The sequence below is a fragment of the Sediminibacillus sp. JSM 1682029 genome, assembly GCF_041366435.1.
Lineage (GTDB): Bacteria > Bacillota > Bacilli > Bacillales > Amphibacillaceae > Sediminibacillus > Sediminibacillus terrae.
This window is the reverse complement of the sequence record NZ_JBEWYY010000001.1, coordinates 57,672-115,342: the sequence shown is the minus strand read 5'-3', so window position 1 is coordinate 115,342 and position 57,671 is coordinate 57,672. Positions and strand designations below refer to the sequence as shown.

The window sequence follows — 57,671 nt, the reverse complement described above, 5'->3', positions numbered from 1 at the left end:
ACGAGGAGGGTTTGATGAAGAGGAACCTATCCGTCGATTGGGAATTGATGGGTCAATACATAAATCATCTGAGAGAGATAAAAGAGAGGTATCATTTGTCTGGTGATATCCCTTTGGAATTGGCAGCCGGCCATGCTGAATTGTTCCGGATCGAAGAAGAAAGAAAGGAGCAAGGCGGTCTGTCAGAAGCTATCATTGAAACGATAGAAAGAGCCTGCGGCCTGGTTTGCGAGATGAGAAGCAAGGAAGGCGGTCAATTGGCAGAAGACATGCTCTTACGCATGGAAAACATTAAAAAACTGTCAAAATGGTTGGGAGAACGCAGAGATATTGTTATAATGGAGTATCGAGACAGGATAATCAACCGGATTCAGGGTTATTTAGACAAGGATGCCAAGGATGATGCGAGAATTATTCAAGAAGCTGCCTTGCTTGCGGAGAAGGGGGATATCACAGAAGAGGTGACCAGGCTCTTAAGCCATGTCGACCAATTCCGGCTGACGATTCTACAACGGGAACCAGTCGGCAGGAAACTTGATTTTATCCTACAGGAAATGCTCCGGGAAACGAATACAATCGGCTCTAAATCAAACGATGTACAAATTAGCGAAAGGATAGTCGATTTGAAAAGTGAAATAGAAAAGGTGAAGGAACAAACACAAAACATTGAATAATCCTTCGGTAGTTTGAATATCGGTCTGAAAATCGAAAATTATGTCAGTCTGGGCGGAGAGCCTGGAATTTAGGGGGAACACATGGTGAGCTTGCGATTGATAAATATTGGGTTTGGCAATGTGGTGTCGGCGAATCGGATTATTTCGATTGTATCGCCTGAATCAGCACCAATCAAAAGAATCATCACGGTAGCGCGAGACAATAATAAGTTAGTGGATGCCACGTACGGACGTCGTACTCGGGCAGTTATCATTACAGACAGTGACCATGTTGTGTTGTCTGCTGTGCAGCCTGAAACTGTCGGGCAGCGGGTGATCAGTAACGATGAGATTTCGGATGAATAGGTAGGAGGAAGCGTTTTGATCAAAGAGAAAGGGATATTATTTATTTTGTCAGGTCCTTCTGGTGTAGGAAAAGGAACAGTCAGGAAGGCATTGTTTGACCGGGATACGGAATTGAAGTACTCCATTTCCATGACTACACGTGGAAAGCGTGAAGGTGAAGTGGAAGGAGTCGACTATTTTTATAAGTCCAGAGATGAATTCGAGGAATTGATCAATGGAAACAGACTGTTGGAATATGCGGAATACGTCGGCAACTATTATGGGACACCTCGAGATTATGTAGAGGAGACCCTGGAATCGGGGAAAGATGTCTTTTTGGAAATAGAAGTCCAAGGAGCACTTCAAGTAAAAGAAAACTTCCCGCAAGGGGTTTTTATCTTTTTGTTTCCTCCGAGCCTGGAAGAATTGGCAAATAGAATCATCAATAGAGGAACAGAAACAAAAGATATTGTGAATAACAGATTGACAGAAGCAAAAAAAGAAATCGAAATGATGGATGCGTACGATTATGTTGTGGTAAACGACCAAATCGAGAATGCAGTAGATAAAATTCAAGCTATTGTAAAGAGTGAGCATTGCAAACGCGATCGCGTAGCGAAACAATATAAAAAAGTACTGGAGGCTGAACTAGGATGATGTTAGAACCGTCAATCGACGCACTGCAGGAGAAAATCAATTCAAAATACACGTTGGTGACATTATCTGCACGGCGGGCAAGGCAAATGCAGGAAACGAAAAGTTACATGGTAGATAAGCCTAAATCAAATAAGTACGTAGGTATTGCCTTGGAAGAGATTCAGAATGAAAAGCTCACTTTCAGCCGGGAAGAGGAATAGGCAGTAATCCATCCCGGTATGTTATCAGTTTTTCTTCCTGTCAGGAGGAAACCACAACCCGCCCTTGCTGCGTTCCGGCTGCAAGGGCTTCCTTTTTTTCAAGACAGAGCACTGCTGTGATTAGCGAGGAAGACCACTTATGGAAAACTTGCTGTATCAACACCTTGCTTTCATTGATGAAAAAGAAAAGGACAAGAATGTCGAGTAATCGATCTGTTAAAATGGATCAGCACAATGTGTTGCATGAAAGGGGATAACCATAATGGTTAAGGGGAAGAAAATCGTATTGGGTGTCACAGGCGGTATTGCTGCATACAAGGCATGCACACTTACAAGCCGGCTGACCCAGGCAGGTGCTGATGTGAAGGTGATTATGACAGATAGTGCTGTCAAATTTGTCTCACCATTGACTTTTCAGGCGCTTTCACGAAATCCTGTCTTTACGGATACTTTCGATGAAAAAGATCCGGCGAAAATCGCACACATAGATCTGGCCGACTGGGCAGATCTAGTATTGATAGCGCCTGCTACCGCCAACATAATCGGGAAAATGGCAAATGGACTGGCGGATGATATGCTGTCCACGATAATGCTGGCTACACAAGCTCCTGTTTACATTGCTCCTGCCATGAATGTCCACATGTATGCCCATCCGGCGGTTGTTGACAATATGAAAAAGCTGGAAGGTTGGGGATATAGGTTCATAGAACCAGGAGATGGTCTGCTTGCATGCGGTTATGTAGGAAAAGGGCGTCTTGAGGAACCGGACGCGATTGTCGAAGTACTAAAAAATGATCTGGAGCGACAAACCGTTGCACCGATTTTGAAAGGCAAACGGGTCTTGGTTTCGGCTGGACCGACAAAAGAAAAAATCGATCCGGTACGTTACTTCACCAATCATTCATCAGGGAAAATGGGCTTTGCCATCGCCGGCGAAGCGGCAAAAATGGGGGCGGAGGTGACATTGGTATCTGGACCGGTGAGCCTGGACACCCCTTCTGGCGTTCACAGAATCGATGTAGAAACAGCTGAGCAAATGTATCGGGCAATGATGGATCAGTTTGATGGAAAAGATATCGTCATTAAAGCTGCAGCTGTCGCTGACTATCGTCCGGCGACTTCCTATGATGACAAAATGAAAAAGAAACCAGGCAACTGGACTATCGAAATGGAAAGAACCGCAGATATCCTGAAAGAGTTAGGAAAAAGGAAACAGGATCAGTACCTGGTGGGATTTGCCGCAGAAACAGCAAATCCATTGCAATACGGGAGAAAAAAACTAGAAGCGAAAAACCTGGATGCTATTGTCGTCAACAATATCAAAACAAAAGGTGCAGGATTCGGAACAGATACCAATGAAGTTACCTATATTAACCACCTGGGTTTAGAAAAAACGATAGAACTTGCCGGAAAAACCGAAGTGGCCGGTCAAATACTCCATTTGATTTCTACAGCATTGAAGGATGAGAGCCGGTGAACATTGCCAAAGTAGTAGTAGATGTACCAGCTAGTCAAACCAATCGTTTATTCGACTATCTAGTTCCGAACCACCTCATCGGCACTGTCCGCCCCGGTATGCGCGTTGTCGTGCCGTTTGGTCCCAGGAAAATCATGGGGTTTGTCTTGGAATTGACAGACCGGTCTGAATTTGACAAGCTGAAAAAAATAAGCGATGTAATGGATGTCATCCCCGTGTTGACGCCGGAACTGTTGGAGCTTGGAAAATGGATATCGGAAAAGACGCTCAGTTTTTATATTTCTGCTTACCAGGCTATGCTGCCGCAGGTTTTGAAAGCAAAATACAAGAAAGAATTGCTGCGGTTGACAAACGAAGAACTGCCCGATCTTTTAGAGGAAATCTTTGCCCATCGCGACACCCTGGCTTATGAAGAGTTTATGGAAAGGCAGGGAAATCTGGCGGCATTACAAAAAGCGATACAGGAAGGGCTGATTGAAGTCCGGTATCTGGTGAAATCCAGAGAAACCAAAAAAACAGAAACGATGATCAAAGCTATAAGGGACTCCATGGAATTGGAAGCTGCGATAGCGGAGCTTCCTCCGCAGGCTTCCAAGCAAAAAGAAATCCTTTCCTATATGGCCGAAGTTTCAGAACCCGTAAGTCAGAAAAAACTGTGTTCCTCACTGCATACAACTAGAGCACCCATCAAACAGCTAATCGAGAGGGGATTGCTCACTGACTACCAGGAGGAAATTTATCGAAACCCTTACGAGGATGAAAATTACCAACGGACGTTTCCTTTACAACTGACAGAAGAACAAGCTGATGCCATTGATCCGATTCAACAAGACATCGCCGAAGATGAGCATGATGTATTTTTGTTGCATGGGGTTACCGGAAGCGGAAAAACAGAAGTTTATCTTCAATCAATTCAAAAAGTGATAGAAAAAGGGAAAGAGGCAATCGTATTGGTACCAGAAATAGCCCTTACACCGCAGACAGTACAGCGGTTTAAGGGACGGTTCGGCTCTAACGTGGCTGTGCTTCACAGTGCGCTTTCGGCAGGTGAGAAGTTTGACGAATGGCGAAAGATCCAACGTAAAGAAGTGCAAGTTGTCGTCGGCGCTCGCTCGGCTGTGTTCGCTCCTTTCGAAAATCTCGGGATCATTATCATCGATGAGGAACATGAAACAAGTTACAAACAGGAAGATCATCCCAGGTATCATGCCAGAGATGTCGCCATTTTCCGGGGCGCCCACCACAACTGTCCTGTAGTCCTTGGAAGTGCGACACCGCTGCTGGAAACCTATGCCCGTGCACAGAAAGGCGTTTATCAGTTGCTGACCTTGAGCAAGCGGATGAACAATGCAAGCATGCCAACCGTGGATTTAGTGGATATGCGCCAAGAACTCCACGCGGGAAATCGGTCGATGTTTTCCATGAGGTTGAAAGAAGCGATAGAAGATAGACTGGAGAAAAAAGAGCAAGTTGTCCTGTTTTTAAACAGGCGTGGTTACTCGACCTTTGTGATGTGTCGTGATTGCGGGCATGTTGTCGAGTGCCCTCACTGTGATATAGCACTGACCTATCACCGCAAAAATGAAAGGTTGAAATGTCATTACTGCTCTCATGAAGAACCGATGCCCGTTCAGTGTCCGTCCTGTCAAAGCGAAACCATCCGTTATTTTGGAACTGGGACTCAAAAGGTAGAGGAATCTTTGACCAAACTAATTCCTCAAGCACGGATCATCAGAATGGATGTAGATACTACCAGAAAGAAAGGGGCACACGAAAAGCTGTTGAATCAGTTTGGCAACGGTGAAGCAGATATTTTGCTCGGAACGCAAATGATTGCAAAAGGACTGGATTTTGCCAATGTCACGCTAGTAGGTGTACTGGCTGCTGATTCGTTGCTCCATCTCCCGGATTTCCGTGCCGCCGAGAAAACATTTCAACTTTTGACTCAGGTCAGCGGCAGGGCTGGTCGACATACTTTACCTGGAGAAGTGGTCGTCCAGACCTATACACCGGAACATTACAGTGTCGAGCTGGCCAGCCAGTATGACTATCCAAGCTTCTACCGAAAAGAAATGGAGATGCGCAGAGCTTTTCATTATCCGCCATATTTTTTCTTGACCTTGATAACAGTCTCACATCCAAACCAGGTGAAAGCAATTGAAGTCACTAAGAAAATCACACTGCTGTTGAATAATGCGTTATCTCCTCAAACTTCGATTTTGGGGCCTACACCTTCACCACTGACAAGGATCAAAGATAGATATCGTTATCAATGCATGATAAAATACAGAAATGAACCAGGCCTAGGTAAGTCTATCCGGAAAATTCTAGCAATGTTCGAAGAAGAAATCAGACAAAATGATTTATTGATCAACGTAGATATGCAACCCTATCAATTAATGTAGAGAGGAGACTTACATGAAACGGATAATTTTTATGGGTACTCCGGATTTCGCTGTTCCAGTCTTGAGGCAGCTTGTCGAGGACGGTTATCAAGTTGTCTTGGCTGTGACACAGCCGGATCGCCCAAAAGGAAGAAAAAAAGTGATGACACCCCCGCCGGTAAAAGTGGAGGCGGAAAGCCTCGGGATTCCCGTCTATCAACCGGAGAAAATAAAAAACGAGTACCAATATGTGCTGGACCAGGACCCAGACTTGATTGTGACGGCTGCTTTTGGGCAAATTTTGCCGAAACCCCTTTTGGATTATCCAGCCTATGGTTGCATCAATGTCCATGCCTCGTTACTGCCTGAACTGCGTGGTGGAGCGCCGATCCAGTATGCTATACTTCAAGGCAAAACAGAGACGGGAATAACCATCATGTACATGGCAGAGAAGCTGGATGCCGGTGCAATATTGACACAAAGCAAAGTGTCCATCGACAGGGAAGATCACGTCGGAACGCTTCATGACAAGCTCTCGGAAACCGGCGCCCGATTGTTGAGCGACACTATGCCAAAGCTCTTGGCAGGCGAGCTGCAAGCAGTTGAACAAGATGAAACGAAAGCGACCTTCGCTCCGAATATTAAACGGGGCGATGAAAAGATCGACTGGACAAAATCAATGATCGAGATTTACAACCAGATACGTGGTTTACACCCATGGCCAGTTGCTTTCACCACCTATGACAATCACATCATGAAAATATGGTGGGCGGAACCGGTCGACAGGTCTTTCGATGGCGAACCAGGCGAAATTGTCGATTTAACCGACGACGGCATGTTTGTGCTATGTGGCGACAAGCAGGCTGTAAAAGTGACCAGCTTGCAGCCCGCCGGAAAAAAACGTATGGATACAGGAGACTTTCTCAGGGGGACTGGCAGCAATATCAAGTACGGGGACAAGTTAGGAGAAGAAAATGGCTAAATATCAATTGCGAATAACTGCCCTCGAAATTTTGGTAAGGGTGGGAGAGAAGGGTGGATTCAGCCATTTACTGATCGACCAGGCCATACGAAAGCAAAAATTCGATCAGAGGGATGAAGCCTTGCTTACAGAAATCGTTTATGGGACTATACAACGCAAACTCACACTGGCTTATTTTTTGGATCATTTTCTGGACAGCAGAAAAAAAGTCGATGGCTGGGTAAGATGGTTGTTATATATGTCGATGTACCAGATGAACTACTTAAACAAAGTCCCGGATCATGCCATCATCCATGAGTCAGTCGAAATTGCCAAACAAAAAGGGCATAAAGGTATTTCTTCCTTTGTCAATGGTATCCTGCGAAGTGTGCAACGAAATGGTTTTCCCGATTTGACAGAAATCGAAGACCAGTCAAAAAAGCTTTCCGTCGAGACGAGCCATCCATTATGGCTTGTAGAGCGTTGGATCCACATGTACGGGTTCGATACTACAGAAAAAATGTGCCACTCCAACCTGCAGCATAAACCGATCAGTGTTCGTGTTCAACCATTGAAAATATCCAGGGAAGAAGCACTGAACCGATTGGAGGAAGAAGGATATCAGGCAGAGTCATCGATTTTTTCTCCACAAGGAATCAATGTATTGTCGGGAAACGTACTGAAAAGCAGCTTATTCCAAACAGGGATGCTTACTGTTCAAGACCAGACCTCGATGTTGGCAGCGGAAGTTCTGTCTGCCGGTCCCGAAATGATTGTCCTCGATGCATGCAGTGCACCAGGAGGAAAAACGACCCACATTGCAGAAAAAATGAACAACCGTGGAGAAGTCCATGCCTACGATCTTCATAGCAAGAAGGCAAAGCTCGTATCAAAACGGGCAATGGAATTGGATTTGACGATTGTCGAAGCAAAACAAGCGGATTCGAGGCAATTGGCGGAAGTGTATGAACCGGAACATTTTGACCGGATACTGCTGGATGCTCCCTGCTCCGGTTTAGGAGTATTGCGCGGCAAGCCGGACATCAAATACCATAAAAATGTGAATGATATCGAAACTTTGTCTGTCATTCAGCGTGAATTGTTGGAAAAGGTGTCCGCTTTGTTAAAAAAAGGTGGTAAACTGGTATATAGTACGTGTACTGTTGATAAAGCTGAAAATGAAGCTGTGATAAAAGAGTTTTTAGCTGGTCATGAAGAATTTCAAATCGACAGGGAATTTGTTGATGAACTGCCTCGAGATTTAAAAAATGGGGACGGTCTCAGTGAATGGGGGCTTCAAATTTTCCCTTACGAGTATGGTACAGACGGATTCTTTTTAACAAGACTTACAAAGAAGTAATCGATAAAAACTGGTTGCACGTTAGCTAATCGAGCAAACGAAGTTATGCTTGAGGAGAGAAGGTGAGCGAATGAACGGTTATTATTCGACCGATCAAGGGAAAGTCAGGGCGCACAACGAAGATGCCGGCGGCTATTTCAGCAACGCGGGCGGTCAAGGGTTGGCTGTGATAGCAGATGGCATGGGGGGCCATAAAGCCGGCGATGTGGCAAGTCAAATGGCGACCTCCTTGCTAAGCGATATATGGAAAGAAACAGCTGAACTTGCTTCTCCGGAAGATGCCGAGTCATGGCTGGACGACACGCTGTTGCGAGTCAATCAATCTATTTTGGATTATTCCCGTGGCCATGAAGAATGTGAGGGGATGGGAACGACCATAGTGGCTGTTATCTGTGCCCAAGATTTCATTACGATAGCCCATGTAGGAGATAGTAGATGTTACCTGATAAACGAACAGGGGTTTAAACAGGTTACCGAAGACCATTCATTGGTCAACGAATTAGTCCGTTCCGGCCAAATCTCGAAGGATGATGCTGAACATCATCCAAGGAAAAATGTTTTATTGAAAGCTCTTGGAACAGAAGAGAGCGTTCAGGCTGACATTCAGTCGATTGGATGGGACAAGGGGGATAAGTTGCTCCTTTGCTCTGATGGTTTGACAAATAAATTGAGTGATGAGGAATTAGAAGGAGTGTTGAGCAGCTCCGAAGTTCTTCAAGATTCTGCCCGGCAATTGATCGATATGGCCAATGAACGAGGCGGGGAGGACAATATTTCCGTGGTACTGGTGGATTATGATTCATCGGGAGAAGGTGAATCATAGTGCTGAACGGGAGAATTTTGAATGAAAGATATAAAATAAAGCAAACGATCGGCGGCGGAGGAATGGCAAATGTCTACCTTGCCAGGGACATCATCCTTGAGCGGGATGTTGCCATCAAGGTGTTGCGGCTGGAATATGCCAATGATGACGAATTTATTGCAAGGTTCCATCGGGAGGCACATTCGGCAACAAGCCTTTCCCACCCGAACATCGTCAATATTTATGACGTCGGGGAAGAAGAAGGCATTTATTATATGGTAATGGAATATGTAGATGGGATGACGCTGAAAAAATACATACAAACGTATGGCCCTATCGCTGTCGATGAAGCTATAACCATTATGAAACAAGTCACGTCTGCGATTACCCACGCCCATGCCAATGATATTGTGCATCGTGATATCAAGCCGCAGAATATCCTGATCGACAGTTATGGAAATGTGAAAGTTACGGATTTCGGCATTGCCGTTGCGTTGAGTGCCACTTCATTGACGCAGACCAATTCCGTGCTTGGTTCGGTCCATTATTTGTCACCGGAACAGGCGCGAGGGGGAATGGCAAATAAAAAATCAGATATATACTCGCTGGGAATCGTCCTGTTTGAACTTTTGACCGGTCGATTGCCTTTTTCTGGTCAATCGGCAGTTTCCATCGCTTTGAAGCACTTACAGAGTGAAACGCCGTCTGTGAAAAGATGGGAGCCTGACATACCACAAAGTGTCGAGAACATCGTTTTGAAATCAACTACAAAGGACCCCTTCTATCGTTATGAAACGGTGCATGAAATGGAAGAAGATTTGGAAACAGCTCTGGACCCGGAAAGAATGGATGAGGAAATATTCAAGACGCCAGACGAAAACGGGGAAGAAACAAAAGCGATTCCAATCATTACAGAGGACACATTCCAAACAAAATCCACGGAAGAAACCATCGTGCACGACAATACGAAAAACAACGGTGCAAAAGATAAAAAGAATAAGAAGCAGAAAAAGAATAAAAAGCGAAAACGCAAAAAGACTCTCATATGGGTTGCCATTTGCATGTTTGTCCTTTTGGGCGGCATAATTGCGGCTTTGTTTTTCATACCAGGCCTTCTGCAGCCCAAAGATGTTGAATTAATCGATGTAAGCGGAATGGAATACGAAGAAGCTTTAAGCAAGCTGGATGATCTTAATTTGGAAGTGGAACGTGAAGCCATGTTTTCGGATGAAGTTCCTGAAGGAAGTGTCATCAGCACCGATCCGGAAGCGGGAACGACCGTAAAAGAAGGGTCCACAGTGACCGTCTTTACAAGTGACGGGAAGGAAAAAGTTACTTTTGATGATTATATCGGCAGGGATTTCAGTCAAGTGGAAAGTCTGCTGGAACAGTCCGGTTATAAAAATATCAATGCATATGAAAAGTTTTCCGATAGACCAGTTGGTGAGATTATCACACAGATACAACCTCAGCCGGATGCAGAAGTAGTGCCGGATGAAACGAATGTCATTTTTGAAATAAGCAAAGGTCCAGAAACTGTTACATTGCCATCCTATGAAGGGATGACTGAATCAGAGGCACGAGAAGCCATTGAAGACGAGGGGCTGCGGGTGGCTGTTTCGGAAGAGCATTCTGAAGATGTGAAAGAAGGAAATGTCATTCGCCAGAAACCGGAACCATATAGTGATGTCACGCTGGAATCTGAAGTGGAAATTTTCGTCTCCACTGGTCCGGAAGAAAAGCCGCCGATTAACCATTCCGTTACTTTTACTGTGCCTTATACAGGAGATGAATCGATTCCGGACGACGAACAACAGGAAGAAAAGCCTGAACAGGAAGTGAGGATCTATGTCGGTGATCTGGATCGTGATATCACAGAACTCTTTAAAGAGGAAACGATAACGGAAGATACAGAGTTCACAATCAAACTGACGATTCCTCCAGGAGAGGATGCGGAATACCGCGTCATGCGAGATGATGAAATGATAATCGAGAAAACAGTTCCATATGAGGACGGGGAAGGTGACTAAATGACAGCGGGCAAGATCATAAAGGCATTGAGCGGCTTTTATTATGTGAAAGCAGAAAACGGCGATGTATTCCAATGCCGCGGCAGAGGGGTTTTTCGGAAAAACAAAATCAATCCTCTGGTTGGGGATATGGTGGAATTCGAGGAAAGCAATCCTGGAGAAGGGTATGTCGTGGATATCCAACCGAGAAAGAATGAACTGGTAAGGCCGCCAGTAGCTAATATTGATCAAGCTATCATTGTGGTTTCCGCGGTAAAACCCGATTTTAGCACACTTTTGCTCGATCGTTTTCTTGTGTTGATAGAGTCTAAACATATCCAGCCGATCATTCTTATATCCAAAATGGATATGCTTGATCAGCAAAAAACGGCAGTTATTGAACGCTATCGAGAGGATTACCAAAAAATAGGATACTTTGTCCAGCCGGTTTCCTCGAAACAGGAGGAAGGCTTGGCCAGTGTAGAAAAGATGATCACAGGAAAAATATCCGTGATTGCCGGACAGTCCGGTGTAGGGAAGTCTTCTTTCCTAAATGCGGTAAATCCATGTCTTAATTTGGAAACAAATGAAATCTCGGAAAGTCTCGGTCGGGGCAAACACACCACTAGACATGTTGAATTGGTAGAAATAAACGATGGGTTGGTGGCAGATACGCCTGGGTTCAGTTCGCTGGATTTCACAGAAATCGAGCTGGAGGATCTCCCCGACAGCTTCCCGGAAATGAGAAAAAGACAGGGGGACTGTAAATTCCGGGGATGCATGCATTTCAAAGAGCCTAAATGTGCAGTGAAAGCTGCTGTGGAGGCAAATGAAATTCCGGAGTACAGGTATCAACATTACTTGCAATTTATAGAAGAAATTCAGAATAGAAAGCCGAGGTACTAACTAATGAGCGTGAAAATAGCACCATCGATTTTATCAGCAGATTTCGCAAAATTGAAGGAAGAGATAGAAGAGGTTGAAGCTGCAGGTGCTGACTATATCCACGTGGATGTGATGGATGGCCATTATGTTCCGAATATCACAATAGGTCCACTGGTCGTAGATGCAATCCGGCCCGTTACAAGCCTGCCGCTTGACGTCCATTTAATGATCGAGCAGCCTGAACAGTATATCCAGGCCTTTGCAGATGCCGGGGCGGATATTCTCACTGTGCATCAGGAGACGTGCACCCATTTGCACCGTACACTGCAACTGATAAAGAAAGCCGATGTGAAAGCAGGAGTCGTTATCAATCCAGCTACACCCGCGGATTTTATCAAGCCAGTCTTGCAACATGTAGACCTCGTATTATTGATGACCGTTAATCCAGGTTTTGGAGGCCAAAGCTTTATATCCGAAGTTTTGGAAAAAGTGAAGACGATTTCGGAATGGCGAAAAGAAATGAATTTGGATTTTGAAATCGAAGTGGATGGAGGAGTAAATGCTGAAACAGCAGCCGATTGTGTAAATGCAGGAGCGGATGTGCTCGTGGCAGGAAGTGCGGTTTTCTCAAAAGAAGATAGACGACAAGCGATCCAAGAAATAAGAAATTCCTACTAAGAAAGCTCGTTATACCGTGTTGCAGCCCGAAAAAAGCTTCTTGTTTTCTTCAATAAGACAAGGGCTTGAACTCTGGACGGGAGGGTGCAGAAGCTGTACTGCGGCAGGCATGACCGGTTTATAAACTACAGGAAGATCCAGAGGAAATCCGAACGAGTACTCGAAAAAATCGAACTCGTTCGATTTTCTTATGCGTCTCCATATAACTTGAAACATTTACCGTTGACGGAAGAAGCCTTGCGATAAAGAGTTGGTGGAGTGGAAATCACATCATCAGATGTTACAGATGATCACTAAATAGCAGACAGGAGCGCTGAAAAGCAATCATCAAACAACAGGGTGAAAGAAAATATCGGAATATAGTTCCTTTAGTTTTCCCTTACATAACCACCAGAATGCATGTAGTCGTTCTTTTTCTATCCTGCCATGAGGCAGTGTCGGGATGTTCGGAAGGTTGGGCGGCAATCAGCAATTTTCACTGCAAAGGAGAAAAGTATTGTATGGCAATTGGAATCGTAGGAGGGGGTCCTGAAAGCTATGTCCCCGACTTGAAAGCATATCCGGATGTGACATGTTGGATCGGAGCCGATAAAGGGGCTGTTACACTCATTCAACAAGGTATGAGTCCTGATTTGGCTTTAGGTGATTTTGATTCCGTCACAAAGGAAGAATTGAAGATGATACGGGCTTATGCCAGGGAAGTGAAAGTTTTCCCGCCTGAAAAGGATGAGACCGATTTGGAGCTGGCGGTACTGGAAGCGCTCCAACGGAAAGGTTCATCCATTTACTTCTTTGGCGTGACCGGCGGACGACTGGACCACAGCTTGGCCAATGTACAGCAACTATACAGGTTGGAAAAACAAAACATCCAGGGAACAATCATCGATAAAGGAAACAAAATTTCCCTTGCTTTTCCGGGAACCATTCAAGTCAGGAAAGACAATATGTACCCTTATATTTCTTTTCTGCCCTTTACACACAGCGTCAGCGAATTAACTTTGCAACATTTCTACTATCCATTGGAAAGTGGATACTTGGAGTGGGGATCCACCTTATGCATGTCCAACCAGCTTCTTTCAGAAAAAGGTACTTTTTCTTTCAGTGAAGGCATATTAATGATTATAAAGAGCCGTGATGTACTTATAGATGAATAAAGTCATATACTGTACAAAGTGACTGCGCAGCCATCCGGAAAAGAGGAGGGGGATTTCATGAAGTTCTATACCTTTAAACTCCCGAGGTTCATAGGAGGATTTGTCCGAGCACTCATCGGTACCATTAAAAAAGATTGAGCAGTTGAACAGTAACGTCTGTAGCTCATTATGGAAAAAGCAAAAAGCACCCGGACAGGGTGCTTTTTGCTTTCAACCATTTTAATAATGCATGCGTTCTGCAGAACGCATGCATTACTGAATGTCTACATTATACGCGTTCAACTTTACCAGATTTCAATGCACGAGCAGAAACATATACACGTTTCGGCTTGCCATCTACCATAATGCGCACTTTTTGAACATTCGCTTTCCAATTACGTTTATTCGCGTTCATGGCATGAGAACGGGTATTACCTGAACGAGTTGTACGACCTGTAACAACACATTTACGTCCCATGTTTATCCCTCCTAAAACCGTAAATATCTTCACATACTTATACAATTTATCATATGCCATCGAATAATGCAATTATTGTTTTCTCGCAATATCAAGAAAATCAGCTTGACAGATGGTTTGTTTTCGTCCATTGTATAAAGGGGTTTGTATAATGTGAAACTGCTTTCATCTGGCTTATGTTATAATAAAATTACTTTAGACTTTTAGAAACAAGGAGGAGTCATGATGTCCATTGAACTCACGACAAAGGATGGTCACGTAACGATAACCAATGATGTTGTCTCCACCGTAGCTGGAGGAGCGGCAATTGAATGCTATGGCATTGTTGGCATGGCCTCTAAAAACCAACTTAGAGATGGATTGGCGGAAATTCTTCGAAAAGAAAACTTTTCCCGGGGTGTTGTAGTAAGGCAGGATGGGGAAAATCTTCATATAGATATGTACATTATTGTCAGCTACGGAACAAAAATTTCCGAAGTAGCCCATAATGTCCAATCACAGGTGAAATACACACTCGACAAGACATTGGGATTGTCAGTCAATTCGGTAAACATTTATATCCAGGGCGTGCGGGTGACGATTGATTGAAAAGAGTATATTGCTGTGGATAATCCACGTACTTAAAAAGAAAGGCAGGTAACCAGCCGGACAATTGGAAGGTTGGACAGCTGTCCAGTTAGTTGATAGAAGGAGGAAGTTTTAGTGACGGTACGGACAATAGACGGTGCTGCTTTTGCCCAAATGGTATTGGCGGGATCTCAGCACCTGACGAATAATGCGAAAATGATTGATTCTCTCAATGTATTTCCTGTACCAGACGGAGATACAGGGACAAATATGAATTTATCGATGACCTCTGGGGCGAATGAGGTTAAAAACACCGATTCGGATCAAGCTGGGGAAATCGCCCAGGCATTGTCCAAGGGATTATTGATGGGGGCGAGGGGCAACTCAGGGGTTATCCTTTCTCAACTGTTCCGGGGATTCGCCAAAGGCATAGAAGGAAAAGCTTTGTTGGATGCCGCTGCATTTGCGGAAGGCTTGGAAATGGGTGTCAAAACAGCCTATAAAGCAGTAATGAAGCCGGTTGAAGGAACAATATTGACAGTTGCCAAAGATGCAGCAGCTAAGGCGACGAAGGCAGCGCCGGCCGCTGAAGACATGACGGAATTTCTGGAAGAAGTGTTGGACGAAGCGAAAGCATCTCTGAAGCGGACGCCTGAACTGCTGCCTGTCCTGAAAGAAGTCGGAGTAGTGGACAGCGGCGGTCAGGGATTGGTAACTATCTATGAAGGGATGCTTGCCTCCTTGAAAGGAGAAGAACTTCCAGAATCCACTGGGTCCACCGTCGATTTAGATGACTTGGTGAATGCCGAGCATCACAAAATGGCGCAGGATTTCATGGATACAGAGGATATCACCTTTGGATATTGTACCGAATTCATGGTAAAACTCGAAGAAGAAAAAATAAAGGACCACCCGTTCGATGAAGAAACCTTCCGTAATGAATTAGGGGAACACGGCGATTCCCTTTTGGTCGTGTCTGATGAGGAAATCGTCAAGGTTCACATTCACGCTGAATACCCGGGAGAAGTTTTGACACTTGGTCAACGGTTTGGCAGCTTGATTAATTTGAAAATTGAAAACATGAGGGAACAACATACTTCGATTGTCGGCGAGAAAAAGAAACGGAAGCATACCGATGGGCCGGCTGAATATGGAATTGTGTCGGTGGCCATGGGAAATGGACTCAAAGCATTGCTGGAAAGTCTGGGGGCAACGGTTGTCATTCAAGGCGGACAGACGATGAACCCAAGTACACAAGATATTGCCGATGCCATTAAACAAGCAAATGCACGGAATGTGATTGTTCTGCCAAATAACAAAAACATTGTCATGGCAGCAGAACAGGCCGCCGATCTTGCGGAAGAAAATGTAGCTGTCGTAGCCACGAAAACCATCCCGCAAGGCATGAGTTCGTTGTTGGCCTTTCATCCGGATGCTACACTCGAACAAAATCAGACAAACATGTTGGAAGCAAGCAAACATGTAAAAACCGGCCAGGTAACCTATGCTGTAAGGGATACGCAAATCGATGGTCTTTCTATCGAGAACGGTAGTTTTATGGGCCTTGCGGATGGAAAAATCAAATCCACGAATAAGGACAAGCTTAAAACGGTACAGGATTTGCTGCATGAAATGATAGACGAAGACGATGAAATTGTCACCATTTTGCAGGGAGAAGACGCTGACCAGGAAGAAGTGGAAGCTCTTGAAACCTTTTTAGCAGAGAACTTTGAAGATTTAGAAGTCGAGATTCATGAAGGTGATCAACCTATATATGCATTTATCATAGCGGTCGAATAAAAAAGCAAAGCCCTCCCCTCGTTTGGGAGAGGGCTTTTTTTGCCCGTTGCCAAGCTGTGCTACAACTTGGCCGGAAACCGTCTGTCAACGGTTTTATTACGGATAATTGGCTGGTATTCGTAAGCGGAAGCCTTTACAATAAAAGGGGAAGGAGATGGAAGTATGAAATACAAATCTGTGTTTGATATCATCGGCCCGGTAATGGTTGGTCCATCCAGTTCGCACACTGCAGGTGCCGCCCGGATCGGAAGAGCTGCAAGAAATTTGTTCGGAAGGGAACCTGCGTGGGCGGAAATACATCTCTATGGATCGTTCGCCAAGACATATAAAGGCCATGGGACAGATGTAGCTATTGTTGGTGGTTTATTGGACTATGATACGGACGATCAGCGTATAGGCAAATCGATCGAAACGGCGGAAAAAAAGGGAATGAAAATTTCCTTTCACGAGGATGAAGCTGCCACAGAACACCCTAATACCGCCCGGATCAAAATCGGTGACGGCGAGGGTGACCTAGAACTTGTAGGCATTTCCATAGGCGGGGGAAAGGCCGAGATAACAGAATTGAATGGCTTCGAGTTGAATTTGTCCGGGAACCATCCCGCTATTCTTGTGATGCACAACGACCGTCATGGTGCGATTGCTTCCGTAACACAGATACTTGCCAAACATGAGATCAACATCGGTCGGATGGAAGTTTCGCGTAAGGATGTTGGGAAAGAGGCACTCATGGTCATTGAAGTGGACCAAAACGTAGAAGAAACGGTAATGCGTGAATTGGAAAATGCTTCGCATATTCTTCAATTGTCTAAAATCATAGATTGATAGAGCAGGTCTGTATTTGCGAAGCAGTCAAACGCAGTTATCAACAGAGAGGAGTTTTACATGTGTTCCGAAATGCTGCTGAACTAGTCGAAATTGCAGAAAACGAAAACATTAAAATTTCAGAAGTGATGATACGTCAGGAAATGGACGTAAAAGATAAAACTAGGGAAGAAGTTTTCGCCCAAATGGAAACAAACCTGTCGGTCATGGAAAAAGCTGTGGAAGAAGGACTCCAAGGAGTAAAGTCTCATTCTGGTCTGACTGGCGGAGATGCTGTCCTCTTGCAAAAGTATCTTCAGGAAAAGCAACCGTTATCTGGAGAGCTTCTTTTGGATGCAGTGAGCAAGGCGGTTGCTACTAACGAGGTTAACGCAGCAATGGGCACCATATGCGCCACACCGACTGCCGGAAGTGCAGGCTGTGTACCGGGTACCCTGTTCGCTGTTAAAAACCGTCTTCATCCAACAAGGGAAGAAATGATACGTTATCTCTTTACGGCTGGCGCATTCGGCTTTGTCGTAGCCAACAACGCTTCTATATCGGGAGCCGCAGGCGGATGTCAAGCCGAAGTGGGTTCTGCGGCTGCCATGGCGGCCGCGGCAATCGTGGAAATGGCAGGAGGCACCCCGCAACAAAGTGCCGATGCGTTTGCTATTACGTTGAAAAACATGCTTGGGCTGGTTTGCGATCCAGTTGCCGGCCTTGTAGAAGTTCCCTGCGTAAAACGAAATGCAGCGGGTGCGTCCAATGCAATCGTATCTGCGGATATGGCATTGGCGGGAGTTACGAGCCGGATACCGTGTGATGAAGTGATCGGTGCGATGTATCGGATAGGCAGAGCTATGCCTTCGGCTCATAGAGAAACGGCTGAAGGCGGATTGGCTGCCACTCCTACCGGCCGTGCGCTGGAAGCCAAGATATACGGAATTCCTATGAAGAAAGAGTGAATACCTTGTTGAATGACCCGGTAACAAATGTGAAAGGAATCGGAGAAAAGTTGGGGCAAGGGTTGAACAGCTTAGGGATTCACACTATAGAAGATCTGCTGTTTTACTTTCCTTCCCGGTACGACGTATATGAAATAAAACCGCTAAGTGAACTGTTGCACAATGACAAGGTAACCATCGAGGGAGAGGTGATCAGTGAACCTTCCCTTGCTTTTTATGGAAAAAGAAAGTCGCGTCTTTCATTTAATTTACAAGTAGAACATGTGACAGTCAAAGCTGTCATGTTCAATCGATCGTTTGCCAAGAAGCAATTGCAGGTCGGAGATCTAGTGACGGTGACAGGAAAGTGGGATCAACATCGCCTGCAAATAACTGTCAGTAATTACAAGAAGGGCAGTGCAAAAAGCGACGCAAAAATACAACCAGTCTATGCCCTGAAAAGTGATGTTTCCAACCTTCAGATCAAAAAGGCTGTCACTACAGCACTATCTCAATTTCAGGATAGTCTCCAGGAGATTTTGCCTCAGGACTATTTGTCTGCATATAAACTTCCAGGCCGCTTGGAAGCCGTGAAGCAAATGCACTTTCCTGATAACCACCAGGTCTTGAAACATGCTAGAAGGCGGTTCACGTATGAGGAGTTTTTGCTTTTTCAATTGAAAATGCAGCTGCTCAGGAAGCGTAAGCGGGAATCCACGCATGGAAACAGCCTCGAGTATGAAAAAGGAGCCGTGGATGAATTTGTCGAACGACTCCCTTTCCGGCTAACCGCCGCCCAAATTCGTTCACTTGAAGAAATCTTGAAGGACTTGCAATCCCCATACCGGATGAACCGTTTGTTGCAGGGGGATGTCGGTTCCGGGAAAACCGCTGTTGCGGCCATTGCCTTGTATGCTGCAATTACTGCAGGGAAACAGGGGGCGTTAATGGTCCCGACGGAAATTCTGGCCGAACAACATTTTCAATCCTTGACAGAATTGTTTGCCGATCAGGCAACTGTTGTATTGCTGACTGGCTCTGTCAAAGGAAAGAGAAGAAAGCAAATCCTGCAAGAAATCGCCGCGAAAAAAGCGGATATCATAGTCGGTACGCATGCTTTGATCCAGGACGAGGTTCACTTCAGGGACCTTGGCCTTGTCATAGTCGATGAACAGCATCGGTTCGGTGTGGAACAAAGACGCATTTTGAGGGATAAAGGACTTCATCCCGACGTTTTGTTCATGACTGCGACCCCTATTCCGCGCACTTTGGCTATCACGGCTTTTGGTGACATGGATGTGTCCATTATCGATGAGATGCCGTCAGGAAGAAAGCAGGTTGAAACTTACTGGGTAAAAGAAAACATGCTCGACAGAGTCTTGCAATTCATCCAAAAAGAAGTCGACAACGGTCACCAGGCATATGTTATTTGTCCTCTGATCGAAGAGTCTGACAAATTGGACATTCAAAATGCCGTCGAACTTTATGAGCAATTAAAAGAGATTTATGCTCCAAAAACCAATGTCGGCTTGATGCATGGCAGGCTTCCTTCCGACGAAAAAGAGGAGGTCATGCGGGATTTTGCTGCCAATGACATTCAAGTGTTAGTCTCCACCACTGTAGTGGAAGTAGGGGTAAATGTGCCCAACGCAAGTGTCATGGTCATTTATGATGCTGAAAGGTTTGGGTTATCCCAACTTCACCAGCTGAGAGGGCGTGTGGGCAGAGGAGAAGCCCAGAGTTACTGTATTTTAGTGGCCGATCCAAAAGGAGAGGTCGGAAAAGAGCGGATGAAAATCATGACCGAAACGGCAAACGGCTTTGAGTTGTCGGAAGAAGACCTGAAACTCCGTGGCCCCGGTGACTTTTTCGGCAAAAAACAAAGCGGAATACCTGAATTCAGAGTCGCTGACATGGTCCATGATTACCGGGCGTTGGAAACAGCAAGAATGGACGCACAAAAAATCCTGGAATCAGGTTCACTTGATGAAGACCCGCAATTCAAACAGCTTGCCATGCAAGTATATAACGATAAAATCGTCAAGGGAGAAACCCTCGACTGAGGACCAGTTGATCAGGTGATTTATGCTTGCATATTCGCATTTGGTATTATATATTACTATTAGTACCTAGTCATAATATGGACGGTGGAGAGATGAAGCGAACGAAAAAGGAAAGGCAGCAGCTGTTGAAACAAACAATAGAAGATACGCCTTTCATAACGGATGAAGAGCTGGCCAAAAAATTCGCAGTCAGCATACAAACAATCCGGCTTGACCGGATGGAAATGTCGATACCAGAACTACGCGAGCGGATTAAATCGGTCGCTGCCAGTCAATGGAATGAAACCGTGAAAGCTCTGCCAATTGACGAAGTAATCGGGGAAGTGATCGATTTGGAGCTGGATGTGCGGGCGATTTCAATATTGGACATCGGCAGCGAGCATGTTTTTTCCAGAAACCGCATTGCGAGGGGGCATCATTTATTTGCGCAAGCAAACTCTCTGGCAGTCGCTGTGATCAATGATGAACTGGCTTTGACAGCGAAAGCGGAAATCAAATTCACCAGACAGGTGAAGCAAGGTGAAAGAGTGATTTCCAAGGCGGCGGTGAGTGGTAATGATGCGAAAGGGAGAACAATCGTGGAGGTCAACAGTTTTGTTGAAAATGAAAAAGTGTTTTCTGGTGACTTCCTGATGTTCCGTTCCCATCATCAAAAAGGAGAGTAAGTCAATGAAGATAGCAATTGATGCAATGGGGGGCGACAATGCCCCAGATGAAATTGTTTCCGGAGCGATCGAGGCCGTGAAAGAATGGCGGGATTTGGAAGTGACCCTGATAGGGGACGAGGAAAAAATATCCCCACTGTTAAAAGGTGCGGAAAGAATACATGTGATACATACTACGGAAATGATCACCGGAGAAGATGAACCCGTCCGGGCAGTAAGGCGCAAAAAAAACTCCTCTATGGTATTAATGGCGGAGGAAGTAAAACAACGTAAAGCAGATGCTTGCATATCAGCTGGAAATACCGGAGCATTGATGAGTGCCGGTTTATTTGTGGTAGGGCGAATGCAAGGGATCGATCGTCCAGCTTTAAGTCCGACATTGCCCACCAAGGATGGCGGCGGCTTTTTATTGCTTGATGTGGGAGCAAACGTCGATGCAAAGCCAATCCATTTGGTGCAATATGCAATAATGGGATCCGTTTATTCCGAAAAGGTCCGAAAGATAGACAATCCCCGTGTCGGTCTTTTGAATGTCGGGACCGAGGACGGAAAAGGAAATGATTTGACGAAGCGTGCTTTTACTGAACTTACAAACGCGCCGATTCACTTTGTGGGAAATGTGGAAGCGAGGGACTTGCTCGAAGGTGCTGCTGATGTAGTAGTAACCGATGGGTTTAACGGGAACATTGCCTTAAAAACGATTGAAGGAACGGCGATGACGATGTTTTCCATGCTGAAACAAACGTTCATGTCAAACTGGAAATCCAAATTGGCAGCCGGCTTGGTAAAAGCGGAGCTGAAGGAATTGAAGGACAAGCTGGATTATTCTGAGTATGGTGGGGCAGGCTTGTTCGGATTGGCGGCGCCGGTCATCAAAGCCCATGGTTCATCCAATGGCAGGGCTATCTATAATGCTGTCAAACAAGCACGCAATATGGTCGAGTTAAATGTTACAGAAACGATTGAAAAAACGATAAAAGAAATGCAGTTGGAAGAGGAGGAATAACATGAAACGTGTTGCTTTTGTTTTTCCGGGACAAGGTTCGCAGGAAGCCGGAATGGGAAGAGATTTATTCGAGAACTTTGAATCGGTTAGGCAATTGTTCCGCAATGCGGATCAACAACTGGACGACGACTTGACGACCCTCATGTTCGAAGGACCGCAGGAAACGTTGACTCAAACAGAAAACGCACAGCCCGCCTTGCTGTTGACCAGTGCTGCTATAGCTTCCGTATTAAAGGAACAGGGTGTGGAACCCGTCATGACAGCAGGTCACAGTTTGGGAGAGTACAGCGCGCTCGTATCGGCAGGAGCGATCAGCTTGGAAGAAGCGCTGCCGCTTGTCCGGTTGCGCGGGAGGCTGATGGAGAGGGCTTTTCCCGCAGGTAAAGGAGCAATGGCGGCCGTATTAGGCGGTGAAATGGAGACGATCACCTCTGTGCTTGATTCCGTAAATGAAGAAACAGGAGAGATTGTCGATGCTGCAAATTACAACTGCCCTGGTCAACTAGTGATTTCCGGTACAAAGCAGGGCATCGAAACCGCTGGAGAAAAGCTGAAAGAAAATGGGGTTAAAAGGGTGCTACCTCTTAACGTCAGCGGGCCATTTCACTCTCGCTTGATGAAGCCTGCAGCTGAAAAGTTCGCCGAAGAGTTACAACAGGCAAATTTAACCGATGCAAGAATCCCTGTTTATGCGAATGTTACGGCAGCTCCTGTGACAGAACGGGAACAGATTGCAGAATTGTTAGTCCAACAGTTGTATTCACCAGTAAGATTCCAGGAAATCATCGAAGCGATGCTGGATAAAGAGCTGGATGCGATTGTCGAGGTTGGCAACGGAAAGGTATTGACAGGACTCGTAAAGAAAATCCACAGACGCATGAAAACTTTTTCCGTGCAAGATACGGAATCACTTCAGGCATTTGTTGAATGGTATAAGGAGGAATCTTGAGCATGCTAAATGGGAAAGCTGCATTAGTGACAGGTGCTTCCAGAGGGATAGGAAAGGCAATTGCGCTGGAACTTGCCAGACAAGGGGCTAAAGTTGCGGTCAATTTTGCAGGAAACGAAGCGAAGGCTGAAGAAGTAGTAAAGGAAATAGAAACGCTAGGCGGAGAAGCCATCAAGGTAAAGGCCAATGTTGCAGATGAAACGGAAGTCAAACAAATGATCAAACATGTGATCGATTCCTTCGGCAGCTTGGATATCCTTGTGAATAATGCAGGAATCACGAGAGATAATCTATTGATGAGAATGAAAGAAGAGGAATTCGATCAGGTCATCGACACAAACCTGAAAGGTGTCTTCCTTTGTACGAAAGGTGTCACCCGCCAGATGATGAAACAAAAAAGCGGTCGGATCATCAATATCGCTTCTGTCGTTGGTGTAAGTGGCAATCCGGGACAAGCGAATTACGTGGCAGCGAAGGCAGGAGTCATCGGGATGACAAAATCCACGGCTAAGGAGCTTGCTTCCAGAAACATCTTGGTAAACGCGGTTGCTCCCGGTTTTATCGAAACGGATATGACTGATCAATTGACAGATGAACAGAGACAAGGCATGCAGGATCTTATTCCGCTGGCGAAATTGGGGAAAGGTGAAGACGTAGCAAAAGTTGTACGTTTTCTTGCTTCCGAGGATGCCGATTACATTACCGGTCAAACCATCCATGTGGATGGCGGTATGGTGATGTAAAAACTCTATCGATTGCTTTGAAAGGGGGTGAATGAAATGGCAGATACATTTGAGCGTGTCAAGAAAATCGTAGTGGATCGTCTGGATGTGGAAGAATCAAAAATCACGATGGAGGCTTCCTTTAAAGATGATTTGGAAGCTGATTCGTTAGACGTTGTTGAATTGGTTATGGAGTTAGAAGACGAATTCGACATGGAGATTTCTGATGAAGAAGCTGAAAAAATTGAAACAGTAGGTGATGCTGTTAATTACATAAACAGCATTCAATAATAAATAGTACTTATTTATTTAGCTAGGCAGCGATATGTTGTTTATGGAAATGGCAGTACAAAAAGTCCCGCGCAATTGCGGGGCTTTCTCCATATTCACCGCAAGGGGGTGTGAGGCATTGGATTTTTCTATGCTGCAAAAACAGCTTGGCATCACTTTCAATGATGAAAGGCTTTTACAACAAGCATTTACCCATTCATCTTATGTGAATGAGCATCGGAAAAAAGATTACCAGGATAATGAGCGATTAGAGTTTTTGGGCGATGCAGTATTAGAACTCGGTGTATCTCAATATTTGTACCGTGAGTACCCGGAAATGGAAGAAGGAGAGCTGACAAAATTCAGGGCTTCTATCGTTTGTGAGCCATCCTTGGTAAGCTTTGCGAATGACTTGGATTTTTCTCCTTACGTGTTGCTTGGAAAAGGGGAAGAAATGACTGGCGGTCGAAACCGTCCAGCGTTGCTGGCAGATGTTTTCGAAGCATTTATCGGTGCATTGTATCTTGACCAGGGATTTGACGTTTCCATCAACTTTCTGGAAAAGTATGTCTACCCGAAAATTACCAAAGGTGCTTTTTCGCATGCGATGGATTATAAAAGTCAGCTGCAGGAATTGGTTCAGCGAAGCAAAGATGGCAGTATTGACTATGCAATCACGGAGGAGCGCGGGCCGGCTCATAATCGTGAATTCGTTGCCGAGGTACACATACAGGGAACGGTGGCTGGAACGGGCATCGGCAGGACGAAAAAAGAAGCTGAACAACGAGCAGCTAAAAAAGCGCTCGACAGTTATGAGGCAGGTTGAAGAAAAGGAGGCGTGGGCTTGATCGAGTGACAAGCACAGCCTCCTTTCGTTTATGATTGCTTGCGATGACCGGCCAGTTCCTGAATGAAAGCCTGGGTTTCTGCAACGCTTAACTGACCTTTGTGCTCCAGCATATCATGCAGCGATTTCAATTCTTGATATTTTTCTAAATCGTAATCTTCCGGTTTCATGATCGAGCGGTTCACGACCTGTAACTTTTTCGCCATGTTATCAATGATAATTGCCAAATTTTCCCTTGATGGTTCCTGCAAACTCACATTAACACTCCTCAATATTTTATGATTCCTTCTATGACCCTACTCTTTATGATAAAATAAATAAGTTGAAATGCAAATTAATCTTAATTTTTTACATACTTATTGCAGATTGTCTCGTCTGCAAAATTCCGATAGAGAAACAGTTAATCAGTGAAATAGGAGAATGGATATGTTTCTGAAACGATTAGATACAGTTGGATTTAAATCTTTTGCCGAACGGGTTTCCGTTGATTTTGTGCCAGGTGTAACAGCGGTTGTCGGCCCTAACGGCAGCGGGAAGAGTAATATTACGGATGCGATCCGCTGGGTGCTTGGGGAGCAATCCGCCAAGTCTCTGCGGGGCTCGAAGATGGAAGACATCATCTTCCAGGGAAGCGATTCGCGGAAGGCTTTGAATATTGCGGAAGTAACACTGACACTGGATAACAGTGACCAGGCGTTGCCGCTTGACTATCAGGAAGTGAGTGTAACAAGAAGGGTTTACCGATCAGGGGAAAGTGAATTTTTAATCAACAAACAGACATGCCGGTTAAAGGATATCATTGACCTTTTTATGGACTCAGGGCTTGGAAGAGAAGCTTTTTCGATTATAAGTCAAGGGAAAGTCGAGGAGATACTGAGCTCGAAACCAGAAGAAAGAAGGTCGATCTTTGAAGAGGCGGCAGGTGTGCTCAAGTATAAGCAAAGAAAGAAAAAGGCTGAGTACAAACTGGCGGAAACACAGGAAAACCTTAACCGTATTGAAGATATCATCTTTGAAATTGATGGCCAGTTGGAACCATTGAAGGAGCAGGCGGCAGTAGCGAAGGATTATTTGCAAAAAAAAGACGAATTAAAAAAAGTGGAAATCGCTCTTTTGATTGCCGAGATTGAAGAGATGCATGGGAAATGGAAATCGGTGCTCGCGGAAATAGAAGCCCAAAAAGAAAAGGAAGTCGCTCTTCAAACGAGCATTCAACAAAAACAGGCCGGTTTGGAAGAAGGACGCAGTCAAATTCAAGCGCTGGATGAGTCTATCGAGGATTTGCAAGAATCCCTATTGGATTTGACTAAACAGCTTGAAAATTTACAAGGTAAAAAAGAATTGAGTAATGAGCGCTTCAAGCATTTCGAAGATAATAAATCAAAATTGGAAGAAGAAAACGGCCAATTAAAAACGCGGATGGACAAGTTGGAAACGGGTTTGACAGAAGAGCAGGAAAAGTTGTCCCGTCTGGAAGCCGAAAGGCGTGAAACAAATAAAAGTCTGAAGCAGACTGCAGAATTGCTGTCCACTTCGAAGCAAAACATAGAGGAGCAAATCGAAGAGTTAAAAAGTGACTACATTGAAAAATTGAATGAACAAGCCGCAAAAAGGAACGAACGTCAGTCTATCTCCAGGCAGTTGGAACAGATCAACCTGAAAAAAGACAATCAGCAAGATAAATTCAAGGGCCTGATTTCTGAAAGGGAACAGCTTGAGAGGAAACTAGCCGATTTGAAAACGAAATTGGCAGAGCAAGCCGAGACCCGGCTGGCGGCTGAACATACCTATGAGAAACAAAGAAAAAACTTGGAAGCGGATAATGCAGCCTATCAGGAGTTGCAGACAAAGCTTTATCAAGGCTATCAGTACATTGAAAAGTTAAAATCCAAGAAAGAAATGCTCGAAGATATGAAGGAAGGGTATCAAGGTTTTTTCCACGGAGTCAAAGAAGTATTGAAAGCAAGAGAGGATAAAGAGTTGTCTGGAATCGACGGAGCGGTGATTGAATTGATCGACGTTCCGGCCAAGTTGATCCCGGCGGTCGAAACAGCGCTAGGAGGCCAAGCTCAGCATATTGTTATGGAAGATGAATCCAAAGCGAGAGCGGCGATTAATTGGCTGAAAAAACATAACAAAGGCCGTGCGACCTTTTTGCCTGTCACAGCCATTAAACGTAAATACATTCCCGCCGATTTATTGGCAGGGGTGAAAAATCATCAAGGCTTTGTCGGCGTGGGTGCAGAGCTGGTTTCTTTTCAGCAGAAATACAAGGGGATAGCAGAAAACCTGTTGGGTAATGTAGTCATTGCCGACAACCTTAAGGCGGCGAATGAAATTGCTGTACATCTGCACCGGAAATTCCGGGTGGTGACGATGGATGGAGATATCATCAATCCAGGCGGTTCGATGACCGGAGGAGCGAAGAAAAAGTCGGGACAATCCTTGTTTTCACGTGAAAAAGACTTGCAGGAAGTGACAGACAAACTAAACGAATTTCAGCAAAAAGCGCTGGAATTCGAACAGAAGGTCAAAGCACGGAAACAAGCGAATGAAGAGTTGGAACAAGCGATGGAAAAGCAGCGAGAGGCGATAAGAGCCGCACAGCAACAGGAACAGGAAACACGAACTGCCGTGAAAGAAATGGAAGTGAATGTTGCTCATTATAACGAAAACTTGAAATTATACGATCAGGATACCAATCAATACGAAACAGATCTTACTGATTTGAAACAACGGAATGCGAAATTGGAAGATGAATTGAATGATCTAGAAAGAACACTAGAGGCTATCCAAGGGGAAATCGATGAATGTGACCGCAGGCAAGCCGATTATCAGGAAAACCAGGAGAAGCTGCAAGAAAAACATCATCGATTGCAGATAACCCTGGCAGAACAAGATGCCAACGTGAACAGTCAAAAAGAAAAATGCAAGGCATTGAATCATCAGCTTGAAGAAGTGAATCAGGCCCTTCGGGAAAACACGGAACAATTGGAGCAAATGTTCGATTTTCAGAATAACCGAGAAACAGAAGAGGAAATCGACGCAAAGCTTGAAGAGAAACAAAAACAAAAGGATAAAGTGGCCGAATTGATTCAAGCGCGCCGTCAGGAACGGCTGAAAAGAACGGAAACGGCCGGCGATCAAGAACGCGAGATCAAAGAGAAAAACAGGATCTACCAGTCGCTGGTCCAGGATTTGCAAGACAAAGAACTGAAAGCGGCCAGGTTCGATGTCGAATTGGAAAACCGGCTGAACCATCTGCAAAACGAGTACGCGCTCAGTTATGAAAAAGCGGCTCAAAATTATGAAAAGGCGGAGGATATCGATCAGGCCAAACAGTCGGTGAAATTAGTCAAACGTTCTATCGATGAACTTGGTACGGTCAATCTTGGAGCGATTGATGAATACGAACGGATAAGTGAAAGATATGAATTTCTTACAGAGCAGCAGACAGATTTGGTGCAGGCGAAGGATACACTGTTCGGAGTCATTTCCGAGATGGATGAGGAAATGGTCAGGAGATTCGAAACCACCTTCACTCAAATCAAAGAAGAGTTTTCCATCGTCTTTTCTGCCTTGTTCGGAGGTGGAAGTGCAGAATTGAAATTGACGAATCCTGAAAACATGCTGGAAACTGGCGTCGATATTATCGCACGGCCACCGGGAAAAAAACTGCAGCACCTAGGATTGCTATCTGGTGGGGAACGGGCTTTGACAGCTATCGCGCTGTTGTTTGCCATATTGCGTGTCCGTCCGGTTCCCTTCTGTGTACTGGATGAAGTGGAGGCTGCTCTGGACGATGCGAATGTCAGCAGGTTTGCAAAGTACTTGAAGGAGTTTAGCGAAAAAACACAATTTATTGTGATTACCCACAGAAAGGGTACAATGGAGGAAGCCGACGTATTATACGGCGTAACCATGCAAGAGTCGGGGGTTTCCCGCCTTGTATCGGTACGGCTGGAAGATGCGCCTGCTTTAGTAAAAGCATAAACGCACCAGAAAGGAAGGTATTATGAGCTTTTTTCAAAAACTAAAAGAAAAATTCAGTGGCGATACAGGGAATCAACAAGAGGCACAGCCTGAAAAGTATAAAGAAGGGCTTTCCAAGACAAGAGGCTCTTTTTCCAGCAAAATAAATGACCTGGTTGCGCGCTATCGCAAAGTAGATGAAGATTTTTTCGAGGATTTGGAAGAAATATTAATTTCGGCAGACGTTGGCGTGACAGCTGTCATGGATCTTATCGATGATTTGAAAATGGAAGTGAAACGGAGAAACATCAAAGACAGTGGGGAAATGAAAGAAGTCATTTCCGAAAAATTGGTGGATATTTATTACGGGGACAAAGATGAAGAACCGGAAAAACTGCAGCTTCATGAAGATGGTTTATCCGTCATTTTGTTTGTCGGTGTAAATGGTGTTGGAAAAACAACGACCATTGGAAAAATGGCCCACCAGTTGAAGCAGGAAGGAAAAAAAGTAATCCTGGCTGCTGGAGACACGTTCCGGGCAGGAGCAATCGAACAGCTGGAAGTTTGGGGAGAAAGGGCTGGCGTGGATGTGATCAAGCATAATGCCGGCAGTGATCCTGCTGCGGTAGTGTTCGATGGAATTCAGGCGGCAAGATCAAGAGGAGCCGATGTATTGTTGTGTGATACGGCAGGACGCTTGCAGAATAAAGTCAATTTAATGAATGAACTTGCCAAGGTGAAAAAAGTCATCTCGAGAGAAGTGCCGAACGGCCCGCAAGAGGTGTTGCTCGTCCTTGACGCAACCACCGGCCAGAATGCAATGAGCCAGGCCAAAACTTTTTCCGAAGCGACGGATGTGTCAGGAATAGTTCTGACCAAGTTGGATGGAACGGCGAAAGGCGGCATTGTGCTTGCTATTCGAAACGAATTGCAGATTCCTGTAAAGTACGTCGGTTTAGGAGAGAAAGTAACTGATTTACAGGCTTTCGATGCACACGCCTTTGTTTACGGCTTGTTTGCAGATATGCTGGAAGAGGAAACATCTTGACAGCGCATAAGATCATTAGGTAGTATTTCATTGTAAAGGCATTTCACTTAACAAGGAGTGCTCGCTTTGCTGGAAAAAACGACCAGAATCAATTTTTTATTGGATTTTTATCAAGAACTACTGACCCCAAAGCAACGAAACTATATGGAGCTGTACTATTTAGAGGATTATTCACTCGGTGAAATTTCAGAAACATTTGATGTATCACGACAAGCCGTGTACGATAATATCCGACGGACGGAATCGATGCTCGAAGCTTATGAGGATAAGCTCCATTTGTATAAGAAATTCACAGCGCGAAACCAGCTGCTAGGACAGTTGGAAGAAGCACTGCAAGAAAGTCAGGACACTACTTTAAGAGGATTGGTCAATTCACTTAAAGAATTAGATTAGGGGGGCTCCTTCTATGGCATTTGAAGGCTTGGCCGAACGCCTGCAAGGGACAATCCAGCGCATTAAAGGAAAAGGGAAAGTCACCGAGCAGGACGTAAAGGAAATGACAAGAGAAGTACGGCTTGCTTTATTGGAAGCAGACGTCAATTTCAAAGTCGTGAAAGATTTTGTCAAACGCATAAAAGAACGCGCAGTCGGGCAGGAAGTAATGGAAAGTCTGACGCCCGGCCAGCAGGTTATCAAGGTAGTAAAGGACGAACTGACAGAGTTGATGGGCGGCGAACAGAGCAAAATAGCAGTAGCCGACCGACCTCCTACCGTCATAATGATGGTGGGGCTTCAGGGAGCAGGTAAAACGACAACCACCGGCAAGCTTGCCAACTTGCTCCGTAAAAAATATAATCGAAATCCGCTTTTGGTTGCAGCGGATGTTTATCGACCGGCAGCAATCAACCAGTTGGAAACACTGGGTAAGCAATTGAACATGCCGGTGTTCTCCTTGGGAACGGAAGCAAATCCGGTCGACATCGCCAATCAGGCTATAGAACAGGCAAAGGCCGAACATCAGGATTATGTTATCATCGACACGGCTGGCCGCCTTCATGTCGACAACGATTTAATGGATGAATTGGAGCAAATCAAGTCCAATGTAAATCCGGATGAAATCTTTTTGGTTGTCGATGCAATGACAGGACAAGATGCTGTCAATGTAGCGGAAAGCTTCAATGAACAACTGGACGTCACAGGAGTGGTATTGACGAAGTTGGATGGCGATACCCGTGGCGGTGCTGCCCTGTCGATAAAAGCAGTTACAAATAAACCGATAAAATTTGCCGGAATGGGTGAAAAACTGGATGAGCTTGAGGCATTCCATCCAGAACGGATGGCTTCAAGAATCCTGGGAATGGGAGACGTTCTGTCGCTCATCGAGAAAGCACAGGATACAGTGGACCAGAATAAGGCGAAGGAATTGGAAGAAAAGATGCGATCCGCTTCCTTCACCTTTGACGACTTCCTGGAACAGATGGGCCAGGTCCGTAACATGGGACCACTGGAAGACTTAATCGGGATGCTCCCCGGCGCAAACAAAATGAAGGGATTGAAAAATGTTCAATTCGACGAGAAACAGCTTTCCCATGTCGAAGCAATCATTCAATCCATGACAAAACAAGAACGTCAGGATCCTGGCGTCATGAATGCCAGCCGGAAGAAGCGGATTGCCAAAGGTGCCGGAAGATCGGTGTCAGAGGTCAATCGTCTTCTCAAACAATTTGAAGAAATGAAGAAAATGATGAAGCAGATGACCAACATGCAAAAGGGCAAAAAAGGCAAAGGAATGAAATTTCCATTCATGTAATGGAAAAACACTTTACAGACAAATGAACATCTGATAGAATCTAAACTTGTGATAAGCAATATTTAATAATGGAGGTGCAAGACATGGCTGTTAAAATTCGTTTAAAGCGTATGGGTTCAAAAAGAAATCCATTTTACCGCGTAGTAGTAGCTGATTCACGTTCTCCTCGTGACGGACGTTTTATTGAACAAATTGGCACTTACAATCCGGTAGCCAACCCGGTTGAAGTAAAACTAGATGAAGAAAAGGCGCTTGATTGGATGACTAAAGGCGCTAAGCCTAGTGATACAGTTCGCAACCTTTTCTCAAAGCAAGGCATCATGACGAAATTCCACGATACGAAAAACCAAAAGTAAAGTAGAGTGATATCATGAAAGCCTTAATCGAAACGATGGTGGCTCCGTTGGTTGATCATCCGGAAGATGTCCAGGTGACAGTCAAGGAAGAAGATGATAGATTGACTTACCATTTGACTGTCAACCAGGATGATGTCGGAAAAGTGATCGGAAAAAACGGACGAATCGCAAAAGCTGTCCGGACGGTGGTCTATGCTGCCGGTTCAGCCGAAACAAAGCGAATCTATTTGGATATCATGTGAAAAGGGGAAGGGGAAAACCTTTCCCTTTTTTCCAAATTCAAAAAAGTTGTCATCCTTTCACTGCCTCTCTAGAACAAGCCTGCTCCAGGGGACAGCTTTTACAGGTCTTTTGTACAGTACGACCGGTAATCCTTTCAAGTCACGGATATGGTTTGGACAATATGGCGGAAAGGCAGGGGCTGTTATTGAAAATTATTCGGAAGATTCCTGTCAAGCAGGTAATCACGGAGAGAAGCAAGGAAAGCCTGGCGGAACAGTTCAACCAAAATAAACAGCAGCTTGAACAAGAGTGTCAACAATTGCAGTTTGAACAACGGAAACTACAAAATAAAAAAGGGGTTTCCAAGCATGAAGTGGCAAAACGGTTCCAACAGGAAATTAAACGACGCAAAGACAAGATCAAGTGGATTGAATTTCAATTGGAACAATTGGTAATCCTGCCTATTGGCAGTGAAATAACAGAAGAAGAAGTTGAAACTCTTGTTGAGGTTGAAGAAGGATTAAACTGGGGTGACATCTCCGATAACAAAGCAATTATCGTCAAAGATGGCATCGTGATTCAAATTACATAGCAGGTGAAGATATGAGCGAACAAATGTTCAATGTTGGAAAAATTGTAAACACCCACGGTATTAAGGGAGAGGTAAAAGTAGTCCGGATTACCGATTTTGATGAGCGGTTTGAAATCGGTAGCAGGTTATACTGGTCTGATGGAAAAGGGAGCCCGGTAGCCCTCACTGTCGATGGTCACCGCAGACATAAAAACTTCGATTTATTGCACTTTAACGGATATGATTCTCTTAATGATGCAGAAAATTTGAAAGATGGCCTGTTGCGAATAAAGGAGGAGCAACTGGCGCCTTTGGAAGAAGGCGAATTTTATTACCATGAAATCATCGGCTGTGAAGTTCATACCACGGATGGTGATCAGGTGGGAAAAATCAAAGAGATTCTTTCCCCAGGTGCCAACGATGTATGGGTGGCCAGCAGAAAAGGAAAAAAGGATTTATTGATTCCTTATATAGAGGATATTGTTAAAACCATTGATGTCGCTCATAAGCGGGTCATCATAGAGCCGATGGAGGGACTGCTTGACGAATGAAAATAGATATACTGACACTGTTTCCTGAAATGTTTGATGGAGTAATGAACCATTCGATATTAAAAAAAGCACAGGAATCGGATGTGTTTCAATATCGCCTGGTCAATTTCCGTGAGTATTCGAAAAACAAGCATAAAAAGGTGGATGATTATCCATATGGAGGCGGAGCGGGTATGGTTCTCACCCCTCAACCCTTGTTTGATGCTGTGGAACATCTGTCATCGGAAGCATCCGTGAAACCGCGTGTCGTGCTCATGAGTCCTCAAGGTGAGACTTTTAATCAGGCAAAGGCGATGGAACTTGCAAACGAGGAGCATTTAATTTTTATATGTGGTCATTATGAAGGTTATGACGAAAGGATTCGGGAACATATCGCGACCGATGAAATATCGATCGGTGATTATGTGCTGACTGGCGGAGAATTGGGGGCGATGGTTGTTGTTGACAGTGTGGTCCGATTGCTTCCAGACGTTCTGGGTAATGAATCATCCGCTCAGGAAGATTCGTTTTCCACTGGTCTGCTGGAGCATCCACATTATACCAGACCGCTCGACTTTCGTGGGATGCGGGTACCGGACGTGCTGGTATCGGGAAACCACGGCAAAATTGAGGAATGGAGACGCCAGCAATCCTTGAAAAGAACTTATCAGCGGCGTAAGGATTTGCTTGACGATTATCCGTTAACCGAGAAGGATAGACAATGGCTGGAAAGCTTGGATGACAAGTGAAGGGTGAAGCTGCTGGTCGTTGATTGATTCTATTTCCGGTAATCATGAATAAATAGTTGAAGTAGACCATTGGATATGATATATTATTTGTTGTGCTTAAACAAAAGTTTAAGCAGGATAAACAATGTTCCGCTTTCTTTATTCTTAAGTTAAGAACATTGGTTTGGAAGGAGTGTAACAGGATGCAACATATTCTTGAAGAAGTGACAAAAGAACAGCTTCGCACTGATCATCCTGATTTTCGCCCTGGTGACACGGTAAAAGTCCACGTTAAAGTCGTGGAAGGAAACCGTGAGCGTATCCAGGTTTTCGAAGGCGTTGTTATCAAGCGTCAAAACGGCGGAATCAGCGAAACTTTCACTGTTCGTAAGATTTCTTACGGCGTAGGCGTTGAACGTACTTTTCCAGTACATTCACCGCGCATTGACAAGATTGAAGTGAGCCGCCGCGGTAAAGTACGTCGTGCGAAACTTTACTATCTACGCAACCTGCGTGGTAAAGCTGCACGTATTAAAGAAATTCGCTAATTTGAATGCAGGAAAGGAGCTTGAAAAGTCAAGCTCCTTTTTTCTACTTAAAATAGGTATTTAGACCGGTTTGGTGAAAACTATCATACATTGGTAAATCAGCAATCGGATGGTGTATAAGGTCATCTGGCGAACGATTATTTCTCTAAGCCGGACAAAAAGAAGTTCAGGAATAGCTGTTTTATGGAGGGAAGATAATGGCCAAAAAAAAGAATGAATGGCTGGATTGGGTGAAGGCGCTTTTGATTGCCGGGTTGCTGGCTGTCATCGTCAGGATGTTTTTGTTCGCTCCAATTGTAGTAGATGGACCGTCCATGCTGCCTACGTTGCATAATGGAGACCATATGATTGTGAACAAGTTCAATTATCTAGTTGGTGAGCCGGATAGATTCGATATCGTCGTGTTTCATGCCACGGCTCAAAAAGACTATATAAAGCGGGTCATAGGAGTACCGGGCGACCATGTAGAGGTGAAAGATGACACCCTTTATATAAATGGAGAAGCAGTGGAAGAGCCCTTTTTAGAGTCAGCGAAGCAAATGATGGAGGGCAACCAGCACTATACCGTCGACTTCAGCCTGGAAGAATTGCCGGGCGGATATGAGGAGGTGCCGGAAAATCATTTATTGGTGCTTGGTGACAACCGGGGCAACTCAACGGACAGTCGTTTGCTGGGAATGATTTCTTATGATCAACTGGTAGGTGAAGTCCAGTTATTATATTGGCCGTTCGACCGATTCCGTTTATTTACGTAACAGCGTAAAGGTAATAATGAACGCAACCGTCTTCGCTTTTTCTTGATAGAGATGGAAAGGAATAGGTGGGATACTATGACAATTCAATGGTTTCCAGGACATATGGCAAAAGCCAAACGAGAAGTTCAGGAAAAACTTAAATTAGTGGATTTTGTTATCGAATTGGTTGATGCCCGGGTGCCGGATTCCTCACAAAATCCCATGCTGCAAGAGGTATTGCAAAACAAGCCTCGCATGCGTGTATTGATGAAAAAGGATTTAGCTGATCCCGCAATCACTCGTCTGTGGATGGATCGCTTCGAGACAGAAGGAATCAAATCAGTTGCAGTGGATGTGCAGAACAAGCAAGATGTACAGCTGGTAATCGCTGCAGCCAAAGAGATGGGCAAAGAAAAACAGGAAAAGCTAATAAAAAAGGGAGTCAGGCCGAGGGCGTCCAGAGCAATGATCCTGGGAATTCCGAACGTGGGTAAATCAACACTGATTAACCGGCTGGTGAACAGGAAAATAGCTAAAACCGGAGACAGGCCTGGAGTGACCACCAGCCAGCAGTGGATAAAGGTGAAGAAGGACTTTGAACTACTGGATACACCGGGTATTTTATGGCCGAAATTCGAAGATGAACTGGTCGGCTATCGTCTGGCTGCTATCGGAACGATTAAAGATCAATTGCTGCCGAAAGAAGATATTGCAGCTTTTATTGTCAACTATCTAAAAGAAGCTTACCCTTCTCTGCTTCATGAGCGATATGGATTAGAAGAGGAAAATGACATGGGAGTCATCTTTGAAAAAATAGGCGGCTCCAGAGGTTGTCTGGAAAGTGGAGGAAGGGTCAATTTCGAGAAAACGGCAGAAGTGATCATACGGGATCTGCGGTCTGGCCGGCTGGGCAGATTGACTTTAGAGGGTCCTGAATAAGAGAATTGGACCAAAAAGCGTTCGCCAGATCAAATGTTTTGTAAAAGGCATCCGTAATGTGGATGTCTTTTGTGCTTCACTACCAGAAAATATAGTCGATATAAAGGATATGGGGGAATTGAATTTGGTATCCGATATGAAAATATCTGAAATCAGGGAGCTCTTGGAAGCGGATCAAGTTTCTGACTCGTTTCTTGACGAGTTGAAGCAAGATGACCGTAAGGGAGTACATAAATTAATAGCAGGCTATCAAAAACGAAAACAAAAACAATTCATGCTGCAGGAGCTCTTTGTGAAAATGAGTGTGTTTGAAAAAAAACATCATCAGCTCGGTAATATGGTAGCAGGTATCGATGAAGCAGGTAGGGGCCCATTGGCAGGTCCTGTTGTCGCTGCAGCGGTCATTCTGGGGGAATCTTTCTACCTGCCTGGTTTGAATGACTCCAAACAATTGAATGAACAGACCCGGGAGGACTATTACCATTATATCATTCAACATGCAGAGGCTTACGGAATAGGAGTCGTTGAAAGCGGGGAAATCGACAAGCTCAATATTTATCAGGCTTCCAAGCACGCTATGCGGAAGGCAGTGGAGGGACTCGCTTTTCAACCAGATCATATTCTCGTAGATGCTGTTCCACTCGATGGAGTACCATGTACAGTCGAAGCAATCATAAAAGGGGACCAAAAAAGTATTTCGATTGCTGCAGCAAGTATCCTTGCCAAGGTGACCAGAGATCGGATGATGGACTCGTTGGACGATCGTTATCCGATGTACCAATTCAAATCAAACAAAGGTTATGGCACGAAAGCGCACTTGGAAGCATTGAAAACATACGGTGCAGCGCCTTGCCATAGGAAGAGTTTCTCGCCGGTCCGTGAGCAAATCGTAGAGTGAGAGGGGGAAGAAGATGCCTTCGATGAATCAAGTCGCTGCTAAACTATTCAACAACTTACATAGCCAGAATAATTTTCAGGCAGCTTCCAAGGTTAAACCAGGCCAAATATTGGCAGGGAAAGTAGTGAAACTTTATCCGGATCAAAAGGCATCTATTCAATTTGGCGGAAAGCAAATGATAGCACAGCTTGAAGCCCCGTTGACCGCTAATGGGAAGTACTGGTTCCAGGTTGCCACTGTCGGAGAGGTGATCCGCCTGAAAGTCATTTCCAATAGAACAGCCGCCGATCAATCGAGTCAGGGTATTGCTGCTTTATTGGAAGAATTGGGGATAAAAAACACAAAAGAAAGGACAGCGCTGTTAAGTCAACTCTTAAGTAAGAAGTTGCCTTTTCAAAAAGAGACCATTCTTCAGGCATTTCAACTAATGGAAGGTCAGGGGAACAAATCTGCAGCCCGTTCTCTCATTGTCGAAATGATTTCCCGTAAACTCCCCCTTACTGAATCTGTTCTCCAAGCAGTACAGGCGAAAAAGCAGCAGCAGTTTGGCGTTTTGCTGGCCGACAACCAATTTCTGCTGAGTGGGGATAAGGTCTCCCAGACATTACGAGAAGCGCTGACAAATCGGTTGAATGGTTTCACCTACCAAAAAAGCGATCCACTGATGGAACTATTGCAAACGGAAATACAGGAAGAAAGAAAAAGAGGGGAAACAACTTTGCTGCAGGTTTTGAGGAAGTCTGGTGTTGTAAATGAATCCACCACCAATTCAGAAGTGCTGAACTCCTGGAAAACGTCACAGTCGTCAACTGGTCAGATGAATGCTACGCCTGCCTTATACATGGAACCTCGTGAAGTGGCCAAGGGGCTTCATCAATTGCAACAAATGCAATTATCCCATTCCAAAAGTTTTCAAGAGCTATTGGTATCACTGACAGACCTGGCAGAAAGTCAAGTCAAGGCAGAGCTCACATCAGTTGAAAAGCAAAAAATGGCATCCTTGCAGAATCAGCTTTCTAAAAGTGACTTTTTGTCTAGCATTTCGACACATTTGCCGCAAAAGTTTACGGAAGCTATCCGTCAACTCATCGTCAATGACTTGCCCGCCCGTGAAAATATAGAGCTTGTCAGACAGGTGATCGATCGGCAGCTTCCCAAGACTTCAGCGAACTTGCTGCTACAACTACTGTCCGATTCTACAGAGGGACAGACTCTGCTGCTTTCAGATCCAAAGCAATACTTTCTGAGAAAGCTGGAACAGGTCTTTCTTTTTTCAGGGGTGAACCATGAGAATAATCTATTGAACAATCAGCTTGCTGAAATGCCGATGAAAGAGCAAACGTTGAAATCGATTCTCCTTCAAGCAATCTACGATGGGGGAAATAAGACCCCCGAGAAGTTTGAAGGATTGCTTCATTACTTGAATGGTCTGCAGTTGACCCATCACCAGGAGACGGTTAATACAGTCCAAGTCCATTTAATGCTTCCCGGGGACCATATCGGGGTGCAAAATGACATCCAAATCGACTTTGAAGGGAACAAAGATGAAACAGGAAAAATAAACCCTGATTTTTGTCACATTGTTTTTTATCTGGACCTGGAGAAAATGAAGGAAACGGTTATCGATATGCAAATTCAAAAACGAATGGTCCGCATCACTGTGTTTAACGAGAATCAGCAGTTGGAAAAGCTTTTTCCTCTACTGAAAAATAAACTGCATGAAGGATTGGAGAAACTGGATTACCACTTAACCTCTGTCCAGTGGAAGCCTTTTGAGGAATCAGATACCGGCAGCCTGGTTCAAGCTGCACAAACTGAATGGAATCGAAAACAAGGAGTGGATTTCCGCATATGAAGTCTCAGTCACCAAAAAGAAAAGCAGCAGCATTAAGGTATGAGGGCGACAAAGCTGCTGCACCCAAAGTGACAGCTGCGGGAAAAGGGTATGTTGCCGACAATATCATCGCAAAAGCTGAAGCGGCCGATGTTCCTATTCAGGAGGATTCGACTTTGGTAGAGTTGCTGGCAGAGCTGAATATCAATGAAACGATACCAGAAGAACTGTACCAGGCGGTAGCGGAAGTGTTCGCTTTTGTATACCGGGCGGACCGGAAACTATGAAACTGGTATCAAAGCAATCTATCGATAAGTGATGGTAATGTGTAGACAATTTATGACGTTTTTTTATACAATGGATTTGCAGTGAAATTTTGATGGGAGGATGGAAGATGAACATTCACGAGTATCAAGGCAAAGAACTATTGCGAAAATACGGCGTGGCAGTGCCCAATGGCCGTGTTGCTTATACGGTAGATGAAGCAGTTGAAGCCGCAAAGGCACTTGGCAGCAACGTATCCGTTGTAAAAGCTCAGATCCATGCAGGCGGCCGAGGGAAAGCTGGCGGGGTCAAGGTTGCAAAGAACCTGGACGAAGTCCGTACATATGCCGAGGAGATTCTCGGTAAGACTTTGGTTACACACCAGACAGGCCCTGAAGGCAAAGAAGTTAAGCGTTTACTAATCGAAGAAGGCTGCGATATTAAGAAAGAATATTATGTCGGGTTGGTTCTGGATCGTGCAACTTCGCGCGTAACCATGATGGCTTCTGAAGAAGGCGGTACCGAAATCGAGGAAGTGGCAGCTGAGACACCAGAAAAAATCTTTAAAGAAGTCATCGATCCCGTTGTCGGTTTGACTCCTTTCCAGGCAAGACGACTGGCGTTCAACATCAACATTCCAAAAGAATATTTATCAAAAGCGGTTAAATTTATGCTTGGACTTTATACCGTTTTTGAAGAAAAAGATTGTTCGATTGCAGAAATCAATCCACTTGTAACAACGGGCGATGGAGATGTTCTCGCTTTGGATGCTAAACTGAACTTTGATGATAACGCTGTATTTCGCCAGAAAGACGTTGCTGAATACCGCGATTTGGATGAAGAAGATGAAAAAGAGATCGAAGCTTCCAAACACGACCTTAGCTATATTGCACTTGATGGAAACATAGGATGTATGGTCAATGGAGCTGGCTTGGCCATGGCTACGATGGATATTATCAAGCATTATGGCGGCGATCCGGCGAACTTCCTTGATGTAGGGGGCGGCGCAACTGCTGAAAAAGTCACAGAAGCTTTTAAAATCATTCTGTCTGATTCGAATGTCAAAGGTATTCTGGTCAACATCTTCGGTGGAATTATGAAATGTGATGTCATCGCAGAAGGTGTTGTCGAAGCAACCAAACAAGTAGGACTGGAGATTCCGCTTGTTGTCCGCTTGGAAGGAACCAACGTGGATCTGGGCAAGAAAATTCTCGCTGATTCCGGACTGAACATCACTGCAGCAGAATCGATGGCTGACGGCGCAGAAAAAATCGTATCGTCAGTTAAGTAATGTGCAAGAAGACAATTCCGGAACCATCAACTATTTATTGTCCTAGTTAAGGCTTGGAACCGGCTAGTAAATATCAGAAAGGACGGACGAAGATGAGCGTATTTGTTAACAAAGATACCAAAGTAATCGTGCAAGGTATTACAGGCTCTACAGCACTTTTCCATACAAAGCAAATGCTGGATTACGGAACTAAAATCGTCGGCGGGGTGACTCCTAAAAAAGGCGGCACGGAAGTCGAGGGAGTACCGGTGTTCGACACGGTACAGGAAGCCGTTGAACAAACAGGTGCCAATGCTTCTGTCATTTATGTACCTGCGCCGTTTGCTGCTGACGCTATTATGGAAGCGGTTGACGCCGAGTTGGATCTTGCTATTTGCATTACTGAACACATTCCTGTAATGGATATGGTAAAGGTAAAACGTTATATGGAAGGAAAGAAAACGAGACTGGTAGGGCCGAACTGTCCGGGAGTCATCACACCGGAGGAATGCAAAATCGGTATCATGCCTGGTTATATCCATAAGAAAGGGCATATCGGAGTTGTCTCTCGTTCCGGCACGTTGACCTATGAAGCAGTTCATCAGTTGTCGGAGCAAGGATTCGGACAATCCACTGCTGTCGGAATAGGCGGGGATCCTGTAAACGGAACCGATTTTATCGATGTACTCAAAGCTTTCAATGAAGACCCGGATACGGAAGCAGTCATGATGATCGGGGAAATCGGAGGGACTGCGGAAGAAGAAGCAGCCGAGTGGGTAAAGGCTAACATGTCGAAACCTGTAGTAGGCTTTATCGGTGGCGCTACAGCACCTCCGGGAAAAAGAATGGGTCATGCCGGAGCAATCATTTCCGGTGGTAAAGGAACGGCTGATGAAAAAATCAAAGTAATGAACGATTGTGGAATCCAGGTTGCCGAAACGCCTGCAGTCATGGGAGAAACCCTGATTGGCGTTCTTAAGGATAAAGGATTGCATGATAAATGTAAAACCCATTAAGAAAATTGCTGGCTCGAGCTTTGCGCTTGGGCCGGCTTTTTAAAAAGAGGTGGTTCTTTGTGAAAGAAACCCGTCTGAAGTTACTCCATTTGCATCGGTGTAGTGGAGTCACCAGATCGTTGATCAAAAAGATGCTTGAACATGATCCTGCACTGGAAGGATTGTATAAATATTCAATGGATGATTTCCGCAAGCTGTTTTTCCTTCCTTACCATCGTTCATCCACTATTTATCAAGATCTCCATTCTTCCCGGGTATACTTGCAACTACGAAAAGACTTGGAAACATATCAAACTGTCACTATCCTCGACAACGCTTTTCCCGCCATGTTACGAAACATTCCTGATCGTCCCCTAGTATTGTATTTATGCGGTGATATCGATTTACTTTCCCATACTCCCTCCTTAAGTGTGGTCGGCACACGTAAGCCTACAAATGAAGCCTACTCTAAAATGAATAGTATCCTCACCCCTTTGATCAAAGACAATTGGCTGATTGTCAGTGGAATGGCAATCGGAATAGATGCAATGGCCCATCGCCTGGCACTAAGCTCCAAAGGGAAGACGATAGCCGTCCTCGGTGGAGGGTTTCAGCATGTTTATCCAAAATCAAATACAAGCTTGTTCCGCACATTATCTAAAACACAGCTTGTCATTTCCGAGTATCCACCGGGCAGCCCGCCCCGCCGTCACCATTTTCCGGAAAGAAACCGGATCATAAGTGGTTTGACATTTGGCACATTGGTGGTAGAAGCTAAGGAAAGAAGCGGAAGTTTGATAACAGTGGATCAGGCACTGGACCAGGGAAGGGAAGTCTTTGCCATTCCCGGTTCACCGACACAATCTGAAACAGATGGTTGCAATAAAATGATTCAAGACGGCGCCAAATTAGTACGAAAGACCTATGATATACTAGAAGAATGGCAGTGAAAAAGTAGCAAAACAAGTCGAATTGTGTCAAAATTAAAAGAAATCGCTTTCGATTTTTCTAAACAAAACTACTTGTATGTTTGACAAATCATAAAAAAGTATTTAATAATAGGGAAGATTTATCAAAGAAAACATTTGCAGTTTTTGACAATGCAGCAAAATAACACATGAAACATGAAAATCATTACTGAACATAGAGACAGAATACCTCTTGGGAGGAACAAACATGGCAGATTATCTTGTAATTGTAGAATCTCCTGCAAAAGCCAAAACAATTGAACGTTACTTGGGGAAGAAGTATCAAGTGAAAGCGTCAATGGGGCATGTGCGGGATTTACCAAAAAGTCAAACGGGAATCAATGTAGAAAATTCATTTGAACCAAAATATATAACCATACGCGGCAAAGGACCGGTTTTGAAAGAACTGAAGAGTGCTGCAAAAAAAGCAAAAAAAGTATACCTTGCTGCCGACCCGGACAGGGAAGGGGAAGCCATCGCCTGGCATCTTGCCCATAGTTTGGATATTGATGAAAATTCGGACTGCCGTGTCGTTTTCAATGAGATTACCAAGGATGCAATCAAGGAATCTTTCAAACATCCGCGCTCGATCGATATGGACTTGGTAGACGCACAGCAGGCCCGAAGAATTCTGGATAGATTGGTCGGTTACAACATTAGTCCACTTTTATGGAAGAAAGTAAAAAAAGGACTGAGTGCCGGACGGGTTCAATCGGTGGCCGTCAAAATGATCATCGAGCGTGAAAGAGAGATCAACAACTTTCAACCTGAAGAATACTGGTCGATAGAGGCCGATTTCTTGAAGGACAAAGATACCTTTGAAGGTGCCTTTTATGGAATCGATGGAAAAAAACAGGAACTGGGCACCAAAGAGGAAGTGGATCGAGTTCTTGCAACCTTAAAAGGAAAAGAGTTCAACGTCGACAAAGTAAATAAGCGGGAACGTAAACGGAATCCGGCACAGCCGTTCACGACATCTTCGCTTCAACAGGAAGCAGCAAGAAAATTGAATTTCCGTGCCCGAAAAACGATGATGGTCGCTCAACAGTTGTATGAAGGGATAGACCTCGGTAAGAAACAAGGCATCACAGGTTTGATCACTTACATGAGAACCGATTCCACACGGATATCGGAAACCGCGAAGAAAGAGGCAGCTTCCTACATCGAAGAGAACTTTGGAAAAGAGTATCTGGGTTCCAATAAAAAGAACAAGAATGCGGAAGGAGCTCAAGACGCACACGAGGCAATCCGCCCAACTTCGATTAACCGGGATCCTAAGTCGCTGAAAAGCATATTATCCAGGGATCAGTATCGTCTTTACAAGTTGATATGGGATCGTTTCGCTGCCAGTCAAATGGCTCCGGCGGTGATGGATACCATGACCGTTCACCTTGTCAATCAAGGGGTCGAATTTCGAGCCACAGGCTCTAAAGTGAAATTCAAAGGGTTCATGAAAGTTTATATCGAGGGCCGGGATGATAATAAAAAAGAAGAAGATAAGCTACTCCCGGATTTGGAGGAAGGGATGGCAATAAAAGCCGAAGAAATCCGTCCCAATCAACACTTTACTCAGCCGCCGCCCAGGTATACAGAAGCACGATTAGTCAAAACAATGGAAGAACAAGGGCTGGGGAGGCCATCGACATATGCGCCTACGTTGGATACGATTCAGCGAAGAGGCTATGTCACCCTCGATAATAAGCGATTTGTACCTACCGAACTCGGTGAAATTGTCACCGATTTGTTGAGTGAATTTTTTCCGGAAATAATCGACGTGGATTTCACTGTTAAAATGGAAAGTGACCTGGATTCCATTGAAGATGGGAAAACGGAGTGGATCAAGATTCTTGATGCATTTTATGAAGGGTTTGATAAACGGCTGAAAAAAGCGGAAGAGGAAATGGAAAAGGTAGAGATCAAAGATGAACCGGCTGGTATCGATTGTGAAAACTGTGGTCATGAAATGGTCTACAAAATGGGGAGATACGGCAAGTTCTTAGCTTGTTCGAATTTTCCAGAGTGCCGGAATACAAAGCCTATCCTCAAGGAAATCGGGGTAAAGTGCCCAAAATGTAAAGAAGGAAATGTTGTCGAAAGAAAATCGAAAAAACGCCGTACCTTCTACGGATGCGATCGTTATCCAGAGTGTGATTTTATTTCTTGGGATAAGCCGATTGCTCGTCCATGTCCAAAATGCGATTCCTTGCTGGTAGAGAAAAAATCGAAAAAAGGTACACAGATACAATGCACGAATTGTGACTATAAGGAAGAGACACAAAATTGATGAAAGAAAAAGCTTGAGACAAAAGCATAGCGACCAACATAGAAACCGAACGATTAATTCGTTCGGTTTTTGTTAAAAAAAGCAAACCATTCTTATCTTTCTCTGATGAATCGTGTTCCACTCCGATACGAAGCGCGCATCAAGTAACAGGAAAAAAAGAAGTTTAATTGAATTCTTAAGAAAAAAACGAACGAATAGGATTGACATTTCCAATTCTATGTTTAATTAACTATCGGCAGGAACTGCCCCGTTTAATTGCACCGCCTATCCCCGGGCAAAGAATGTCACTCCCGCGTATTGATGGTATGGCAGGGGTTGTCACAGGAGGTGCGCATTCTGCCTGTAGATTATGTTAAACAGATGCCTGCGCCATTTGTTGCATCAAATATATCTTCTTGGTGGCGGGTACACTTTCTGTTTTCACCACTTTTCCTCCCGGCGTCTAACGGATAGTCTGCAAAAAAGCACACTGTTATATGGACCTCCTAAAAAACTTCTTAGTTACATTTCTCTGCGAACAGGGTATGAAAATAATGAATAGGAGGGATAATATGTCTGAAAACAAAAAATATTATGTGAAGGTGGATACCGGAGAAGTTCTACCGACCCCTGCTTATGATAACAGTGTCGAATACGAAATCGAAGCTGATTATGAAGACAAGCTCACCCTGGAGAATTTGTTCCATGAACAACATTTAGCAGGAAGCCGTTCAGCGGAATTACATTATGAGGCTCCATTCCAGGAAGTGAAGGCAGACCAGGAAAGAAAAAAATATGATGACGAGATGTTAAATATTTATCAGCGTATTTATGACTTGGGGACTCCCGAAACAAAACAAAAGATTGAAGAAATCGGTATTTTGGAAGAAAAAAGACAATCAATGCCTTCTCTCGAAAACAGACCAGAGGATTTGAGTTGACACGTGTAAATTTACCAGCTATAATTACCGTTCTGTAAGAAGCTTTACTTGACAGGGAAAGTTTCAGGCTGTTGTTGCGAAGGTTGTCGAAAATTCCTTTCAACCACAGCCGCCCTACTGTTATGATAAAGACAATGGGATAACAGAAGGCACAATTCAGAATTTTGTTACAATTTAGTAAAATTTATTGCATGGACTGGGATACTTGTGTTACTATTTATACGCCTTGAGCGAGGTGGGGGAAATGCTGAACTGGTTTGAAGCAAAGAAAGCCTTTACAGAATATTTACAAATTGAAAAGAACGCTTCCCAATACACAATTGATTATTATCAAAGTGATATAGATAATTTTTATGAATTTCTGAAACAGGAATCCATCGGTCAATTGGAACAAATTGATTATCATGTAGTTAGGACCTATTTGACTACTTTATATGAAAAGAAGTTATCCAGGAGAAGCGTCTCCAGAAAAATTTCGAGTCTGCGCAGTTTTTACAAGTTCCTGGACCGGGGAAATCATGTCACAGCTAATCCTTTCTCACAGGTGGTACTCCCGAGGACTGACCAGCCCGTACCAGGTTTTTTATATGCAGAAGAGTTGGAACGGTTATTTGATGTCAGTGACTTGACCAGCCCGCTTGGCCAAAGAAACCAGGCAATTCTGGAATTGATTTATGCTACTGGAATACGCGTAAGTGAATGTACAGGGTTGAGTCTCGAGGACATTGATTTCGACATTGGTACTATGCTGGTAACGGGAAAAGGCAAGAAAGAAAGGTACCTGCCATTTGGTCGTTTTGCAGAAACCGCCATGCAAAACTATATAAACGATGGTAGGAATCAACTGTTACAGAAAACGGCGAAGCCATCTTCTGCCGTTTTTTTAAACGCCAGGGGAAATCCGTTGACGCCGCGGGGGGTAAGACTGGTACTGGAAAAGATGGTGAAAGAAGCTGCTTTGACCATCCATCTTCATCCTCACAAATTGAGACATACGTTTGCTACACATATGTTGAATGAAGGAGCGGATTTAAGAGTGGTTCAGGAACTTCTGGGCCATGAACATTTATCTTCGACCCAGATTTATACTCATGTCACTAAAGACAGGCTTCGCAATATCTATATGAATACTCATCCAAGGGCGAAGCAGAAGAATGATTCGTAGAGGAGGTAAGGCTGGATGGAGTCACAACAATTCCACGCCACGACTATATTCGCTGTCCGTCACAATGGACAATGTGCAATGAGCGGAGATGGTCAGGTTACTTTAGGGAATGCGGTCGTCATGAAGCATAAAGCCAAAAAAGTCCGCAGGTTGTACAGAGGGAAAGTATTGGCGGGTTTTGCCGGATCGGTAGCGGATGCTTTCACTTTGTTTGAAAAGTTTGAAGGGAAGTTGGAAGCGTATAATGGAAATCTGTCCAGAGCAGCGGTAGAGTTAGCCAAAGAGTGGCGAAGCGACAAGGTACTGCGTAAACTCGAGGCTATGTTGATTGTCATGGATAAAGAAGAAATGCTTCTGGTATCCGGAACGGGGGAAGTGATTGAACCGGACGATGGATTGCTGGCAATCGGCTCAGGTGGAAACTATGCTTTAAGTGCAGGCCGTGCATTGACTCGTCATGCCAAAGACCTGTCTGCCAAAGCTATTGCCCATGCTGCCATGGAAGTGGCCGGAGAAATATGTGTGTATACGAATGATCAAATAACCCTAGAAGTACTGGATTAAAGGAGGGCTTACTTTAATGGCGCTGAATAAGACTCCAAAGCAAATTGTCGAACAACTCGATCAGTACATAATTGGTCAAACCAACGCAAAAAAATCTGTAGCAATAGCACTGCGTAATCGCTATAGAAGGATGCAGCTTGATGACAAATTGCGTGATGAAATCGTACCGAAAAACATTTTGATGATTGGACCGACCGGTGTAGGGAAAACAGAAGTTGCCAGAAGGCTGGCAAAGCTTGTCGGAGCACCATTTGTAAAAGTGGAGGCCACGAAATTCACCGAGGTCGGATATGTAGGTCGCGATGTTGAATCGATGGTACGTGACTTGGTTGAAATGGCAGTTCGCATGGTGAAGCAAGAAAAAATGGAAACGGTGATGGATAAAGCAGAGAAACAGGCGAATAAACGACTTGTCAAAATACTGGTTCCAGAAGAGAAAAAGCAGAACAATTTTAAAAACCCGCTAGAAATGTTTTTCCCACAGCAAGGCACAGAAAATCAAGAGGCAGACCAGGAGAGCGACCATCAGGAAATCGAAAGCAGACGAAAACGCATCCGGCACCAGCTCGATCTCGGTGAATTGGAAGACAGGATGGTCACAATCGAAGTGGATGAACAGACGCCATCCATGTTCGATATGTTACAAGGATCGGGCATGGAACAAATGGGGATGAATATGCAGGATGCACTTGGACAGTTCATGCCGAAAAAGAAAAAGAAACGGCGACTGTCCGTTTCGGAAGCAAGAAAGGTATTGACCCAGCAGGAGGCCCAAAAACTAATCGATATGGACGAAGTAGCGCAAGATGCAGTCGGAAAAGTGGAGCAGTCAGGTATGATTTTCATCGATGAAATCGATAAAGTAGCTGGCAAGAGTGACCAGTCGGCAAATGTGTCCCGTGAAGGAGTACAGCGTGATATCCTGCCGATTGTGGAAGGCTCGACGGTGGTCACAAAGCATGGACCTGTCCAGACTGATCATATTTTGTTCATCGCTGCCGGGGCTTTTCATATGGCAAAGCCGTCAGACTTGATACCAGAATTGCAGGGACGATTCCCGATAAGGGTAGAGTTTGATAAATTGTCGATTGAGGATTTCCGCAACATTTTGACGGAACCATCCAACGCATTACTGAAACAGTATCAAGCCCTACTGGCAACCGAAGGTATAAAAGTCGAATTTACGGACGATGCTGTGACTAGAATCGCCGAAGTAGCATTCAATGTTAACCAGGAAACAGACAACATTGGTGCACGAAGGCTTCACACTATTTTGGAGAAATTGCTGGAAGACTTGTCTTTCGAAGCTCCGGATATCAATATGGAGAAGATTGAAATAACTCCGCAATATGTTGATGAAAAACTGAGCACTATCGCCAAAAATAAGGATTTAAGCCAGTATATATTGTAAATACTAGATTGGAGGATAACAATGGATTTATTAAATCGTGCCAGAAAAATCAATTCAATGTTACAAAAAACTACAGGAAAGTCAGTCAATTTCAATGAGATGTCTGCCACGCTAAGAGATATCATTACGGCAAACATTTTTGTCGTCAGCCGCAGAGGGAAACTATTAGGGTTCGCTATCAATCAGCAAATTGAGAATGAAAGAATGAAATCAATGTTGGAAGAAAGACAATTTCCGAAAGAATATACCGACAGCCTGTTCAATATTCAGGAAACCACTTCAAATATTGATATAGACAGCCCTTATACTGCTTTTCCGGTAGAAAACAAAGAATTGTTCCAGAAGGGTCTTACGACAATTGTACCGATTATCGGAGGCGGCGAGCGGTTAGGTACATTGATTCTAAGCAGGCTGACCCAAAGTTTTAGCGAGGATGACCTTTTGTTGGCTGAGTATGGAGCAACTGTCGTCGGGATGGAAATCCTCCATGAAAAAACAGAAGAAATCGAAATGGAAGCCAGAAGCAAAGCGGTTGTTCAAATGGCGATTAGTTCGCTGTCTTACAGCGAACTTGAAGCGATCGAGCATATTTTTGAGGAGCTTGATGGAAATGAAGGCTTGCTGGTGGCTAGTAAAATAGCCGACAGAGTAGGCATCACCCGTTCTGTCATCGTCAATGCATTAAGGAAACTGGAAAGTGCTGGAGTGATCGAATCTCGTTCCCTTGGTATGAAAGGTACCTATATTAAAGTTTTGAACAATAAATTCCTTGTAGAGTTAGAAAAAATTAGATCCAATTGATTGGGTTCATTTGAAAAAACTTCTTGTCATTTCGACAAGAAGTTTTTTTGTGATGACTTTTTTGTTCACGGGCGCGGCCGTTTCAGTAAGTATAGCATTTCATGCTCCTGGTAAAGACTATAAACCTGATTGAAAACAGTGTTAAAACGATGATAGCCCCCCCGATATCCGATAACCTTGGCTGTATCCCCCTAGTATTCATAGCACGAAGACAGCGATCACTTCAAAAAACCATTTGAAAATGAATAAACCGACATGAACTGTATCATCAATCCCGATCTTAAATGGGAAGTTTTTTGCCGGGTGCAAATATGTGCTCTAATGAATTCCTGTGTCTAATTACCCAGGTCCATAGGAGGGCAGGTACAGGGAGAATGTGTCCGATTTTGGAATTCTTTTTCTTTTTTGCCAACCATATTTTCATTTGTGCAAGAATGTGCAATAATAAAAGCAAAGGAAAAAAGACATGGTTCGACACATACGTATAGGAGGGAGTTTGGGTATTATAGGATGGGAAATGAGACTAAAGTATTAGAAGTAGGCGATTTTTTACAGACCTAAAGTCAGATTATCAGTAAATTGCATAGACACAGAATTAGAATTAAATTACAATATTCGATATTGAAAGCCAAATTATGACGGTTTCTGAGAAAAATAAAAACAGTACGAGTAAAGTCAAATTGAATATAGGGGGAAGAGAAAGTGTCTTTCTTTGGGAATACCATTAGCAATTTAGAGAAATCATTGGATTATGCCTCTTTAAAGAACCAAACCATTTCAAACAATATTGCTAACGCAGACACACCGGGTTATAAAGCGCAACAAGTCGCATTCAAAGATGTTTTGAACAATGAAATGAGCAGCGGCTTCCAAACTAAACGCACTGATACGAGACATATCGACTTCGGTTCTGATACTGCACAGCAATCCTTCCGTATCGTTTCCAATACCAACACTACATACAACCATAACGGAAACAATGTTGACATTGACAAGGAAATGACAGAGCTGGCTAAAAACCAAATCTATTATCAAGGATTGGTAGATCGATTGAATGGAAAATTTTCAAGCCTGCAAACAGTCATAAAAGGAGGAAGATAATAAATGAGCATTTTCAATGCACTTAATACTAGTGCAAGTGCGCTCACAGCTCAGAGACTGAGAATGGACACTGTTTCCTCCAATATTGCCAATGCTGATACTACACGGGCGACAGTGAACGAAAATGGGGAATATGAACCTTATCGAAGGAAACTGGTTTCACTGGAAGCAAAATCACCCAGCTTTCAATCTTTTCTTCAAAAAGCTTCTGGGAATTCATCCAATCCTGGCCAAGGCGTGCGGGTAAGTGAAATATCGGAAGATGAAGAGCCGTTCAAACTTGTTTATAACCCTAATCATCCAGATGCGGACCAAAATGGTTATGTACAACTACCGAACGTTGATCCGCTTGAAGAAATGGTCGATTTGATGAGTGCCACAAGATCTTATGAAGCAAACGTCACTTCTGTAAATGCGACAAAGAGCATGCTCCTTAAAGCATTGGAAATAGGAAAATAATGATAAACCGGAAATGGGGGATACCTTTTGGTTACAATCAATAACGTAGGGAATTTACAATCGCCGTCTGCCGTTTCTTTACGACAGGAGAATGGAAAGCTGTCCACTCCGGGAGAAGCGCAAGGGCAATTTGCAAGCAGCTTGAAAAATGCTATCGATACATTGAACAATTATCAGGTTGAATCGGATAAGAAGACACAGGCACTAGCCAATGGAGAAATCGATGACCTACATGATGTCATGATTACAGCGCAAAAGGCAAGCATCACACTGAATACTGCTGTCGAGATGCAGCGAAAAGCAATTGATGCTTACAATGAAGTGATGAGGATGCAGGTGTAAATAAATAGGCAAATAGAGTATACCGTCCTTTTCCTTATTGGCGGCTCCAGGTAAGGAAAAGTGCGTTTTTTTTGGGGGAAGAGAATGAAACAGAAAATTGACATCTATAAAGAAAAATTGACGAAATTCTGGAGTTCCAAATCTTCCAGACAAAAAGGAGTCATGATCGGTTCTTTCCTGTTGGTTCTTTTTTTGATTATCGGGGGGACATTGCTTGCAAGCAAAAGCAACATGGTTCCTCTTTATAACAATTTGTCTTTGGAGGAAGTGGGACAAATAAAAACAGAACTGGACGCAAAAGGGATCCAGTACGAACTTCAGGATGCAGGTAAAACGATTTTGGTTCCTGAACAGGACGCTGATACACTATTGGTCGATCTTGCTGCCCAAGGATTGCCGAACAGCGGAAATGTTGATTATTCGTTCTTCAGTGACAACACTTCATGGGGGATGACGGATAATGAGTTTGATGTGATTCAGTTGGATGCGATGCAGACGGAAATCGCCAATCTCATAAAAGGTATCGATGGTATTCAGGATGCCAATGTGATGATCAACAAACCGGAAGAAGCGGTTTTTGTCAGTGACCAGACGCTGGAAGCTTCAGCATCGATCGTTCTGAACACACAGCCGGGATATCAGTTGGAACCAAGCCAAATCAAGTCTTTATATCATTTGGTTTCCAAGACGGTTCCGAACCTTCCTACAGATAATATCGTCATCATGAATCAAAATTTTGAGTATTTCGACTTGAATGACACAGCTACTGCAGGAAATACGGACACCTATACGTATCAACAAAATGTGAAACAGGATATCGAACGGGATATTCAACGTCGGGTGCAGCAAATGATCGGCATGATAGTCGGAAACAACAAGGTAATTGCTTCCGTTACTGCTGACATTGATTTCACTCAGGAAAACAGGGTAGAAGAATTGGTGACACCTGTTGATGAAGAGAATATGGAAGGCTTGCCGGTAAGCGTGGAGACCATCAAAGAAACTTACACAGGAGGCACACCGGAAGGCGGTGTCGCAGGAACCGGTGAAGAGGAAGTCGTCAATTATCCAGCCGGTGAGGAAGGGCAGGACGGCGATTACGAAATGGTCAAGGAATCGATTAACAATGAGTTCAATCGAATAAAGAAAGAAATAGTCGAAAGTCCTTATAAAGTTAGAGACCTTGGAATACAAGTGGCAGTGGATAACACGAAATCGGTCGACGAAGAATCAGGAGAAGTAGAATATCTATCGGCTGCTGAAGAAGCGACGGTGGAAGATGGGATTTCATCTATCCTTGATTCAATCATCACTACTTCGATTGACGAAGAATATGGCGAGGTGAATCCGGAAGAAAAAGTATCGATTGTAATGCAGGAATTCAATGGAAGTCAGGGTTCGTCCGCCCAGCCGCAAGCAGCCATACCTGCTTGGATGTACATCGTCGGCGGAGTTTTGGTTGTTATCATTCTCGCATTGATTTGGATGCTTTGGAGAAGAAGAAATACGGAAGAAGAGGAAGAGTACGAATATACAGAAGAATCCTATGTTCCTCAACCCGTCGCCATTCCGGATATTGAAGAAAGCCCGGAAACGGAAGCAGGGGTCCGTACCAAACAACTGGAGAAACTTGCGAAAGACAAACCGGAAGAATTTGCGAAACTGCTTCGCAGTTGGATTGCGGAAGATTAGGGGGCAACCTTTATGGCAAGATACAAAGAATTGACAGGGAAACAGAAGGCCGCGATATTATTGATTTCACTCGGACCCGATGTTTCTGCGCAAGTATATAAACACTTGACCGAAGAGGAAATCGAAAAATTGACGTTGGAAATTTCTTCAGTGAAAAAGGTTGAAGCGGAACAGAAAGAGCAAATTCTTGATCAGTTTCATCAAATAGCATTGGCGCAAGACTATATTTCCCAAGGGGGAATCGGTTACGCTAAAACGGTTTTGGAAAAGGCGTTGGGCCAGTCGGAAGCAGATAGTATCATCAATCGGCTCACGTCTTCCCTGCAGGTGAAGCCGTTTGACTTTGCCCGTAAAGCTGAACCGTCACAGGTGTTGAATTTCATCCAAAATGAACATCCCCAGACAATCGCGCTGGTATTGTCTTATTTGGATCCAGAGCAGGCGAGCCAGATCCTGTCTGAGCTTCCGCAGGAAATGCAGGCTGACATAGCAAAGCGGATTGCGGTCATGGATTCTACTTCGCCCGAGATCATTACGGAAGTGGAACAAATTTTAGAGCGGAAACTGTCGGCGACTGTGACGCAGGATTATACACAGACAGGTGGAATCCAGGCAGTGGTAGAAGTGCTGAACGGTGTAGACCGGAGCACCGAGCGGACCATTCTGGATGCTTTGGAAATTCAAGACCCTGAACTCGCAGAGGAAATCAAAAAGCGGATGTTCGTCTTCGAAGATATTGTTACATTGGACAACCGTGCGATTCAGCGGGTGATCAGAGAAGTAGAGAATGATGACTTGCGCTTGTCCTTGAAAGTGGCAAGTGAAGAAGTCAAAAACATTGTATTCAACAACATGTCGACCCGAATGGCAGATACCTTCAGAGAAGAAATGGAATTTATGGGACCAGTTAGATTGCGGGATGTGGAAGAATCTCAATCTCGTATTGTTTCGGTCATCCGCCGATTGGAAGAACTAGGTGAAATTGTGATAGCCCGTGGCGGAGGGGATGATGTGATTGTCTAACAACCATCCGATACATCCCGACAGCAGGAGGAAGATAATCGGGATTAAACCCGTTGTTGCACAAGAAAAAGTCGAGCTTCAAAATTCAAAGACAGGGCTTGAACAAACGGAATCAGAATTGAAGCAGGCCAAAGAAGCCTTGAAAAAAGCAAGGGAAGAAGCAGAATTCTTAACAAAAGAAACAGAGCGACAGATTGCGAATGAAAGAAGCAAGTGGGAATCCGAAAAAAAGCAGTTATATGAAGAAGTGAAACAGGCAGCGTATGAAGCTGGGTTTGAATCTGGGCGTTCGGATGCTCGAAAAGAATATGAGGAATTTGTTGACAAAGCACGCGAGCTGGTCGATCTCGCTCAGCAAGATTACCAGACGATCCTCAATCAAAGTGAAGATGCAGTCTTGACCTTGAGCATGAAGGCCGCTTCTAAAATTGTCCATCAAGAATTGGAAACCACGGATGCATTTTTGGGAATTGTCAAACAGGTGCTGAAGGAAGCCAAGCAACAGGAAAATATTGCGATGTATATTCATCCCGAAGACTACCAACTTGTGATCAGTCAGCAGGACGAATTGCGAAATATAGTGGTCGGAGAAGCGCAACTCCAGTTTTATCCTGACATAGAGCTGACAAGAGGAAGCTGTATCATCGAAACGACATTTGGAAGAATTGATGCAAGTGTTGATACGCGGTTGATTGAACTGAGGGAAAAATTATTTGAAGCGTTAAGGGAGAACTCAGATGAAGATTGACAAATACCTTGATGTGATCGAACGGTTCGATAGTTATAAGCGCTATGGAAAAATCCACCGTGTGATTGGTCTGATGATTGAATCCCAAGGACCAGAAGCAAGCATTGGCGATGTTTGCTACATTCATGCCAGCACACACCAGGATGAAACAATTCTGGCAGAAGTTGTCGGTTTCCATAACGAGAAAGTTTTACTCATGCCTTATTCACAGCTGAAAAACATAGGACCTGGTTGCATGGTCGAAGCAACTGGTCAGCCTTTATCCATAAAAGTAGGAAGAGGATTGATCGGCAAGGTGGTCGATTCTTTGGGAAATCCTCTGGATAAATCACAAATGCCGAGAGGGTTGGCTTCTTATCCTTCTGAACAGTCACCGCCCAATCCTATGTTGCGTCCGCCGATTGACGAACCTATCCAAGTAGGGGTGAAAGCGATCGATACCATGCTTTCAGTAGGAAAGGGACAAAGGGTAGGAATATTTGCTGGAAGCGGTGTTGGAAAAAGTACGCTCTTGGGAATGATTGCGAGAAACAGCGGAGCAGATATCAATGTGATTGCGTTGATCGGCGAGCGTGGAAGAGAAGTCCGGGAGTTTATCGAAAATGATCTTGGCGAAGAGGGTCTGCGTAAGTCAATCGTCGTGGTGGCGACTTCTGACCAGCCGGCATTGATGAGGATAAAGGGAGCATATACAGCAACGGCCATCAGTGAGTATTTTCGTGATCAAGGATACAATGTCAACCTGATGATGGATTCCGTGACCAGGGTGGCGATGGCTCAGCGTGAAGTTGGGCTTGCGACAGGAGAGCCGCCGACGACAAAAGGATATACGCCTTCCGTGTTTGCAATATTGCCAAAATTGCTGGAAAGGGCAGGCACTAGTGAGCTAGGTACCATCACTGCTTTTTACACGGTGCTGGTGGATGGCGATGACATGAATGAGCCTATTGCCGATACGGTCCGGGGGATACTGGACGGCCACTTCATACTTGATCGCAAACTTGCCGAACAAGGCCGGTTTCCGGCAATAAATGTTTTAAAGTCAGTAAGCCGGGTTATGCCGCAAGTAATATCACCTGAACAATACCAAGTTGCCGCTAAGATCAGGTCTTTGCTCGCTACCTATGAAGAGAATCACGAATTGATTCAGATAGGGGCCTATAAACGTGGTACGAACAAGGAGATAGATGAGGCGATTCAGTTTCAGCCGAAACTGGTTCAATATTTGAAGCAGGGAACGGACGAAAAATTCTCCAGTAAAGAAGCATTTTTGCAAGCTTCTAATCTAGTAGCAGGTGGTAAGGTGTAATGGCAGATGCAAAAACATTTGAAAAATTATTGGATTTAAGAGATAGGGAAAAGCAAACGGCTCAAAAAGACTACAAGTTATCAGTTGAACACTTTGAAGACGTCGCCTCGGAAATGTATTTGCTTTTGAAGAAGAAAGAAGATGCGGAAGTGGCATATCAGCGTGAAATCGGTGAAACTCCCGCATCTGTGGGGAATTTGACTTTCCATTCTGAATATATAGCAAAATTGAAGACGAAAATCTCCAGTATGCAGACGGCAGTCGGCAATGCCCGAAGGGATATGGAAGCAAAGCAGGATAAACTTACTGCTGCATATGTCGAAACAAAGAAATTTGAGCGGATGATTGAACGGAAGAAAGAAAAACAGCAGGCAATCATCAAAGCTGAAGAATCAAAGCAGATGGACGAAATATCCACTGTACAGTTTAACAAGAACAGGGATTGGTGAGTTATGGCTAGTACATCCGAGTATGAAAAAAAGAAACCAGGAATCCTTCAATGGTTGTTATTTATATTAATTCCTTTGATCTTGGCAGCGACAATCGCAACGATCATTATGATTGCTGCCGGGATTGATGTCGCTGGATTTGCCAAAAAGTATGCAAATCAAGTGCCAGGTGTTTCTTCGTTGGTTTCTGAAGAGGAAAAAGAAAGCGGAGAAAGCGGAGATGTAGAGCAAAAACGATTGACTGCTGCTATCGAAAGCAAGGATGAACAAATCGAGCAATTGGAATCGGAATTGGAAGCAAGAGAAGCGGATGTGGAAGATTTGAACGAACAAATCAACACGCTCAACCAACAGCTGGAAACAAAGGAAGAAGGAACCGAGGAAACTGCTTCCGACCCCATAAATGATATTTCGACCTCTTTTCAAAACATGGAGGCAGAAAGAGCCGCGGGAATACTGGCTAATTTAGAGGATGATACAGCGTTGGCGGTCATGGAACAAATGTCCAAAAAGACCTTGGGTGAAATCCTTGGCGAAATGGATGCAGATGAAGCTGCCAGACTGACAAATGCATACGCAGCTGGGGAAGCGCAATAACACTGAAAGGAGGTGAAACAGTGAATAGTATCGGAATGTTAACCGTCCAGTCGAACGTACCACTGACCCAACCATCTACTTCGGAAGATAATACCAGCATGTTAGGGCTGAGTACCGCTTTCAAAGACTTGATGCTGCAAAATTCGGAAGGTCAGAAAGATGAAAGTGAAAGTCAGGACAGTATGCTCGCCGGAATTCTTTCTGCATTGAGCTCCCTGGGTATCGAGCTAACGGAGGAAGACATAAAAGAATTGGATGCTTTGTCTCCACAAGTACAAGAAGTGATTTCTGAAATGCTCCATAACGAAACCACGATGCAACAGCTTAGTGAAGACTACCCGGAACTCGGAAATACCGAGTTGATCGCCGTTCTTGCGCAAAGCGTCAAGAGTGCAATCGAGAAGGCGAATCCGGCTGAAGGAACACCGGCATCAAGTAAAACCATCGTAGCTTCACCAACGACTTCTGAACAAGCGGTCGCCATGCTTCAAAATCAACAGGCTGTTTTGGTTAACCC

The 57,671-nt window shown here is 44.4% G+C and carries 61 protein-coding genes (2 of these 61 cut by a window edge); 59 read left to right on the top strand and 2 right to left on the bottom strand.

What is annotated here, in order from left to right; genetic code table 11:
* The 14 genes from ABVF09_RS00590 to spoVM form a co-directional block, all read left to right on the top strand.
* Positions 1 to 674 carry the 3' portion of a YicC/YloC family endoribonuclease gene (locus ABVF09_RS00590; RefSeq protein WP_371068414.1) on the top strand. The gene continues 205 nt to the left of window position 1, outside the view, so only the last 674 of its 879 coding nucleotides appear in the window; its start codon lies beyond the left edge, outside the window; it ends in the stop codon at positions 672 to 674.
* An 84-nt stretch (positions 675 to 758) separates the two neighbouring features.
* On the top strand, positions 759 to 1,019 hold the full coding sequence (remA, locus tag ABVF09_RS00585) for an extracellular matrix/biofilm regulator RemA (RefSeq protein WP_026570417.1): 261 nt from the start codon (positions 759 to 761) through the stop codon (positions 1,017 to 1,019).
* Between the two features lie 15 nt (positions 1,020 to 1,034).
* Positions 1,035 to 1,655, top strand: a complete 621-nt coding sequence (gmk, locus tag ABVF09_RS00580; protein ID WP_026570416.1) for a guanylate kinase — start codon at positions 1,035 to 1,037, stop codon at positions 1,653 to 1,655.
* Entirely contained in the window at positions 1,652 to 1,855 is a 204-nt protein-coding gene (gene rpoZ / locus ABVF09_RS00575; RefSeq protein ID WP_081704521.1) for a DNA-directed RNA polymerase subunit omega, read from the top strand. The genes gmk and rpoZ overlap by 4 nt, the downstream gene beginning before the upstream one ends.
* A 262-nt stretch (positions 1,856 to 2,117) precedes the next feature.
* Positions 2,118 to 3,332: a bifunctional phosphopantothenoylcysteine decarboxylase/phosphopantothenate--cysteine ligase CoaBC gene (coaBC, locus tag ABVF09_RS00570; RefSeq protein WP_371068413.1), complete on the top strand. Its 1,215-nt coding sequence runs from the start codon at positions 2,118 to 2,120 to the stop codon at positions 3,330 to 3,332.
* A complete protein-coding gene (gene priA, locus ABVF09_RS00565) occupies positions 3,329 to 5,737 on the top strand; it encodes a primosomal protein N' (RefSeq protein ID WP_371068412.1) in 2,409 nt (802 codons plus the stop codon). The genes coaBC and priA overlap by 4 nt, the downstream gene beginning before the upstream one ends.
* A gap of 13 nt (positions 5,738 to 5,750) precedes the next feature.
* Complete coding sequence (gene fmt / locus ABVF09_RS00560; protein ID WP_371068411.1) at positions 5,751 to 6,698, top strand: methionyl-tRNA formyltransferase; 948 nt, start codon at positions 5,751 to 5,753, stop codon at positions 6,696 to 6,698.
* Entirely contained in the window at positions 6,691 to 8,037 is a 1,347-nt protein-coding gene (gene rsmB / locus ABVF09_RS00555) for a 16S rRNA (cytosine(967)-C(5))-methyltransferase RsmB (RefSeq protein ID WP_371068410.1), read from the top strand. Before fmt ends, rsmB begins: the two co-directional genes overlap by 8 nt.
* A 70-nt stretch (positions 8,038 to 8,107) precedes the next feature.
* The gene (locus tag ABVF09_RS00550) at positions 8,108 to 8,860 is read left to right on the top strand and encodes a Stp1/IreP family PP2C-type Ser/Thr phosphatase (RefSeq protein ID WP_026570410.1); all 753 of its coding nucleotides are present in this window, start codon (positions 8,108 to 8,110) and stop codon (positions 8,858 to 8,860) included.
* Positions 8,860 to 10,869 (top strand): Stk1 family PASTA domain-containing Ser/Thr kinase, encoded by a 2,010-nt coding sequence (gene pknB / locus ABVF09_RS00545; RefSeq protein WP_026570409.1) that lies wholly within the window; start codon positions 8,860 to 8,862, stop codon positions 10,867 to 10,869. The genes ABVF09_RS00550 and pknB overlap by 1 nt, the downstream gene beginning before the upstream one ends.
* Positions 10,870 to 11,754 carry a ribosome small subunit-dependent GTPase A gene (gene rsgA, locus ABVF09_RS00540; protein WP_026570408.1) on the top strand — a complete coding sequence of 295 codons (885 nt, stop codon included), beginning with the start codon at positions 10,870 to 10,872 and terminating at the stop codon, positions 11,752 to 11,754. It abuts the gene before it with no gap.
* A 3-nt stretch (positions 11,755 to 11,757) separates the two neighbouring features.
* Positions 11,758 to 12,411 carry a ribulose-phosphate 3-epimerase gene (gene rpe / locus ABVF09_RS00535; RefSeq protein ID WP_371068409.1) on the top strand — a complete coding sequence of 218 codons (654 nt, stop codon included), beginning with the start codon at positions 11,758 to 11,760 and terminating at the stop codon, positions 12,409 to 12,411.
* Between the two features lie 500 nt (positions 12,412 to 12,911).
* Positions 12,912 to 13,565 (top strand): thiamine diphosphokinase, encoded by a 654-nt coding sequence (locus ABVF09_RS00530; protein WP_026570406.1) that lies wholly within the window; start codon positions 12,912 to 12,914, stop codon positions 13,563 to 13,565.
* Positions 13,566 to 13,622: 57 nt separating this feature from the next.
* Positions 13,623 to 13,703, top strand: coding sequence for a stage V sporulation protein SpoVM (spoVM, locus tag ABVF09_RS00525; RefSeq protein ID WP_035426727.1), 81 nt, complete (start codon positions 13,623 to 13,625; stop codon positions 13,701 to 13,703).
* A gap of 130 nt (positions 13,704 to 13,833) precedes the next feature.
* On the opposite strand, the gene rpmB is transcribed toward spoVM, so the two are convergent.
* A complete protein-coding gene (gene rpmB, locus ABVF09_RS00520; RefSeq protein ID WP_026570405.1) occupies positions 13,834 to 14,022 on the bottom strand; it encodes a 50S ribosomal protein L28 in 189 nt (62 codons plus the stop codon).
* Between the two features lie 225 nt (positions 14,023 to 14,247).
* Here rpmB and ABVF09_RS00515 point away from each other — a divergent pair, with 225 nt between their 5' ends.
* The 11 genes from ABVF09_RS00515 to rnc all read left to right on the top strand — a co-directional run bounded on the left by ABVF09_RS00515 (position 14,248) and on the right by rnc (position 24,641).
* Complete coding sequence (locus ABVF09_RS00515) at positions 14,248 to 14,610, top strand: Asp23/Gls24 family envelope stress response protein (protein WP_026570404.1); 363 nt, start codon at positions 14,248 to 14,250, stop codon at positions 14,608 to 14,610.
* 114 nt (positions 14,611 to 14,724) lie between these two features.
* On the top strand, positions 14,725 to 16,389 hold the full coding sequence (locus tag ABVF09_RS00510; RefSeq protein WP_371068408.1) for a DAK2 domain-containing protein: 1,665 nt from the start codon (positions 14,725 to 14,727) through the stop codon (positions 16,387 to 16,389).
* A gap of 162 nt (positions 16,390 to 16,551) precedes the next feature.
* Positions 16,552 to 17,214 (top strand): L-serine ammonia-lyase, iron-sulfur-dependent subunit beta, encoded by a 663-nt coding sequence (sdaAB, locus tag ABVF09_RS00505; RefSeq protein WP_026570402.1) that lies wholly within the window; start codon positions 16,552 to 16,554, stop codon positions 17,212 to 17,214.
* 62 nt (positions 17,215 to 17,276) lie between these two features.
* Complete coding sequence (gene sdaAA / locus ABVF09_RS00500; protein ID WP_026570401.1) at positions 17,277 to 18,161, top strand: L-serine ammonia-lyase, iron-sulfur-dependent, subunit alpha; 885 nt, start codon at positions 17,277 to 17,279, stop codon at positions 18,159 to 18,161.
* A 5-nt stretch (positions 18,162 to 18,166) separates the two neighbouring features.
* Positions 18,167 to 20,203 (top strand): ATP-dependent DNA helicase RecG, encoded by a 2,037-nt coding sequence (gene recG, locus ABVF09_RS00495; protein WP_026771374.1) that lies wholly within the window; start codon positions 18,167 to 18,169, stop codon positions 20,201 to 20,203.
* 92 nt (positions 20,204 to 20,295) lie between these two features.
* On the top strand, positions 20,296 to 20,868 hold the full coding sequence (fapR, locus tag ABVF09_RS00490; RefSeq protein ID WP_026570399.1) for a transcription factor FapR: 573 nt from the start codon (positions 20,296 to 20,298) through the stop codon (positions 20,866 to 20,868).
* 4 nt (positions 20,869 to 20,872) lie between these two features.
* A complete protein-coding gene (gene plsX, locus ABVF09_RS00485) occupies positions 20,873 to 21,874 on the top strand; it encodes a phosphate acyltransferase PlsX (protein ID WP_153462536.1) in 1,002 nt (333 codons plus the stop codon).
* Position 21,875: 1 nt separating this feature from the next.
* The gene (fabD, locus tag ABVF09_RS00480; RefSeq protein ID WP_026771373.1) at positions 21,876 to 22,823 is read left to right on the top strand and encodes an ACP S-malonyltransferase; all 948 of its coding nucleotides are present in this window, start codon (positions 21,876 to 21,878) and stop codon (positions 22,821 to 22,823) included.
* A 2-nt stretch (positions 22,824 to 22,825) separates the two neighbouring features.
* Positions 22,826 to 23,566: a 3-oxoacyl-[acyl-carrier-protein] reductase gene (fabG, locus tag ABVF09_RS00475; protein ID WP_026570396.1), complete on the top strand. Its 741-nt coding sequence runs from the start codon at positions 22,826 to 22,828 to the stop codon at positions 23,564 to 23,566.
* Between the two features lie 36 nt (positions 23,567 to 23,602).
* Entirely contained in the window at positions 23,603 to 23,836 is a 234-nt protein-coding gene (gene acpP, locus ABVF09_RS00470) for an acyl carrier protein (protein WP_026570395.1), read from the top strand.
* A 118-nt stretch (positions 23,837 to 23,954) separates the two neighbouring features.
* Positions 23,955 to 24,641 carry a ribonuclease III gene (gene rnc / locus ABVF09_RS00465; RefSeq protein ID WP_026570394.1) on the top strand — a complete coding sequence of 229 codons (687 nt, stop codon included), beginning with the start codon at positions 23,955 to 23,957 and terminating at the stop codon, positions 24,639 to 24,641.
* Between the two features lie 50 nt (positions 24,642 to 24,691).
* Here the strand turns inward: rnc and ABVF09_RS00460 are convergent, their stop codons facing one another.
* Positions 24,692 to 24,919 (bottom strand): DUF1128 domain-containing protein, encoded by a 228-nt coding sequence (locus tag ABVF09_RS00460; RefSeq protein ID WP_026570393.1) that lies wholly within the window; start codon positions 24,917 to 24,919, stop codon positions 24,692 to 24,694.
* A 169-nt stretch (positions 24,920 to 25,088) separates the two neighbouring features.
* On the opposite strand from ABVF09_RS00460, the gene smc reads away from it, so the two are divergent.
* From smc to ABVF09_RS00290, 34 genes are all read left to right on the top strand, one after another.
* The gene (smc, locus tag ABVF09_RS00455) at positions 25,089 to 28,655 is read left to right on the top strand and encodes a chromosome segregation protein SMC (RefSeq protein ID WP_371068407.1); all 3,567 of its coding nucleotides are present in this window, start codon (positions 25,089 to 25,091) and stop codon (positions 28,653 to 28,655) included.
* A gap of 22 nt (positions 28,656 to 28,677) precedes the next feature.
* Complete coding sequence (ftsY, locus tag ABVF09_RS00450) at positions 28,678 to 29,682, top strand: signal recognition particle-docking protein FtsY (protein ID WP_026570391.1); 1,005 nt, start codon at positions 28,678 to 28,680, stop codon at positions 29,680 to 29,682.
* A 66-nt stretch (positions 29,683 to 29,748) separates the two neighbouring features.
* A complete protein-coding gene (locus ABVF09_RS00445) occupies positions 29,749 to 30,075 on the top strand; it encodes a putative DNA-binding protein (protein ID WP_026570390.1) in 327 nt (108 codons plus the stop codon).
* Positions 30,076 to 30,088: 13 nt separating this feature from the next.
* Positions 30,089 to 31,432, top strand: a complete 1,344-nt coding sequence (ffh, locus tag ABVF09_RS00440) for a signal recognition particle protein (RefSeq protein ID WP_371068406.1) — start codon at positions 30,089 to 30,091, stop codon at positions 31,430 to 31,432.
* An 83-nt stretch (positions 31,433 to 31,515) separates the two neighbouring features.
* Complete coding sequence (gene rpsP / locus ABVF09_RS00435; RefSeq protein WP_026570388.1) at positions 31,516 to 31,788, top strand: 30S ribosomal protein S16; 273 nt, start codon at positions 31,516 to 31,518, stop codon at positions 31,786 to 31,788.
* 14 nt (positions 31,789 to 31,802) lie between these two features.
* Positions 31,803 to 32,030 carry a KH domain-containing protein gene (locus tag ABVF09_RS00430; protein WP_026570387.1) on the top strand — a complete coding sequence of 76 codons (228 nt, stop codon included), beginning with the start codon at positions 31,803 to 31,805 and terminating at the stop codon, positions 32,028 to 32,030.
* Between the two features lie 185 nt (positions 32,031 to 32,215).
* A complete protein-coding gene (locus ABVF09_RS00425) occupies positions 32,216 to 32,602 on the top strand; it encodes a YlqD family protein (protein WP_026771370.1) in 387 nt (128 codons plus the stop codon).
* An 11-nt stretch (positions 32,603 to 32,613) separates the two neighbouring features.
* On the top strand, positions 32,614 to 33,132 hold the full coding sequence (rimM, locus tag ABVF09_RS00420) for a ribosome maturation factor RimM (protein WP_026570385.1): 519 nt from the start codon (positions 32,614 to 32,616) through the stop codon (positions 33,130 to 33,132).
* Complete coding sequence (gene trmD / locus ABVF09_RS00415; protein WP_026570384.1) at positions 33,129 to 33,860, top strand: tRNA (guanosine(37)-N1)-methyltransferase TrmD; 732 nt, start codon at positions 33,129 to 33,131, stop codon at positions 33,858 to 33,860. Before rimM ends, trmD begins: the two co-directional genes overlap by 4 nt.
* 182 nt (positions 33,861 to 34,042) lie before the next feature.
* Positions 34,043 to 34,387 carry a 50S ribosomal protein L19 gene (gene rplS / locus ABVF09_RS00410; protein ID WP_026570383.1) on the top strand — a complete coding sequence of 115 codons (345 nt, stop codon included), beginning with the start codon at positions 34,043 to 34,045 and terminating at the stop codon, positions 34,385 to 34,387.
* Positions 34,388 to 34,584: 197 nt separating this feature from the next.
* Entirely contained in the window at positions 34,585 to 35,142 is a 558-nt protein-coding gene (gene lepB / locus ABVF09_RS00405) for a signal peptidase I (RefSeq protein WP_026570382.1), read from the top strand.
* 75 nt (positions 35,143 to 35,217) lie between these two features.
* Positions 35,218 to 36,060 (top strand): ribosome biogenesis GTPase YlqF, encoded by an 843-nt coding sequence (gene ylqF / locus ABVF09_RS00400; RefSeq protein ID WP_153462544.1) that lies wholly within the window; start codon positions 35,218 to 35,220, stop codon positions 36,058 to 36,060.
* A gap of 118 nt (positions 36,061 to 36,178) precedes the next feature.
* Positions 36,179 to 36,958, top strand: a complete 780-nt coding sequence (locus tag ABVF09_RS00395) for a ribonuclease HII (RefSeq protein ID WP_272914936.1) — start codon at positions 36,179 to 36,181, stop codon at positions 36,956 to 36,958.
* 13 nt (positions 36,959 to 36,971) lie between these two features.
* Positions 36,972 to 38,813: a hypothetical protein gene (locus ABVF09_RS00390; protein ID WP_371068405.1), complete on the top strand. Its 1,842-nt coding sequence runs from the start codon at positions 36,972 to 36,974 to the stop codon at positions 38,811 to 38,813.
* Positions 38,810 to 39,079, top strand: coding sequence for an EscU/YscU/HrcU family type III secretion system export apparatus switch protein (locus ABVF09_RS00385; protein ID WP_371068404.1), 270 nt, complete (start codon positions 38,810 to 38,812; stop codon positions 39,077 to 39,079). The genes ABVF09_RS00390 and ABVF09_RS00385 overlap by 4 nt, the downstream gene beginning before the upstream one ends.
* Positions 39,080 to 39,186: 107 nt before the next feature.
* Positions 39,187 to 40,347 (top strand): ADP-forming succinate--CoA ligase subunit beta, encoded by a 1,161-nt coding sequence (sucC, locus tag ABVF09_RS00380; RefSeq protein ID WP_026570377.1) that lies wholly within the window; start codon positions 39,187 to 39,189, stop codon positions 40,345 to 40,347.
* 92 nt (positions 40,348 to 40,439) lie between these two features.
* Positions 40,440 to 41,342, top strand: coding sequence for a succinate--CoA ligase subunit alpha (gene sucD / locus ABVF09_RS00375; protein ID WP_026570376.1), 903 nt, complete (start codon positions 40,440 to 40,442; stop codon positions 41,340 to 41,342).
* A gap of 59 nt (positions 41,343 to 41,401) precedes the next feature.
* A complete protein-coding gene (gene dprA / locus ABVF09_RS00370) occupies positions 41,402 to 42,271 on the top strand; it encodes a DNA-processing protein DprA (protein ID WP_371068403.1) in 870 nt (289 codons plus the stop codon).
* 226 nt (positions 42,272 to 42,497) lie between these two features.
* Positions 42,498 to 44,573 carry a type I DNA topoisomerase gene (topA, locus tag ABVF09_RS00365; RefSeq protein ID WP_026570374.1) on the top strand — a complete coding sequence of 692 codons (2,076 nt, stop codon included), beginning with the start codon at positions 42,498 to 42,500 and terminating at the stop codon, positions 44,571 to 44,573.
* A gap of 551 nt (positions 44,574 to 45,124) precedes the next feature.
* Positions 45,125 to 45,493, top strand: a complete 369-nt coding sequence (locus ABVF09_RS00360) for a hypothetical protein (protein ID WP_051382034.1) — start codon at positions 45,125 to 45,127, stop codon at positions 45,491 to 45,493.
* Positions 45,494 to 45,737: 244 nt separating this feature from the next.
* The gene (gene xerC / locus ABVF09_RS00355) at positions 45,738 to 46,658 is read left to right on the top strand and encodes a tyrosine recombinase XerC (RefSeq protein ID WP_371068402.1); all 921 of its coding nucleotides are present in this window, start codon (positions 45,738 to 45,740) and stop codon (positions 46,656 to 46,658) included.
* A gap of 15 nt (positions 46,659 to 46,673) precedes the next feature.
* Positions 46,674 to 47,222: an ATP-dependent protease subunit HslV gene (gene hslV / locus ABVF09_RS00350; protein ID WP_026570372.1), complete on the top strand. Its 549-nt coding sequence runs from the start codon at positions 46,674 to 46,676 to the stop codon at positions 47,220 to 47,222.
* A gap of 16 nt (positions 47,223 to 47,238) precedes the next feature.
* Complete coding sequence (hslU, locus tag ABVF09_RS00345) at positions 47,239 to 48,633, top strand: ATP-dependent protease ATPase subunit HslU (RefSeq protein ID WP_026570371.1); 1,395 nt, start codon at positions 47,239 to 47,241, stop codon at positions 48,631 to 48,633.
* Positions 48,634 to 48,654: 21 nt separating this feature from the next.
* A complete protein-coding gene (gene codY, locus ABVF09_RS00340; RefSeq protein WP_026570370.1) occupies positions 48,655 to 49,434 on the top strand; it encodes a GTP-sensing pleiotropic transcriptional regulator CodY in 780 nt (259 codons plus the stop codon).
* A 702-nt stretch (positions 49,435 to 50,136) separates the two neighbouring features.
* Positions 50,137 to 50,535 carry a flagellar basal body rod protein FlgB gene (gene flgB / locus ABVF09_RS00335; RefSeq protein ID WP_153462554.1) on the top strand — a complete coding sequence of 133 codons (399 nt, stop codon included), beginning with the start codon at positions 50,137 to 50,139 and terminating at the stop codon, positions 50,533 to 50,535.
* A gap of 3 nt (positions 50,536 to 50,538) precedes the next feature.
* Positions 50,539 to 50,994, top strand: coding sequence for a flagellar basal body rod protein FlgC (gene flgC, locus ABVF09_RS00330; RefSeq protein ID WP_026570368.1), 456 nt, complete (start codon positions 50,539 to 50,541; stop codon positions 50,992 to 50,994).
* A 99-nt stretch (positions 50,995 to 51,093) separates the two neighbouring features.
* Entirely contained in the window at positions 51,094 to 51,336 is a 243-nt protein-coding gene (gene fliE, locus ABVF09_RS00325; protein WP_268744590.1) for a flagellar hook-basal body complex protein FliE, read from the top strand.
* Positions 51,337 to 51,420: 84 nt separating this feature from the next.
* A complete protein-coding gene (gene fliF, locus ABVF09_RS00320; protein ID WP_026771363.1) occupies positions 51,421 to 53,028 on the top strand; it encodes a flagellar basal-body MS-ring/collar protein FliF in 1,608 nt (535 codons plus the stop codon).
* Positions 53,029 to 53,040: 12 nt separating this feature from the next.
* Positions 53,041 to 54,051, top strand: a complete 1,011-nt coding sequence (gene fliG / locus ABVF09_RS00315) for a flagellar motor switch protein FliG (protein WP_371068400.1) — start codon at positions 53,041 to 53,043, stop codon at positions 54,049 to 54,051.
* The gene (fliH, locus tag ABVF09_RS00310) at positions 54,044 to 54,799 is read left to right on the top strand and encodes a flagellar assembly protein FliH (protein ID WP_371068399.1); all 756 of its coding nucleotides are present in this window, start codon (positions 54,044 to 54,046) and stop codon (positions 54,797 to 54,799) included. Before fliG ends, fliH begins: the two co-directional genes overlap by 8 nt.
* Complete coding sequence (gene fliI / locus ABVF09_RS00305) at positions 54,789 to 56,108, top strand: flagellar protein export ATPase FliI (RefSeq protein WP_026570364.1); 1,320 nt, start codon at positions 54,789 to 54,791, stop codon at positions 56,106 to 56,108. The genes fliH and fliI overlap by 11 nt, the downstream gene beginning before the upstream one ends.
* Positions 56,108 to 56,557, top strand: a complete 450-nt coding sequence (gene fliJ / locus ABVF09_RS00300) for a flagellar export protein FliJ (protein WP_026570363.1) — start codon at positions 56,108 to 56,110, stop codon at positions 56,555 to 56,557. The genes fliI and fliJ overlap by 1 nt, the downstream gene beginning before the upstream one ends.
* 3 nt (positions 56,558 to 56,560) lie before the next feature.
* Positions 56,561 to 57,154 (top strand): MotE family protein, encoded by a 594-nt coding sequence (locus ABVF09_RS00295; RefSeq protein WP_153462562.1) that lies wholly within the window; start codon positions 56,561 to 56,563, stop codon positions 57,152 to 57,154.
* 20 nt (positions 57,155 to 57,174) lie between these two features.
* Positions 57,175 to 57,671 carry the beginning of a flagellar hook-length control protein FliK gene (locus tag ABVF09_RS00290; RefSeq protein ID WP_153462564.1) on the top strand. Its footprint extends 907 nt past the window's final position, so only the first 497 of its 1,404 coding nucleotides appear in the window; it begins with the start codon at positions 57,175 to 57,177; its stop codon lies off the right edge, out of view.

What these genes read in the sequence shown, in the direction of transcription:
- rpoZ (WP_081704521.1), top strand. Translation starts at nt 1,652, where the DNA reads ATGATGTTAGAACCGTCAATCGACGCACTGCAGGAGAAAATCAATTCA.
- coaBC (WP_371068413.1), top strand. Translation starts at nt 2,118, where the DNA reads ATGGTTAAGGGGAAGAAAATCGTATTGGGTGTCACAGGCGGTATTGCT.
- fmt (WP_371068411.1), top strand. Translation starts at nt 5,751, where the DNA reads ATGAAACGGATAATTTTTATGGGTACTCCGGATTTCGCTGTTCCAGTC.
- rsmB (WP_371068410.1), top strand. Translation starts at nt 6,691, where the DNA reads ATGGCTAAATATCAATTGCGAATAACTGCCCTCGAAATTTTGGTAAGG.
- ABVF09_RS00550 (WP_026570410.1), top strand. Translation starts at nt 8,108, where the DNA reads ATGAACGGTTATTATTCGACCGATCAAGGGAAAGTCAGGGCGCACAAC.
- rsgA (WP_026570408.1), top strand. Translation starts at nt 10,870, where the DNA reads ATGACAGCGGGCAAGATCATAAAGGCATTGAGCGGCTTTTATTATGTG.
- rpe (WP_371068409.1), top strand. Translation starts at nt 11,758, where the DNA reads ATGAGCGTGAAAATAGCACCATCGATTTTATCAGCAGATTTCGCAAAA.
- ABVF09_RS00530 (WP_026570406.1), top strand. Translation starts at nt 12,912, where the DNA reads ATGGCAATTGGAATCGTAGGAGGGGGTCCTGAAAGCTATGTCCCCGAC.
- spoVM (WP_035426727.1), top strand. Translation starts at nt 13,623, where the DNA reads ATGAAGTTCTATACCTTTAAACTCCCGAGGTTCATAGGAGGATTTGTC.
- rpmB (WP_026570405.1), bottom strand. Translation starts at nt 14,022, where the DNA reads ATGGGACGTAAATGTGTTGTTACAGGTCGTACAACTCGTTCAGGTAAT.
- ABVF09_RS00515 (WP_026570404.1), top strand. Translation starts at nt 14,248, where the DNA reads ATGTCCATTGAACTCACGACAAAGGATGGTCACGTAACGATAACCAAT.
- sdaAB (WP_026570402.1), top strand. Translation starts at nt 16,552, where the DNA reads ATGAAATACAAATCTGTGTTTGATATCATCGGCCCGGTAATGGTTGGT.
- fapR (WP_026570399.1), top strand. Translation starts at nt 20,296, where the DNA reads ATGAAGCGAACGAAAAAGGAAAGGCAGCAGCTGTTGAAACAAACAATA.
- plsX (WP_153462536.1), top strand. Translation starts at nt 20,873, where the DNA reads ATGAAGATAGCAATTGATGCAATGGGGGGCGACAATGCCCCAGATGAA.
- fabD (WP_026771373.1), top strand. Translation starts at nt 21,876, where the DNA reads ATGAAACGTGTTGCTTTTGTTTTTCCGGGACAAGGTTCGCAGGAAGCC.
- fabG (WP_026570396.1), top strand. Translation starts at nt 22,826, where the DNA reads ATGCTAAATGGGAAAGCTGCATTAGTGACAGGTGCTTCCAGAGGGATA.
- acpP (WP_026570395.1), top strand. Translation starts at nt 23,603, where the DNA reads ATGGCAGATACATTTGAGCGTGTCAAGAAAATCGTAGTGGATCGTCTG.
- smc (WP_371068407.1), top strand. Translation starts at nt 25,089, where the DNA reads ATGTTTCTGAAACGATTAGATACAGTTGGATTTAAATCTTTTGCCGAA.
- ftsY (WP_026570391.1), top strand. Translation starts at nt 28,678, where the DNA reads ATGAGCTTTTTTCAAAAACTAAAAGAAAAATTCAGTGGCGATACAGGG.
- ffh (WP_371068406.1), top strand. Translation starts at nt 30,089, where the DNA reads ATGGCATTTGAAGGCTTGGCCGAACGCCTGCAAGGGACAATCCAGCGC.
- rpsP (WP_026570388.1), top strand. Translation starts at nt 31,516, where the DNA reads ATGGCTGTTAAAATTCGTTTAAAGCGTATGGGTTCAAAAAGAAATCCA.
- ABVF09_RS00430 (WP_026570387.1), top strand. Translation starts at nt 31,803, where the DNA reads ATGAAAGCCTTAATCGAAACGATGGTGGCTCCGTTGGTTGATCATCCG.
- rimM (WP_026570385.1), top strand. Translation starts at nt 32,614, where the DNA reads ATGAGCGAACAAATGTTCAATGTTGGAAAAATTGTAAACACCCACGGT.
- trmD (WP_026570384.1), top strand. Translation starts at nt 33,129, where the DNA reads ATGAAAATAGATATACTGACACTGTTTCCTGAAATGTTTGATGGAGTA.
- rplS (WP_026570383.1), top strand. Translation starts at nt 34,043, where the DNA reads ATGCAACATATTCTTGAAGAAGTGACAAAAGAACAGCTTCGCACTGAT.
- lepB (WP_026570382.1), top strand. Translation starts at nt 34,585, where the DNA reads ATGGCCAAAAAAAAGAATGAATGGCTGGATTGGGTGAAGGCGCTTTTG.
- ylqF (WP_153462544.1), top strand. Translation starts at nt 35,218, where the DNA reads ATGACAATTCAATGGTTTCCAGGACATATGGCAAAAGCCAAACGAGAA.
- ABVF09_RS00390 (WP_371068405.1), top strand. Translation starts at nt 36,972, where the DNA reads ATGCCTTCGATGAATCAAGTCGCTGCTAAACTATTCAACAACTTACAT.
- ABVF09_RS00385 (WP_371068404.1), top strand. Translation starts at nt 38,810, where the DNA reads ATGAAGTCTCAGTCACCAAAAAGAAAAGCAGCAGCATTAAGGTATGAG.
- sucC (WP_026570377.1), top strand. Translation starts at nt 39,187, where the DNA reads ATGAACATTCACGAGTATCAAGGCAAAGAACTATTGCGAAAATACGGC.
- sucD (WP_026570376.1), top strand. Translation starts at nt 40,440, where the DNA reads ATGAGCGTATTTGTTAACAAAGATACCAAAGTAATCGTGCAAGGTATT.
- topA (WP_026570374.1), top strand. Translation starts at nt 42,498, where the DNA reads ATGGCAGATTATCTTGTAATTGTAGAATCTCCTGCAAAAGCCAAAACA.
- ABVF09_RS00360 (WP_051382034.1), top strand. Translation starts at nt 45,125, where the DNA reads ATGTCTGAAAACAAAAAATATTATGTGAAGGTGGATACCGGAGAAGTT.
- xerC (WP_371068402.1), top strand. Translation starts at nt 45,738, where the DNA reads ATGCTGAACTGGTTTGAAGCAAAGAAAGCCTTTACAGAATATTTACAA.
- hslV (WP_026570372.1), top strand. Translation starts at nt 46,674, where the DNA reads ATGGAGTCACAACAATTCCACGCCACGACTATATTCGCTGTCCGTCAC.
- hslU (WP_026570371.1), top strand. Translation starts at nt 47,239, where the DNA reads ATGGCGCTGAATAAGACTCCAAAGCAAATTGTCGAACAACTCGATCAG.
- codY (WP_026570370.1), top strand. Translation starts at nt 48,655, where the DNA reads ATGGATTTATTAAATCGTGCCAGAAAAATCAATTCAATGTTACAAAAA.
- flgC (WP_026570368.1), top strand. Translation starts at nt 50,539, where the DNA reads ATGAGCATTTTCAATGCACTTAATACTAGTGCAAGTGCGCTCACAGCT.
- fliF (WP_026771363.1), top strand. Translation starts at nt 51,421, where the DNA reads ATGAAACAGAAAATTGACATCTATAAAGAAAAATTGACGAAATTCTGG.
- fliG (WP_371068400.1), top strand. Translation starts at nt 53,041, where the DNA reads ATGGCAAGATACAAAGAATTGACAGGGAAACAGAAGGCCGCGATATTA.
- fliI (WP_026570364.1), top strand. Translation starts at nt 54,789, where the DNA reads ATGAAGATTGACAAATACCTTGATGTGATCGAACGGTTCGATAGTTAT.
- fliJ (WP_026570363.1), top strand. Translation starts at nt 56,108, where the DNA reads ATGGCAGATGCAAAAACATTTGAAAAATTATTGGATTTAAGAGATAGG.
- ABVF09_RS00295 (WP_153462562.1), top strand. Translation starts at nt 56,561, where the DNA reads ATGGCTAGTACATCCGAGTATGAAAAAAAGAAACCAGGAATCCTTCAA.